The organism is Terasakiella pusilla DSM 6293 (assembly GCF_000688235.1).
GTDB classification, from domain to species: domain Bacteria; phylum Pseudomonadota; class Alphaproteobacteria; order Rhodospirillales; family Terasakiellaceae; genus Terasakiella; species Terasakiella pusilla.
Genome location: NZ_JHYO01000023.1, coordinates 1 through 57,671, shown reverse-complemented (window position 1 = coordinate 57,671; position 57,671 = coordinate 1). Strand labels below are relative to the sequence as shown.

49 protein-coding genes (1 of these 49 running past the window's edge) are annotated in these 57,671 nt (G+C 50.9%); 43 read left to right on the top strand and 6 right to left on the bottom strand.

The features are described 5' to 3' along the window. Positions 1–797 carry the end of a hypothetical protein gene (locus Q397_RS25215; protein ID WP_205618836.1) on the top strand. It extends 5,854 nt beyond the left edge of the window, so the window shows 797 of its 6,651 coding nt (coding positions 5,855–6,651); the start codon falls outside the window, past its left edge; its stop codon occupies positions 795–797. A 74-nt stretch (positions 798–871) separates the two neighbouring features. On the opposite strand, the gene Q397_RS0114860 is transcribed toward Q397_RS25215, so the two are convergent. Continuing rightward, a complete protein-coding gene (locus Q397_RS0114860; protein WP_028880096.1) occupies positions 872–1,750 on the bottom strand; it encodes a MurR/RpiR family transcriptional regulator in 879 nt (292 codons plus the stop codon). 161 nt (positions 1,751–1,911) lie between these two features. Here Q397_RS0114860 and Q397_RS0114855 point away from each other — a divergent pair, with 161 nt between their 5' ends. The 7 genes from Q397_RS0114855 (at position 1,912) to Q397_RS0114825 (ending at position 9,602) form a co-directional block, all read left to right on the top strand. Continuing rightward, positions 1,912–2,688 carry an N-formylglutamate amidohydrolase gene (locus Q397_RS0114855; RefSeq protein WP_028880095.1) on the top strand — a complete coding sequence of 259 codons (777 nt, stop codon included), beginning with the start codon at positions 1,912–1,914 and terminating at the stop codon, positions 2,686–2,688. 8 nt (positions 2,689–2,696) lie between these two features. Beyond that, a complete protein-coding gene (locus Q397_RS0114850) occupies positions 2,697–3,191 on the top strand; it encodes a TRAP transporter small permease subunit (protein ID WP_038014165.1) in 495 nt (164 codons plus the stop codon). Further along, positions 3,191–4,513 carry a TRAP transporter large permease gene (locus tag Q397_RS0114845; protein ID WP_028880093.1) on the top strand — a complete coding sequence of 441 codons (1,323 nt, stop codon included), beginning with the start codon at positions 3,191–3,193 and terminating at the stop codon, positions 4,511–4,513. Before Q397_RS0114850 ends, Q397_RS0114845 begins: the two co-directional genes overlap by 1 nt. Before the next feature lie 61 nt (positions 4,514–4,574). Beyond that, the gene (locus Q397_RS0114840; RefSeq protein WP_028880092.1) at positions 4,575–5,618 is read left to right on the top strand and encodes a TRAP transporter substrate-binding protein; all 1,044 of its coding nucleotides are present in this window, start codon (positions 4,575–4,577) and stop codon (positions 5,616–5,618) included. A gap of 54 nt (positions 5,619–5,672) precedes the next feature. Further along, a complete protein-coding gene (locus tag Q397_RS0114835; protein ID WP_028880091.1) occupies positions 5,673–7,037 on the top strand; it encodes a glutamine synthetase family protein in 1,365 nt (454 codons plus the stop codon). 19 nt (positions 7,038–7,056) lie between these two features. Then, the gene (locus tag Q397_RS0114830) at positions 7,057–8,454 is read left to right on the top strand and encodes an aldehyde dehydrogenase family protein (protein ID WP_028880090.1); all 1,398 of its coding nucleotides are present in this window, start codon (positions 7,057–7,059) and stop codon (positions 8,452–8,454) included. Between the two features lie 2 nt (positions 8,455–8,456). Beyond that, entirely contained in the window at positions 8,457–9,602 is a 1,146-nt protein-coding gene (locus tag Q397_RS0114825; RefSeq protein WP_028880089.1) for an iron-containing alcohol dehydrogenase, read from the top strand. Positions 9,603–9,610: 8 nt separating this feature from the next. Here Q397_RS0114825 and Q397_RS0114820 read toward each other — a convergent pair whose 3' ends face one another. Next, positions 9,611–10,528 carry a LysR substrate-binding domain-containing protein gene (locus Q397_RS0114820; RefSeq protein WP_028880088.1) on the bottom strand — a complete coding sequence of 306 codons (918 nt, stop codon included), beginning with the start codon at positions 10,526–10,528 and terminating at the stop codon, positions 9,611–9,613. A gap of 198 nt (positions 10,529–10,726) precedes the next feature. Between Q397_RS0114820 and Q397_RS0114815 the strand changes: the two genes are divergently transcribed. The 7 genes from Q397_RS0114815 to Q397_RS22785 all read left to right on the top strand — a co-directional run bounded on the left by Q397_RS0114815 (position 10,727) and on the right by Q397_RS22785 (position 19,800). Continuing rightward, positions 10,727–11,587: a DMT family transporter gene (locus tag Q397_RS0114815; RefSeq protein WP_028880087.1), complete on the top strand. Its 861-nt coding sequence runs from the start codon at positions 10,727–10,729 to the stop codon at positions 11,585–11,587. 103 nt (positions 11,588–11,690) lie between these two features. Then, entirely contained in the window at positions 11,691–12,917 is a 1,227-nt protein-coding gene (locus Q397_RS0114810) for an NAD(P)/FAD-dependent oxidoreductase (protein WP_028880086.1), read from the top strand. A 14-nt stretch (positions 12,918–12,931) separates the two neighbouring features. Beyond that, entirely contained in the window at positions 12,932–13,795 is an 864-nt protein-coding gene (locus tag Q397_RS0114805; protein ID WP_038014163.1) for a LysR substrate-binding domain-containing protein, read from the top strand. 242 nt (positions 13,796–14,037) lie between these two features. Next, entirely contained in the window at positions 14,038–15,063 is a 1,026-nt protein-coding gene (locus Q397_RS0114800; RefSeq protein ID WP_028880084.1) for a putative 2-aminoethylphosphonate ABC transporter substrate-binding protein, read from the top strand. Between the two features lie 103 nt (positions 15,064–15,166). Continuing rightward, positions 15,167–16,300 (top strand): putative 2-aminoethylphosphonate ABC transporter ATP-binding protein, encoded by a 1,134-nt coding sequence (locus Q397_RS0114795; protein ID WP_205618835.1) that lies wholly within the window; start codon positions 15,167–15,169, stop codon positions 16,298–16,300. 11 nt (positions 16,301–16,311) lie between these two features. After that, the gene (locus Q397_RS0114790) at positions 16,312–18,039 is read left to right on the top strand and encodes a putative 2-aminoethylphosphonate ABC transporter permease subunit (protein WP_028880082.1); all 1,728 of its coding nucleotides are present in this window, start codon (positions 16,312–16,314) and stop codon (positions 18,037–18,039) included. A 93-nt stretch (positions 18,040–18,132) separates the two neighbouring features. Next, entirely contained in the window at positions 18,133–19,800 is a 1,668-nt protein-coding gene (locus tag Q397_RS22785) for a Na/Pi cotransporter family protein (protein WP_051610092.1), read from the top strand. 25 nt (positions 19,801–19,825) lie between these two features. Here Q397_RS22785 and Q397_RS0114780 read toward each other — a convergent pair whose 3' ends face one another. After that, positions 19,826–20,701 carry a LysR substrate-binding domain-containing protein gene (locus Q397_RS0114780; protein WP_028880081.1) on the bottom strand — a complete coding sequence of 292 codons (876 nt, stop codon included), beginning with the start codon at positions 20,699–20,701 and terminating at the stop codon, positions 19,826–19,828. A gap of 132 nt (positions 20,702–20,833) precedes the next feature. On the opposite strand from Q397_RS0114780, the gene ald reads away from it, so the two are divergent. From ald to Q397_RS0114745, 7 genes are all read left to right on the top strand, one after another. After that, entirely contained in the window at positions 20,834–21,952 is a 1,119-nt protein-coding gene (gene ald, locus Q397_RS0114775) for an alanine dehydrogenase (protein ID WP_028880080.1), read from the top strand. A 76-nt stretch (positions 21,953–22,028) separates the two neighbouring features. Further along, positions 22,029–23,438 (top strand): (R)-1-hydroxy-2-aminoethylphosphonate ammonia-lyase, encoded by a 1,410-nt coding sequence (gene pbfA / locus Q397_RS0114770; RefSeq protein ID WP_240475080.1) that lies wholly within the window; start codon positions 22,029–22,031, stop codon positions 23,436–23,438. A gap of 9 nt (positions 23,439–23,447) precedes the next feature. Continuing rightward, positions 23,448–24,215: a pyridoxine 5'-phosphate synthase gene (locus Q397_RS0114765; protein WP_028880078.1), complete on the top strand. Its 768-nt coding sequence runs from the start codon at positions 23,448–23,450 to the stop codon at positions 24,213–24,215. Positions 24,216–24,341: 126 nt separating this feature from the next. Continuing rightward, positions 24,342–25,556, top strand: a complete 1,215-nt coding sequence (locus Q397_RS0114760) for a 2-aminoethylphosphonate--pyruvate transaminase (RefSeq protein WP_038014160.1) — start codon at positions 24,342–24,344, stop codon at positions 25,554–25,556. 44 nt (positions 25,557–25,600) lie between these two features. Beyond that, entirely contained in the window at positions 25,601–26,851 is a 1,251-nt protein-coding gene (phnA, locus tag Q397_RS0114755; protein WP_028880076.1) for a phosphonoacetate hydrolase, read from the top strand. Between the two features lie 17 nt (positions 26,852–26,868). Next, positions 26,869–28,311, top strand: a complete 1,443-nt coding sequence (phnY, locus tag Q397_RS0114750; protein WP_028880075.1) for a phosphonoacetaldehyde dehydrogenase — start codon at positions 26,869–26,871, stop codon at positions 28,309–28,311. A 94-nt stretch (positions 28,312–28,405) separates the two neighbouring features. Next, positions 28,406–29,002, top strand: a complete 597-nt coding sequence (locus Q397_RS0114745; protein WP_028880074.1) for an NUDIX domain-containing protein — start codon at positions 28,406–28,408, stop codon at positions 29,000–29,002. Between the two features lie 142 nt (positions 29,003–29,144). On the opposite strand, the gene Q397_RS0114740 is transcribed toward Q397_RS0114745, so the two are convergent. Beyond that, a complete protein-coding gene (locus tag Q397_RS0114740; RefSeq protein ID WP_028880073.1) occupies positions 29,145–29,381 on the bottom strand; it encodes a hypothetical protein in 237 nt (78 codons plus the stop codon). 238 nt (positions 29,382–29,619) lie between these two features. Between Q397_RS0114740 and Q397_RS24335 the strand changes: the two genes are divergently transcribed. The 3 genes from Q397_RS24335 to Q397_RS0114725 are packed head-to-tail and all read left to right on the top strand — an operon-like array spanning position 29,620 to position 33,253. Further along, the gene (locus Q397_RS24335) at positions 29,620–31,668 is read left to right on the top strand and encodes a methyl-accepting chemotaxis protein (protein WP_051610089.1); all 2,049 of its coding nucleotides are present in this window, start codon (positions 29,620–29,622) and stop codon (positions 31,666–31,668) included. Between the two features lie 15 nt (positions 31,669–31,683). Continuing rightward, a complete protein-coding gene (locus Q397_RS22775; protein WP_051610087.1) occupies positions 31,684–32,547 on the top strand; it encodes an NUDIX hydrolase in 864 nt (287 codons plus the stop codon). 55 nt (positions 32,548–32,602) lie between these two features. Further along, complete coding sequence (locus Q397_RS0114725) at positions 32,603–33,253, top strand: HAD family hydrolase (protein ID WP_028880072.1); 651 nt, start codon at positions 32,603–32,605, stop codon at positions 33,251–33,253. Here Q397_RS0114725 and Q397_RS0114720 read toward each other — a convergent pair. Both Q397_RS0114720 and Q397_RS0114715 read right to left on the bottom strand, forming a co-directional pair. Further along, positions 33,239–34,435: a PDDEXK-like family protein gene (locus Q397_RS0114720; protein ID WP_028880071.1), complete on the bottom strand. Its 1,197-nt coding sequence runs from the start codon at positions 34,433–34,435 to the stop codon at positions 33,239–33,241. The two genes, Q397_RS0114725 and Q397_RS0114720, sit on opposite strands and share 15 nt — an antisense overlap. Before the next feature lie 80 nt (positions 34,436–34,515). Next, entirely contained in the window at positions 34,516–35,433 is a 918-nt protein-coding gene (locus tag Q397_RS0114715; RefSeq protein WP_028880070.1) for a LysR family transcriptional regulator, read from the bottom strand. Between the two features lie 172 nt (positions 35,434–35,605). On the opposite strand from Q397_RS0114715, the gene Q397_RS0114710 reads away from it, so the two are divergent. The 18 genes from Q397_RS0114710 to Q397_RS0114625 all read left to right on the top strand — a co-directional run. Further along, positions 35,606–36,478 carry a carbon-nitrogen hydrolase family protein gene (locus tag Q397_RS0114710; RefSeq protein ID WP_028880069.1) on the top strand — a complete coding sequence of 291 codons (873 nt, stop codon included), beginning with the start codon at positions 35,606–35,608 and terminating at the stop codon, positions 36,476–36,478. A gap of 25 nt (positions 36,479–36,503) precedes the next feature. Beyond that, entirely contained in the window at positions 36,504–37,508 is a 1,005-nt protein-coding gene (locus Q397_RS0114705; protein ID WP_028880068.1) for a TRAP transporter substrate-binding protein, read from the top strand. Between the two features lie 95 nt (positions 37,509–37,603). Further along, a complete protein-coding gene (locus Q397_RS22770; RefSeq protein WP_051610085.1) occupies positions 37,604–38,113 on the top strand; it encodes a TRAP transporter small permease in 510 nt (169 codons plus the stop codon). Between the two features lie 116 nt (positions 38,114–38,229). Next, the gene (locus Q397_RS0114695; RefSeq protein WP_028880067.1) at positions 38,230–39,507 is read left to right on the top strand and encodes a TRAP transporter large permease; all 1,278 of its coding nucleotides are present in this window, start codon (positions 38,230–38,232) and stop codon (positions 39,505–39,507) included. 269 nt (positions 39,508–39,776) lie between these two features. Next, positions 39,777–40,781, top strand: a complete 1,005-nt coding sequence (locus Q397_RS0114690; protein ID WP_028880066.1) for a TAXI family TRAP transporter solute-binding subunit — start codon at positions 39,777–39,779, stop codon at positions 40,779–40,781. Positions 40,782–40,849: 68 nt separating this feature from the next. Continuing rightward, a complete protein-coding gene (locus Q397_RS0114685) occupies positions 40,850–42,892 on the top strand; it encodes a TRAP transporter permease (protein ID WP_028880065.1) in 2,043 nt (680 codons plus the stop codon). A 389-nt stretch (positions 42,893–43,281) separates the two neighbouring features. Further along, positions 43,282–44,322 (top strand): TRAP transporter substrate-binding protein, encoded by a 1,041-nt coding sequence (locus Q397_RS0114680; protein ID WP_028880064.1) that lies wholly within the window; start codon positions 43,282–43,284, stop codon positions 44,320–44,322. A 69-nt stretch (positions 44,323–44,391) separates the two neighbouring features. Further along, entirely contained in the window at positions 44,392–44,973 is a 582-nt protein-coding gene (locus Q397_RS0114675; protein WP_028880063.1) for a TRAP transporter small permease, read from the top strand. Next, positions 44,970–46,274, top strand: a complete 1,305-nt coding sequence (locus Q397_RS0114670; RefSeq protein ID WP_028880062.1) for a TRAP transporter large permease — start codon at positions 44,970–44,972, stop codon at positions 46,272–46,274. Before Q397_RS0114675 ends, Q397_RS0114670 begins: the two co-directional genes overlap by 4 nt. Positions 46,275–46,291: 17 nt before the next feature. Next, positions 46,292–47,497: a CaiB/BaiF CoA transferase family protein gene (locus tag Q397_RS0114665; RefSeq protein WP_028880061.1), complete on the top strand. Its 1,206-nt coding sequence runs from the start codon at positions 46,292–46,294 to the stop codon at positions 47,495–47,497. A gap of 12 nt (positions 47,498–47,509) precedes the next feature. After that, a complete protein-coding gene (locus Q397_RS0114660) occupies positions 47,510–48,673 on the top strand; it encodes an acyl-CoA dehydrogenase family protein (protein WP_028880060.1) in 1,164 nt (387 codons plus the stop codon). A 26-nt stretch (positions 48,674–48,699) separates the two neighbouring features. Next, a complete protein-coding gene (locus tag Q397_RS24330) occupies positions 48,700–49,800 on the top strand; it encodes an acyl-CoA dehydrogenase family protein (protein ID WP_051610083.1) in 1,101 nt (366 codons plus the stop codon). Positions 49,801–49,828: 28 nt separating this feature from the next. Further along, entirely contained in the window at positions 49,829–51,682 is a 1,854-nt protein-coding gene (locus Q397_RS0114650; protein WP_028880059.1) for a LysR family transcriptional regulator, read from the top strand. Between the two features lie 128 nt (positions 51,683–51,810). After that, positions 51,811–53,187 (top strand): dihydroorotase, encoded by a 1,377-nt coding sequence (locus Q397_RS0114645; protein ID WP_028880058.1) that lies wholly within the window; start codon positions 51,811–51,813, stop codon positions 53,185–53,187. A 6-nt stretch (positions 53,188–53,193) separates the two neighbouring features. Next, positions 53,194–54,462, top strand: a complete 1,269-nt coding sequence (locus tag Q397_RS0114640; RefSeq protein ID WP_038014154.1) for a Zn-dependent hydrolase — start codon at positions 53,194–53,196, stop codon at positions 54,460–54,462. A gap of 56 nt (positions 54,463–54,518) precedes the next feature. After that, positions 54,519–55,610 carry a DUF917 domain-containing protein gene (locus Q397_RS0114635; protein WP_028880056.1) on the top strand — a complete coding sequence of 364 codons (1,092 nt, stop codon included), beginning with the start codon at positions 54,519–54,521 and terminating at the stop codon, positions 55,608–55,610. A 21-nt stretch (positions 55,611–55,631) separates the two neighbouring features. Further along, a complete protein-coding gene (locus Q397_RS0114630) occupies positions 55,632–57,272 on the top strand; it encodes a urocanate hydratase (RefSeq protein WP_028880055.1) in 1,641 nt (546 codons plus the stop codon). 107 nt (positions 57,273–57,379) lie between these two features. Then, a partial coding sequence (locus Q397_RS0114625) for an electron transfer flavoprotein subunit beta/FixA family protein (protein ID WP_038014151.1) occupies positions 57,380–57,671 on the top strand: 292 nt, incomplete at its 3' end.

The window sequence follows — 57,671 nt, the reverse complement described above, 5'->3', positions numbered from 1 at the left end:
TGGCGGAACCCATCACGATTATACCGGATGCGGCGGAAGCAGGCCTGCAACTGGGCATCAATGATACGGATGGAACGGAACTATCCGGCATGACGATCCAGATCAGCAATGGTGTGGAGCTGGGCGATAGCCTTGGCTTATATGGGATCGATATTTCACTGGGGGCGAATGGCAGCTTGATGCTGGATGGTCTGGATATTTCCGTATCCTATGACCAATCCACCTCGACCCTGACCTTCCAAGGGAATGCAGATCATGATACCTATGCCTCCTTGGCAGAAAAAGTCGTCTTTACCAACTCCACCGGACAGTTTGAAAGTGGCGAGCGTACCTTTACGATCACGGCTTATGATGAAGGCGGGGCAAGTGGGACACTAGACACGACGACCACCATTTCCGATGCGGGGGCTCAACTCAGCTCGGATGCGATGGCGGGCGTCCAGTGGGGCGTAAACGGCGTGACCATGACCGGTGGCACGCAGGATGAACAGTTCATCATCAACTTTGGCGACGTTGACAGCATCAATGGCGGCGGCGGTGAGGATATCCTGTATCTGCGCGGCAGTGCGGGCGAAGATGGAGATTGGTTGTTTAATATCGAAGAGGACGGCACGATGACCGTGACGTCTGCAAGCGATAGCGACCTGTCCGGCATTGTGTCGTTGGATCATGGTGCTGTGAACGAACTCAATACAGATGCCCACAACATCATCTTTGATGGCGATGCGAGTGGTAAGATCGAGTTTGAGAATGGAGAAATCCTTGAGTTCTCTGATCTGGATAAAATTTCGTTCTAATCAAACTGTCACGAAAAAAGCCTGCTCCGATCAAAGGGGTAGGCTTTTTTTGTGAGTTTTACGGTTACAAGAGGTCAGGAATTGAACTTTTTAAACAGCTTTGTTTCATCGAACAGGCGTTCCAGTTCTGCCATGCGGACCTTGGTTTCTTCCCATGTTTTGGTCTGAACTGCGGCAATCAGGGCTTCCAGTACAAATAAAGTGACAACCGAAGAATCCCACGCGGATGGGACTTCAATGCGCAGGTTAAACACATATTGTGCGTTTTTAGCCGCAGGGGAGCCCCATTGATCGGTGAAAAGGACCACCTTAACTCCGCGTTCACGGGCAAGACGGGTCAAATTCAGGATGTTATGTTCGTATCGGCGCACGTCGAAGGCGACCAGAATGTCACCCTTTTTCATATTCAGCACATAATGTGGCCACGTGTTGGAGTTGGAGGCCACGCTGGTGACATTGGTGCGTGCAACCTGCATATGTGTAAAGAAGTAATCAGAAAGCGCGCGGGTGATGCGTCCACCGACAACATGGAGCGTGCGATTCTGGTCTGTCAGGATGTCTACAACTTCGTCGAACATGGAGGGATCAATCTGCATCAGCGACTGTTTTAGGTTATCCATGACGGCGTCCGCGAACTTGTTCAGGACGTGCTCGTTGGAGGCGGATTCACTCCAGCGGTTGAATTTTGCAATCGGGCTGGAGATCTTTTCTTCCAATTCCCCCCGCACGGCTGTTTGAAAATCCGGGAAGCCCTTAAAGCCGATTTTCTTGACCATCCGAAGGACCGTAGGCGTTGAAACCTGCGCCATTTCGGCAGTGGCAGTGATGCTCCCCAGACAGGAAAGCGGATAGTTTTCCAACAGGACATTTGCCAGACGACGTTCTGTCTGTGTCAGTTCCTCAAAGTTTTCGCGGATCAATTCCACAACGCTTTTGGATGATGGTTTCGTCATTTGTATCCTAACAATTTTGACGCTGAGTATAGCAGAGAAAACGCCGTTTTAGTTTTGTAAATATAATGACAGAAAAACTATTGCCTGAAAATATATTTTCTGTCACAGTTTTGTAAATCTTGAAAAGTGACAGAAAAAGGTACATGGGGCTGGATAGAAATATGCCATCTGAAAAGTTGCAAGCTGTTGAAGTTATAAATGAAAGTGGCAAGGCACCGCTTGTGCTTGTATGTGAGCATGCATGCAATTTTGTGCCTGCGCATTTTCATAATCTGGGGCTGGATGCGGATGTGTTGGATTACCATATCGCATGGGATCCGGGTGCATTGGCGGTCGCGAAGGAAATGTCGCGCCTGCTGGATGCACCGTTAGTCGCCGCAAAAGTGTCCCGTCTGGTTTATGATTGCAACCGCCCGCCAGAAGCTGCGGATGCCATGCCAACACGAAGCGAAGTGCATGACATCCCCGGCAATATGGAGATGAGCGATGAAGATCGCGCGTGGCGCGTTGAGCATGTTTACAATTCTTTCCATCAGGTCTTGGGCGAAACCATCAAGGCGCGTATGTCCGAGGACGTTCAGCCTGTTGTGGTGACCGTTCATTCCTATGTACCGGTCTATCAGGGCGTAAAACGTGACGTTGAAATGGGCATCCTGCATGATGCGGATAGCCGTTTGGCGGATCACATCCTGAAGGAGAGCGCCGACCTTGATTACGATATCCGGCGTAATGAACCCTATAGTCCGAGTGACGGGGTGACGCATACGCTGAGACGACATGCCATCGAAAATAATCTGGCCAATGTGATGATTGAAATCAGAAATGATCTGATCAGTGATCCTGAAGGTGTGTCTAAGGCCGCAAAATGTCTTTCAACAATAATAGAGCCGAAACTGGCCGATTTGAGTTTAACAGACAAAGTGAGGCGAGAACGTTGAACTCGTTCATGAAAAAATACATAGCGTTTATTGACGTTATTAATTATCGCATGGGACGAATTGCGATGTACGGGGTGTTTGCTCTTGTGGGGATTCTGCTCTGGTCATCAATTTCTAAAACATTTTTCCTGCCCTCTCTCTGGACCCTAGAGATGGCGCAATTCACGATGGTGGCCTACTATATTTTAGGTGGGCCATATTCCATCCAGATGGGGTCCAATGTGCGTATGGACCTGCTTTATGGCGGATGGCGAAAGCACACCAGACTATGGGTAGACTGCATTACAGTTTTCTGCCTGATTTTCTATCTTGGCGTCATGTTATATGGCGGTTGGGATAGCACTTCTTACTCGCTGATGTATGGCGAACGCAGCCCGACGGCATGGCGTCCCTACCTCTGGCCAATCAAAGTTATTATGTGTTTCGGTATTTTTATGATGATCATGCAGTGTACATCTGAGCTGTTCAAAGACATCCTGCGTCTGCGCGGGGAGGAAGTCTAATGCCTTATGAAATGATCGCTCTTTTGATGTTCTCTTCCATGATGCTGATGCTTTTAACCGGGCAACGTGTCTTTGGAGCCATTGGTTTTGTCGCTTGTGTTGCCTCCCTGACCCTTTGGGGGACGGGTGGGTCTGACATTCCGTTTGCCGGTGCCATGAAATTGATGAAATGGTATCCGCTGCTGACTCTGCCGATGTTTATTTTCATGGGCTATGTCCTGTCTGAAAGTAAGATCGCGGATGACCTTTACAAGATGTTCCACGTTTGGATGGGCTCGCTGAGTGGCGGCTTGGCAATCGGGACCATTTTGCTGATGGTTTTGATCTCTGCCATGAACGGCCTGTCCGTAGCGGGGATGGCGATTGGGGCTACGATTGCTCTGCCGGAACTGTTGCGTCGGGGGTATGATAAAATCATGGTTACCGGGGTCATTCAGGCGGGATCGAGTTTAGGGATTTTGGTGCCGCCATCTGTGGTGCTGGTTCTCTATGCCATGATCGCGCGTCAGCCTGTGGGCCAGTTGTGGCTTGCGGGTGTGATCCCCGGCCTGATGATGGCGGCAATGTTTGTCATCTATATCGTCATTCGGTGTAAAATCAATCCGAAGCTGGGTCCGGTTCTGGACAAAGCAGACCGCGACATGCCGATGAAAGAAAAGTTGGCGCTGTTGCGTGCAGGTCTACTGCCGTTCGCGATTTTCTTTGCCATGATGATCCCGTTCCTGAACGGTTGGACATCCCTTGTGGAAAGTTCTGCGATCGGGGCGATGGCGGCGTTTCTTGCGGCTGTCTTGAAGGGCCGTATGACAAAGACCGTGTTTGAAAACTCGGTTCGCAATACTCTTGGTATTTCCTGCATGTTTATGTGGATCATTTTGGCAGCCCTTGGTTTTGGGGCGGTCTTTGATGGTCTGGGTGCGGTAAAAGCCATTGAAAACTTGTTTACAGAACAGCTGGGGCTTAGCCCGTGGATGATTTTGATCCTGATGCAGCTCAGCTTTATTCTGATGGGGACGTTTTTGGATGACACAGCCATGCTGGTTATCGTTGCCCCGCTTTATGTGCCGCTTGTTGGTTCCCTTGGTTTTGATCTGGTGTGGTATGGCGTGCTTTACACCATCACAACACAGATTGCCTATATGACACCACCATTTGGCTACAATCTCTTTCTCATGCGGGCCATGGCGCCGCCTGAGATTGGCCTTCGGGATATCTACCGGTCGATCCTGCCATTTGTGTTGGTCATGGCCTTTGCGTTGGCATTGGTAATGGTCTTCCCGCAGATCGCCTTGTGGCTGCCTGATTACATCTATGGAAAATAAGAACTCTGACCCAAGAGCGCCCGTAGAAACTACAAAAAACGACCGTTAGGAGGTTTAACACATGACTACAAGACGTGACTTTATGAAGACTGCCGGTCTTGCCGGTATCGCAGCAGCAGGTACATCGCTTGCGACCCCTGCTATTGCGAAGTCCAAAATCAAATGGCGTTTGCAAACGTATGCGGGTCCGGCTTTGGCTGAACACGTGATCAAACCGGCGATCGACAGCTTCAACAAAATCGCTGGCGATGAAATGGAGATCGAACTGTATTTCGCTGATCAGTTGGTTCCGACCGGCGAATTGTTCCGCGCGATGCAGAAAGGCACTATCGATGCGGTTCAGTCTGATGACGACTCTATGGCATCACCGACTGACGTAACCGTGTTTGGCGGCTACTTCCCGTTTGCCTCTCGTTATTCATTGGATGTGCCGGTGCTGTTTAACCAGTATGGCCTGAAGGAAATCTGGGAAGAAGAATACGCAAAAGTCGGTGTTAAACACATTTCTGCCGGTTCTTGGGATCCTTGCCACTTTGCAACAAAAGATCCGATCAACTCTTTGGCGGACCTAAAAGGCAAGCGCGTCTTTACCTTCCCGACAGCAGGTCGCTTCCTGAGCCAGTTTGGCGTTGTACCGGTAACTCTGCCGTGGGAAGACATCGAGACAGCGGTTCAATCCGGCGAGCTGGATGGCATTGCATGGTCCGGTATCACCGAAGATTACACAGTCGGTTGGGCGGATGTAACCAACTACTTCCTGACCAACAACATCTCCGGTGCGTGGGCGGGTTCCTTCTTTGCCAACATGGATCGTTGGAACGAATTGCCGGCACACCTGCGTGAGCTGCTGACCGTTTGTATGGACCAAAGCCATTATTATCGTCAGTGGTGGTACTGGGGCGGTGAAGCCAGCCTGCGCGTCAATGGTGATAAACTGAAACTGACGTCTATTCCGGATCAGGAATGGGCACAGGTTGAAGAAGCTGCTGTCAAGTTCTGGGACGAAATTGCAGCTGAGTCACCGACCAAAAAGAAAGTTGTCGATATCATCAAGAAGTACAATTCGGACATGCAAAAAGCAGGTCGTCCGTATCGTTACGGCTGATTTGACAACCTTATAAAATAAAACACTAAAATGACAGGAAAGAGGATACCAACCATGCCCGGTAATCTGACATTCGACCAATTAAAAGACCAGGTTTCTCAGGGTATCGTCGATACCGTTCTGGTATGCTTTGTGGATATGCAAGGCCGCTTGATGGGTAAGCGCTACCATGCTCAGAACTTTGTCACCCACTCTTATGAGGAAACCCATTGCTGCAATTATTTGCTGGCAACCGATTTAGAGATGGCGACACCCGATGGATATGCAGCGACAAGCTGGTCGCAAGGTTACGGTGACTATGTCATGAAACCGGACCTTGAGACCATCCGTTCGGTGCCATGGTTGGAAGGAACAGCGATGGTGTTGTGTGATGTCCTTGATCACCACCATCACGAACCCGTATCCCACTCTCCACGTCAAGTGTTGAAGCGTCAGGTCGAACGTATGGAAGCGCTCGGGCTTGAGGTCATGACGGCCACAGAGCTCGAGTTCTTCCTGTTCGAAAAGAGCTTCGAAGAAATCCGTAAAGGCGGTTTCAAAGATTTGGACCCGATCAGCGGATATAATGAAGATTATCATATCTTCCAGACCACCAAAGAAGAAGGCGTGATGCGCCCCATTCGTAACCACCTGTTTGCAGCCGGTATCCCGATTGAAAACTCAAAAGGCGAAGCCGAAGCGGGTCAGGAAGAATTGAATATTCGTTTTGGCAAAGCGCTGGACTGTTCGGACTATCACACCATTGCAAAGCACGCGATTAAAGAGATTGCGTGGCAAAATGGTCATGCCGCAACCTTCCTGCCGAAATGGGATCACCGTCGTGTGGGCAGTTCGTCCCACGTCCACCAGTCCTTGTGGAAAGATGGTAAACCGGCATTTTATGATGAAAATGATCCGCTTGGCATGTCCGACACCATGCGTCATTACATGGCGGGCTTGCTAAAATACGCTGAAGATTACACATACTTCCTTGCGCCCTACGTCAACAGCTACAAACGTTTTGCCAAAGGCACCTTTGCACCGACCAAAACGGTCTGGTCCATTGACAACCGGACAGCGGCTTTCCGCCTGTGCGGGGCCAATACTAAAGGCATCCGTGTTGAGTGTCGTATCGGCGGGTCGGACCTGAACCCGTATTTGGCGATTGCAGCGCAATTGGCTGCGGGTATAAAAGGGCTGGAAGAAAAACTGGAATTGCCTGAAGCAACTCAAGGCGACGTCTATGAAATGGCAAAAGCAAAAGACATCCCAAAAACTTTGCGAGACGCCACAGAAACGTTACGAAATTCCGAAATGTTGAAAGAAGCATTTGGGGAAGACGTAGTTGCACACTACACACGCGCTGCCGAATGGGAACAAGAAGAATTCGACAGTGTTGTCACCGACTGGGAAGTCGCGCGCGGCTTCGAAAGATCCTAATTGAGAAAGGCTATTTAACATGACTGGATCCGCTTCTACTCTGCAATGTATCAGCCCCATCGACGGGTCTGTGTTTGCAGAACGTCCGATCGCCTCCGTAGAAGAGGCGACAAAAGCGATTAGCGCAGCCAAACAGGCACAAAAAGACTGGGCCAAAAAGTCCCTTGAGGACCGTATTGCCCTGGTGCGTGCCGGTGTGGCAAAACTGGGTGAAATGAACGACGAGATCATTCCTCAGATTGCAAAAATGATGGGCCGTCCGGTCCGTTATGGCGGTGAATTTGGCGGTGTCAACGAACGGGCAAGCTATATGGCGGATATCGCCGAAGAAGCTTTGAAACCGATCATCGTTGAAGAAAGCGATGCTTTTGAACGTCGTATCGAACGCGAACCACACGGGGTTGTTCTGGTGATCGCCCCTTGGAACTATCCGTACATGACAGCGATCAACACCGTTGCTCCGGCCCTGATTGCCGGTAACGCTGTGATCCTGAAACATTCCACACAAACCCTGCTGGTCGGGGAACATATGGTGGAAGCTTTTGTTGCAGCCGGTATGCCGAAAGAATTGTTCCAGAACCTCTATCTGGATCACAAGACAACGGAAACCCTGATCAAAGCACGTCACTTCGGTTTCATCAACTTCACCGGTTCTGTCGGTGGTGGTAAAGCGATTGAAACAGCAGCGGCGGGCACCTTTACAGGTGTGGGTCTGGAACTTGGCGGTAAAGATCCGGGCTATGTGATGGAAGATGCCAACGTGGATGCGGCTGTGGATACGCTGATTGACGGGGCGATGTTTAACTCCGGTCAGTGTTGCTGCGGGATTGAGCGTATCTACGTTCATGAATCGCTCTACGACGAGTTCGTGGAAAAAGCGGTCAAGATTGTATCCGGCTACAAGCTGGGCAACCCGCTGGACCAAGACACCACAATGGGCCCAATGGCAAACAAACGTTTTGCTGATGAAGTCCGTGCACAGATCAAAGAGGCGGTTGAGGCGGGCGCCAAGCTGCTGATCGATCCGGCCTTGTTCCCGGCAGATGACGGTACAAACGCGTACCTTGCGCCGCAAATTCTGGTCGATGTCAATCACGACATGAAAGTCATGCGTGAAGAAAGCTTCGGTCCGGTTGTGGGCATCATGAAGGTTAAAAATGATGCAGAAGCCATCGCGTTGATGAACGATTCCGACTTCGGTTTGACCTGTTCTTTGTGGACGGGTGATGAAAACCGTGCGGCTGAAATTGCGCGTGAACTGGAAACAGGGACGGTCTTTATGAACCGTGCAGATTATCTTGATCCGGCGCTGTGCTGGACAGGCTGTAAAGATACAGGTCGCGGCGGTGCATTGTCCGTTATTGGCTTCCATGGCCTGACACGCGTTAAATCCTATCACTTCAAAAAGGCGTTGTAAGAATGACCATTACTGCGAACTGGAGTTACCCGACAGCCATCCGTTTTGGTGCGGGTCGTATTCAAGAACTGGCGGAAGCCTGTCAAGCTGTTGGCATGAAAAAGCCGTTGTTCGTCACCGATGCCGGTCTGGTAAGCCTGCCGATCGTTGCGACAGCACTGGACGTTTTGGAAAAAGGCGGTCTGGGTCGTGCGATGTTCAGCGATGTGTATCCTAACCCGGATGAAGTCAGCCTTGAAAAAGGTCTGAAAATCTATCGTGATGGCGGCCATGACGGCGTTGTTGCTTTTGGCGGCGGTTCTGCCCTGGATCTGGCGAAAATCATCGCCTTTATGTCCGGTCAAACCCGCCCGGTGTGGGACTTTGAAGATATTGGTGATTACTGGACACGCGCTGACGTCAACGGGATTGCACCGATTATCGCTGTCCCGACCACAGCGGGTACAGGGTCTGAAGTGGGCCGCGCAGGGATCCTGACCAATTCTGAAACCCATGTGAAGAAAATCATTTTCCATCCGAAAATGCTGCCTTCTATCGTGATCTGTGATGCGGAACTGACAGTCGGTATGCCGCCGGTGATTACGGCGGGGACAGGTCTGGATGCGTTCATCCACTGTTTCGAAGCTTTCTGTTCACCGTTCTATCACCCGATGTCTCAAGGGATTGCCCTTGAAGGGATGCGTCTGGTGAAAGACAACCTGATGACGGCCTTTAAAGACGGTGGCAACCTTGAAGCCCGCGCCCATATGATGAGTGCGGCTGCAATGGGGGCAACGGCTTTCCAAAAAGGTTTGGGGGGCGTGCATGCGTTGTCTCATCCGTTGGGTGCGGTTTACAACACACCACATGGCATGACAAACGCAATCGCGCTTCCGGCTGTTGTACGTTTCAACCGTCCTGCAATTGAAGACCGTGTTGAACTGCTGGCGGCTTATCTGGGGATCGAAGGGGGCTTTGACGGCTTCTACAACTGGCTGATCGACTTCTCCCGCGCAATGGATGTGCCGGAGAAAATGGCAGCTTTGGGTGTGGATCGTGACCAGATCGACCTGTTGGCCCAAATGGCTGTAGATGACCCAAGCGCAGGCGGGAACCCGATCCCGCTGACCGTTGAGATCACTAAAAAACTATATGAAGAAGTGATCTGATCCGGCGATCATTTCTGATTGGACGAAGGGGGCTTTTCGAAGCTCCCTTTTTCTTTGCACTGTTTGGCGGTGTTGATAAATTCCGCAATGATCGGACGTTCTTTTTGCGAGGCCAGATAGACCAGCGAGGTTTGGAAAATCTGACGTGCATCGCTCAAAGGCAAAGTGGTCAGGCGGCTGTCGTGACCTTTTTCGTGATCGGAGATGAAGCCGATCCCGTTACCTTGGGCAACTGCTTCGCGGATGGCTTCGCGCCCACACAAAGACAAAGTACTTTCCAACGTGACGTCATTTTCCTGAAATAATCGAGTGAAGGCGCGGCGGGTAAGGGAGCCATGTTCGCGGTTGATATAGCTGTAGCCCACAAGGTCTTTGGTGCAGACGTTTTCGTTTTTTGTCAGGTCATGCCCGTTGGGGACAACCACGGAAAGGCCATGCCGCCACAAGGGCAGGCGCATAAAATTTTCATCCTGAATGTCGGTGGTGCCCAGATCAGTGATGACCGCGATATCGACCTTATGTTCCTTCAAAGATTGGCAAGCTTGCAAGGTGTTGCCAAAATCCATGGTGATTTCCACATTGTCAAACGCGGCCTTGAACGGAGTGATGATGTTAAGCGCCGTGACCGGATCGTCCCCGACCAGCCGGATGGTCCCGCCCAACAAGGCACCGGATGATTTCAAAAAATCATCGATATAGGTTTCCTGCTTTAAAAAAACGTGGGTGAGTTCCAACAGCTTTTCACCCTGTTGGGTCAGGGCCAGCCCTTGGGTCGTGCGTTCAAACAGTTTGACGCCATATTCTTTTTCAAGGTTGCGCAGCTGGGTGCTGAGGGCGGGTTGGGTCTGGCCCATCTTTTGCGCTGCCTTTGAGACTGACTTTTCAAGGGCGACTTCATGGAACGCGCGGATTTGGGTGTAACGCATGACTTTGCCTAGCTTTTAAAATCGAGAAGTTAAAGGTAACGGCGTTGAGGAAGCCTTGTATATAAATTTTTTTTATAGGGGTGAAAAAATAGCTGATTTGTTAAGCTGTTTGCATCGGGGCATTGTGGGCAGGCGAAAGTTTCCCTTTTTCGTTTGTTCTCTTTTCTCTTTCTGTTACTTCCTTAAAAGGCTGACCCGATGACGTTTGAAGTATTGATGATGGTGTTGCTGTCTGCGGCGATCCATCCGTTTTGGAACTTGCTGGTAAAACGCGAAAATTGTCCTGAACGGACCTATTTTCTGTTGTCGCTTGGGTCGTTGTGTCTTGCTCTCCTTCATGCGCTGATTATGGGCTATGACCTGTCCGTCCCCCCTGAAGCTTATGGACCGATTGCTTTATCCGTTGTGGGGCAGTTGATTTATGGGTTTGCCTTGGTTGCGACCTATCAAAAAGGCGATATTTCGATTTATTATCCCATTATTCGGGCGTCACCGTTGTTTGTGATTGCGGCAAGTTTTCTGGTGTTCGGCAAGGTGTATGACTGGTGGGTGATCCTCGGCATTTTGATTGTGCTGGCAGGCGGGGCCATGTTGGCGATCCAACCGGGTAAAGCGGTGGGGCTGGACGGTAAAACTTTATTGCTTGCGGTGCTGGCCATGTGTGGTACGGGCATTTATTCCATGGCGGATGGCGCGGCGACGCAGGTGATCGAAAGTCCGGTGCTGTTTTTTTATGTGCAGATTAGTTTTGCCGTGATCTATGGCACTGTTATGCGATTGCGGGGCAAATTTCATTTTTCTGCCATGTTTTTACCGATGGAATTTCCCTCTATCCGGCGATCATTGATGGCATCTAGTCTGGTGTATGCATCTTATCTATTGATCCTGCTGGCCTATGCGCAGGGGGGAGATATCGCGTTGGTGACTACGGTTCGTCAAATCTCTATCCCCTTATCGGTGCTGATGGGCGGCATGATGTTGAAGGAAAAAGGCATGTTGCCGCGTTTTCTCGCCTCCGGTGTGTTAAGTGCGGGGATCGCGATTGCGCTGGTCCATTAAGTATAAATAAAAGTGATAGTGATCATGATTTTATTCGATTTGATTTATGCCTGATGGGGCGGCACTGTGAGGTGAGCTTAAACACAGTCTGGGATTAAATCGGATGAATAAAACATATGATGTCGTGATCATTGGCGGGGGATTGCTGGGCTGTACCTCGGCCTATTATCTGTGCAAAAATACCGACCTGAATGTTGCCTTGATTGAACGCGGCATGTTGGGGATGCAAACTTCCAGCCTCGCGGCTTCGCTTGTGACGCGGGGGCGCGCCACCCGACCGTTGATCGATTTATGCGTTGAAACGTTTGAGGCTGTCTCCGAACTGGAAGATTTGTTGGGGGACAAGCTGGATTTCAACCATGTGGGCAGTATGCATGTGGCGCAATCGGTGGAAAGTGCAACGGCAATTGCCAAGCAGACAGAGATGCTGCGCCAGATGGGCGATCATCCGGTTGAACTGACCATCGATCAAGCCAGGGAAAAGGTGCCGTGGCTGAGCATTGATCAGGTGGACTACATCGTTTTTAACCCGAAAGATGGCTTCATTGATCCCTATCGGTTGTGCGCAGCCTATATGCAAGGGGCCAAGGCCAGCGGCAATCTGGATGTTTATCAATCAACCGAGGTGTTGGAACTGGTCAAAGATGGTGCAAAAGTCACAACGATTAAAACCGATCAAGGGGATTTTGTCGCCGATCAGATTGTGGTGGCCGCGGGGCCGTGGATCAATACTTTGTTACAGCCTTTGGGCAGTGGCGCAGCGATGGCGCCGGTACGCAGTCATTACTGGATCACGGCAACAGATCCGCTGTATCCGGTCACCTCACCGGTTGTGATTTTGCCGGAAGCCAAAGCCTATGCCCGTCCCGAAGTCGGCGGGCTGCTGTTTGGCTTGCGTGATCAGGTGAGTAAATGGGCCCATCCCACCGACCTGCCCAATTCCTTACAGGGGTTTAGTTTTGATGAGGATTATGAAGGCTGGACAGCACTGGAAGAGGCGGTCGAGCCTTTTCTGGAAGTCTGTCCCAGCATTGGGAAGGTGGATATCCATCACTATATCAGCGGTCCGTCAGGTTACACACCGGATGGCAAGCATGTGATCGGCAAAGCGCCCCATCTGTCCAATGTCTTTTTGGCCTCGGGCTGTTGTGGGGCTGGGGTTGCGATCTCCGGCGGGGTGGGGCAATCCATCCATGATCTCGTGACGGGGCAGACCCCGCGCATTGATTTAACCGACTTTGCGCCGGATCGTTTTGGGGATTTTGATCCGTATGATGAAGCTTTCCTGACGCAATGTGCGGCATCACGATCGCAGAAGAAAGCTGGTTAAAGGGAGGGGATGCGATGACGATCAATCTGTCGCAATTGAAAGCCTTTGTCTCGGTTGCGAGTGTCGGCAGTTTTACCAAAGCAGCGCGGACATTGAATTTGTCGCAATCCAACCTGTCCATGCAGGTGGCAACCCTTGAAAAAAGCTATAACATCAAGCTTTTGGAACGAAAGAAAGGCGAAGTCCGCCCGACTGCATTGGGGCGCGACCTCGCCGATATTGGCAAGCAGATTTTTAGCCTACAGGATCAGGCGGCAGAACTGGTTAAAAATGCCAATGCGCTGGATAAAGGGACCTTGCGCATTGGCTGCGACAGTCCGGTTACGGTCTTTCCCTATCTTGCGCGGTTTAAAGAACAATATCCCAATGTGGAGGTGAGCCTGTATTTAGGGTCCGCCCACGAAGTCTTGGTGGCCTTGAAAGCTTGTAAAATCGATATCGCTTTAATGTCAGAACAGGTCGATGAAACTCAGTTTATTGCCAAGCCCTTGAAGCAGTCTTCCCTTGGGTGTGTCTGTCCTATTGATCATCCTTTTGCGAAAAAAAAGAAGATCACATTTGCGGATCTGGATGGTGAAAAACTGGTCATGCGGATGGTTGGCTCACAGACCAGAGCTGTCTTTGATGCCGCGAGCAAGCTCGCTGATTTCACCCCCACCATCGCTTTGGAAGTATCCTCGCGCGAAGGAGTCATGGAAGGCGTGCGCCATGGTTTTGGGGTTGGTCTGGTCTGGCAGAACGAATTTAATGATGATCCCCGTTTAAAAGCGATACCACTCGGTGTAGATGGTGGCAATCTTACGATCTCTCAGGTTGTGGGTCGGGAGCGAGAAAATCGCGGAATTCTGCGGGCTTTCGTTGATTTTTTAGAAAAATGACTGTTATCATAATGAAGGTAGTCAATGTATAAGTTTGACTTATTCATATCATATGAATTGTTAATTTGACTTATTTTATACTGAATGAGTTAATCAAAGATAGGAGCAACAGGTGTTGCTTTGCTCATAGGAGAAGAAGTTAATTTGTTTCATCAGGGTAAAGCCATTGTTGTTGTTCCAACTAGGGAAGATAGAGAACGATCAAATAGTCTTATAAGGACTTCAACTACTGGGATTTAAAAATGAAACTTTCGAATTGTATTAAAGTGCTGATGGGCGCGACTTTCATGCTCGGCTGCGCGCAGATGGCTGAGGCCAAAACCAAACTGACAGTCTATACCGCCATCGAGCCGGAAGAACTGCACGGGTTTAAACAGGCCTTCGAAAAAGAAAACAGTGATATTGACCTGCAATGGGTCCGTGATTCAACTGGCATTATCACAGCCAAACTGCTGGCAGAGAAAGACAATACAAAAGCCGATATCGTCTGGGGCGTGGCCGCAACCAGTCTTTTGATGTTGAAAGACATCAATATGTTGGAAGCTTATTCCCCTAAAGGCGTCGACAGTTTAAACAAAAAATTCCTCGACAAAGATGCAACCCCGTCTTGGGTTGGTCAACGCGCTTGGGTCGCCTCGCTCTGTTATAACATTTATGAAGCGAAAAAACACAACCTGCCGCAGCCGACGTCTTGGGCGGACCTGCTTGATCCGGTTTATAAAGGTCATCTCGTGATGCCGAACCCGGCGTCCTCCGGTACAGGCTTCCTTGACGTATCTTCGTGGATGCAGATCATGGGCGAAGATAAAGCTTGGGAATTTATGGACGGCCTGCACGAAAACATCGGCGTTTACACGCACTCTGGCTCCAAGCCGTGTAAAATGGCTGCAAAAGGCGAGTTCCCCATCGGTATTTCCTTTGCCTATAAAGGCGCGCAGCTGAAAAGCAAAGGTGCCCCGATTGAAGTGATCGCACCGAAAGAAGGTCTCGGATGGGATGTGGAAGCTTTTGGCATCATCAAATCTTCTGAAAACAAGGAAGCTGCAAAACGTTTCGCTGACTGGTCTGTGACCAAAGAGGCTAACGTAATTTATAACAAAGGCTATGCTGTTGTTGCCTTGGACGGTGTTGCACAACCGGTGAAAAACTATCCGGAAGAAGCAATGGGTCTGATGATTGACAACGACTTCCTGTGGGCGGCTGCAAACCGTACGCGTATTCTTAAAGAATGGGAAACACGCTACGGGACAAAATCAGAAGCCAAGTAATCTGAGATGACCGAGTTTGTCGGGCCGTTCCATTTGTCGAGGTGATACGGCCCGATATCCTCTTCTTTACTCTAGCCTTTTTTACAGAGTAGGAGCCCCTGTTATGACAGGTATGATTAAAAAACCACAAGGAAGTGACGTTCAGCCCATGGCCTATCTGGAAATCAATAATGTCACAAAAAGATTTGGGGATTTCGTTGCCCTTGATGATGTTTCTTTGACGGTGAATGAAGGCGAATTTGTTTGCTTTCTCGGTCCGTCCGGTTGCGGCAAAACAACGTTGCTGCGTGCGATTGCCGGCTTGGACTTTCAATCCGAAGGCCGTCTTGTTCACAATAAAAAAGATATCTCGCATTTGCCACCGGTGCAGCGCGATTTTGGGATTGTGTTTCAGTCCTACGCTCTGTTTCCAAATCTGACGGTCGCCCAAAATATTTCATATGGGCTGTCGGTGCGTGAAATGGGGCGCGATAAAGTCGAAGCCCGTGTGCGCGAACTTCTGGAAACCGTTGGTTTGCAGGACTCATATAATAAATATCCCACCGCCTTATCCGGTGGGCAGCAGCAACGTATTGCACTCGCGCGGGCCTTGGCGAACAAGCCGGGGTTGTTGTTGCTGGATGAACCGCTGAGTGCCCTTGATGCCAAGGTACGCATTAAGCTGCGTCACGAAATGAAAGAACTGCAACGCAACTTGGGTATCACAACCATTATGGTGACCCATGATCAGGAAGAAGCCCTGTCGCTGGCAGATCGTATCGTGGTGATGAACCACGGGATCATTGAACAGATCGGCAGCCCGCTTGAGATTTATCGCAATCCGGCAAGCGCTTATGTTGCTGACTTTATCGGGGACATGAATTTTCTGGATGCAGAAGTCCTCACGGATAACCAGATTACCATCGGCAACTACACGCTGGATGTGGATCAGCAGGTCAAGCATTTGCCGAAGGGCGAAAAAGTCACCGTCTGTATCCGTCCCGAAGATGTGATGGTGCGTAATGTAACGGCAGACACGGCCAATGTGCTGGATGTGGAAGTGCTGGACGTGGAGTTTCTGGGATCGTTTTACCGGGCGATCTTGAGCTGTCACGGGATGGGCGGTGATATGGAAATTTCAGCTAATTTCTCCATAAACCTGATGCGTGATCATGCGTTGTCCCTTGGCGATCACATCAAGATCGCTTTGCCGAAAAAACGCTCGCGGGTGTTTTCCGGCGATAAGCAAGCGCGATAGGGGGAGGCAGCATGAATACAGCAACAACAACCACCTATCACAATCACCGTTCGACGTTTCGCCAACGCCTAAGCCATCTGGGTAAAGAAGATATCATTATGCTGATTGCCCTGATTGGCATCAGCTTGTCCATGTTGGTCGCAATCATTTTTCCGTTGTTTGGGATGTTTTCCAAAAGCTTTCAAAACAACAGCGGGGACTGGGTTGGCCTTGGCAATTTTATTGAATATTTCAGTTCTCCCGGTCTCGTCGGCTCCATCAGCAATAGTATCTGGGTTTCTTTGCTGACAACCGTGATTACGGGGTTGGCCGCATTTGTATATGCTTATGCGCTGACCCGGTCTTGTATGCCGGGTAAAAAGATTTTCCGTGCGCTTTCCAGTATTCCGATCCTCGCGCCGTCTTTGTTGCCAGCGATTTCGCTGGTTTACCTTTTGGGTAATCAGGGCTTGATCCGCGAGATTTTGATGGGCGAAAGCGTCTATGGTCCCATCGGGATTGTAATCGGGATGTGTTTTTACATCTTCCCGCACATTCTGATGATTATGATCACCGCCCTTTCCACGTCTGATGCGCGCCTGTATGAAGCGGCAGAGGTCTTGGGCGCAGGTCCGGTACGGATCTTCTTTACCGTGACGTTGCCGGGGGCGCGTTATGGCTTGATCAGTGCGGCGTTTGTGGCCTTTACCCTTGCGATTACGGATTTTGGTATTCCGAAGGTGATCGGTGGAAACTTTAATGTCTTGGCGACCGATATCTACAAGCAGGTTGTCGGGCAGCAAAACTTTTCCATTGGTGCCGTGGTCGGGATGATCCTGCTTATACCTGCGTTGGTGTCCTTTGCGGTGGATCGTCATGTCCGCAAAAAACAGACAGCGCAAATGTCGGCACGATCTGAGCCTTATCGCCCGAAACCGCACAAGCTGCGCGATGGGTTGCTCTTTGCTTTCTGTACGATGGTTGCGTTGTTTTTGCTGACCATTATCGGCACGGCGGCCTTTTCCTCGTTGGTGAAGTTTTGGCCTTATGAGATGTCTTTAACCTTGCAGCATTATGACTTCAACGCCAATGATCCAAACGGCTGGGCGCCTTTCTTCAACAGTTTGACCCTGTCAGCTGTGACGGCTGTAGTCGGGACGTTGATGATCTTCTTCGGCGCGTATTTCGTAGAGAAGACCAAGCAGTTTGCGTTGATCCGAAGTCTGGTTCAGGTCATGGCGATGGTGCCAATGGCGGTGCCGGGGATGGTTCTGGGGTTGGCCTATGTGTTCTTTTTCAACGCACCGGGCAATCCGTTAAACGGTATTTACGGGACGATGGTTATCCTGGGATTAAGTACCATTGCGCACTTTTATACCGTTAGTCACTTAACCTTGACGACGGCGTTGAAGCAGATTGATGGGGAATTTGAAGCGGTTTCCGCCTCGCTTAAGGCGCCGTTTTACAAGACGGTGGCGCGGGTACATTTTCCGATTTGCTTGCCGGCAATCTCGGATGTGGCGATTTATCTGTTCGTTAACTCCATGACGACGGTGTCGGCGGTGGTGTTCTTGTACGCACCGGATACCAAGCTTGCTTCCATCTCTGTGTTGAACATGGATGACGTGGGTGATCAGGCCCCGGCGGCCGCCATGGCGATGATGATTGTCATGACCTCTATCGCCGTTAAGACACTGCATGTCTTTATCACCAAAGGCATTAACGCACGAACGAGTGCGTGGAAAAACGCCTCGCGATAGCGACCGTGTTGAAGTCCGCCCCGTGGCTTGCACATGGGGCGGCATATCCTCAAATAATAAAAATATGTATCACCAACCAGAAAGGAATTTTCTATGGGAGCGGGTACACTCGGTTTGCTAAACCTTATTGGCGGGGTCGCTGTCCTGCTATGGGGATTGCGTATGGTCCGCACCGGTGCCATGCGTGCCTTGGGAGGCAACCTTCGAACAGCGATTAAAAAATCAACACGCAATCGCTTTCTGGCCCTGATTACCGGGGCGGGCATGACGGCGATGGTGCAGTCCAGCACCGCTGTTGTTCTGTTAATCTCGTCTTTTGCCAGTCGAGGCATGATTGCGACGGGGCCAGCCTTGGCGACGGTCTTGGGCGCAGATGTCGGCACCACGGTTGTTGCGCAAGTGTTGAGCTTTGATCTGAGTTTTTTAAGTCCGCTGTGTGCGGTTTCCGGTCTGGTCTTGCATATGACGTCTACGACCAAGTTGATGAAAAATCTGGGACGCGTGTTGCTGGGTTTGGCATTGATGCTGATCGCCTTGTCACAAATCGTTGCGGCCTCCAGCCCGATGCGGGAGTCGGAATTGATCCATCAATTGATCAACGCGTTGCAAGATGAACTGTTGCTGGCGATGATTATTGCCGCCGTCATGACATGGCTGTCCCATTCCAGTTTGGCGATGGTGTTGCTGGTGATGTCTTTGTCAGGTTCGGGCGATATCCCGTTGGATTTGGCGCTTGTGCTTGTGCTGGGTATCAATATCGGCGGCACTCTGCCTGCTTTGTCCGCCACCTTGGGCGGGGAAGTTGAGGGACGTTGGGTGGCGGTTGGCAATCTATTGTTCCGTTTAAGTGGCGGGTTGATGGCCTTTCCTTTGTTGGACTATGTCGCACCTTATCTGGCAGAATTTGAAGCCGCCCCCACGCGCCAGATCGCAAATTTCCATATGTTCTTCAATATCACTTTGGCGATCACTTTCATCTTCTTTACGGATGCGATGGCGCGGTTTGTGGAACGGTTGATCAGTAAGCCGCTGGTAGACCTGAACTCCCCTGACATGCCGCTAAAGCCGATTTATTTGACCAATGACTACGCCGATAGTGTCACGCATGGCCTTAACAATGCCTCGCGTGAGGCATTGCGCATGGGCGATGTGGTGCATCGCATGATGGTCCTGAGCATTGATGCGTTTAAAAACAATGATCCGATGGTGATCAAGACCATTGCACGACTGGATGATGATGTGGATCGCCTGAATGAAGCGATCAAGTTTTATGTCACGGACCTAAGCCGATCTAAGATGTCATTGGATGATAGTGAACGCTGTATGACCATCGTTAATTTTGTCACAAATCTGGAACATATTGGCGATTTGATTGACCGTAACCTGATGGAACTGGCCCAACAAAAACAGAAGAAAGGGCTTAAATTTTCCAAGGAAGGTGAAGACGAAATTGACATCTTGCATGATCGCTTGATTGCAAACCTGCAACTGTCGCTCAATCTGTTTTTAACGCAGGATGAAGCGCAGGCAGAACAGCTGTTAAGCGAGAAACGATCCTTCCGTGAGGCGCAGATCGAGGCAACGCAACTGCATCTGGTGCGCTTGCAGGACGGCAAGGTGGAAAGTATGGAGACAAGTTCGATCCATATGGACCTGTTGCGGGACTTTAAACAGATCAACTCGCATATCACGGCCTTGTCCTATTCTATCCTAGAAAATGATGGCGGGGCGGTGATGCTTCTGGAAAACAGTCCGGCTTAAAAACCGGACTGCCTTTTCCTGACTTTTAAAGGTCGTCGTTGATATGCTCGTCTACAGATTTAAGGAAGGCACTGATTAAACGCAGGTGCTTTCTTTCCTTCAGGTAGACGAGATATTCTTCCATCTCCATCGTAATGCCGGTGATGGGTAGGGCTTTGAGGCGGCTGTCATAGCCAAACTCTGGCCCGGATACCAAGCCGATGCCGATACCTGCGGCCACTGCTTCACGGTTGGCCTCGCGCCCTTCCGCGATCATCACGATCTTGGCGCGGATGTGTTTTTTCAGGAAGATATCTTCGATGCGTCGCCGCGTGGTTGAGCCTTTTTCACGAAAGACAAGCGGTTGTTCGTTCAGGTCCTGTACACGGATGGATTCGCGATCCGCCCAAGGGTGATCTTTGGGGACGAAACAGACGATCGGGTCGCGGCGCAAAGGGATATAGGCAACGGTGCTATCTTCCGGCTTGGTGGCGAGCACCCCGATATCGGCGCTGTAATCATGCAATTGACGCAAGACGGTATCAGAATTTCCGCGCTTGAGCGAAATTTCAATCCCCGGATATTCCTTGCGAAAGGCCGAGATCATTTTGATCACGTGCAAAGGGGCATCGGCTGCAATGTTTAAAAAGCCGGTGCGTAGCTGCTTACTTTCCGACAAGAGCTCGATGGCTTCCGATTCAATGGCGAACATGCGCCGTGTGACCACAAGCAACTGTTCCCCCAACTCGGTGGGGCGCACCGTGCGCTTGTGGCGATGAAATAACAAAACGCCGAAATATTCTTCCAGTTTACGGACCTGATCAGAGATCGCGGGCTGGGTGAGACATAATTGTTCCGCTGCTTTGGAAAACCCCCCGTGGGTCGCAACAGCATGGAAGGCGCGCAGTTGAACGTAATGCATAACTTGTACCTATACCAAATATAGAAATTAACGATTTGATTTATGTTAGGGCTGGGCGTTTTATCTGTCAAGACAGGGATGCATGCCAAGGGTGTCATCCGATTTACAAAAATAAAATGAATGGAGATGGACATGTTAATCGGTGTTCCAAAAGAGATTAAAAACCACGAATATCGCGTCGGTCTGACGCCCAGCTCAGTGCGCGAGCTGGTGACAAATGGGCACAAGGTACAGGTGGAAACCCAAGCCGGTAGCGGCATTGGCTGTGAGGATGAGGATTACATCACAGCCGGTGCCCAGATGGTCGATACCGCCGCAGAAATTTTTGCAACGTCGGAGATGATCGTCAAAGTCAAAGAGCCCCAGAAGGTAGAATATGAGCAACTGAGTGAAGACCAGTTGCTCTTTACATATCTGCACCTTGCCCCCGACCCGGACCAGACTAAAGGGTTGGTCAATTCCGGGGCGACTTGTATTGCCTATGAAACCATCACCGATGCCAATGGGGGGTTGCCTTTGCTTGCCCCCATGTCGGAAGTGGCGGGGCGGATGTCCATTCAGGTAGGCGCGGCAGTTTTACAGAAAGCTAATGGCGGATGCGGTATGTTGCTGGGGGGTGTGCCGGGTGTCTTGCCTGCAAAAGTCGTTGTGATTGGCGGCGGTGTGGTTGGCACCAATGCGGCGCGCATGGCCTTGGGGCTGGGCGCGGATGTGACCATTCTGGATAAAAACCTGAAACGTCTTGCCTATCTGGATGATGTGTTTGGCCCGCGCCTCAAGACCCAATATGCCACGGTCGATGCCACAGAAAGTCTGGTCTATGACGCTGATTTGGTAATCGGGGCGGTGTTGGTGCCCGGCGCTGCTGCGCCCAAGTTGATCAAACGCAGCCAGCTTTCGTCCATGAAGGCAGGATCGGTGATTTGTGACGTAGCCATCGATCAGGGCGGTTGTTTTGAAACATCGAAGGCAACAACCCATGCGGACCCGACTTATATCATCGATGATGTGGTGCATTATTGTGTGGCCAATATGCCGGGGGCGGTTGCGCGTACATCCACCTTTGCGCTGAACAATGCCACACTGCCGTTCACGCTGGCCTTGGCAAACAAGGGCTGGAAACGGGCTTGTGCAGAGGATGCCCATTTGATGGCGGGTCTGAATGTGCAGGGCGGCAAGGTAACATACGAGGCCGTGGCCCGTGATCTTGGCTATGACTTTGCGAACCCCCAAAATTTAATCGCTGCGTAAAAGCCGCAGCCTCCCCAACGGGCATCCTTTGTCGAAGGGGTGCCCGTTCTTTTGATTTTAAAAGAAGGATCGTACCATGGATGGTCAAACCGAACAGATGTCCGCCCCCGCCCAGTCAGAAGGCGAAGTCAACTTTTCTCCGCGCAGACGAAAATGGAGTGCAGATAATCACGGCGCGCAAACAAAAGCGTTGTTGGAACGTGATGCCAAATATTTTCTGCATCAATCCGTCTCCACCCCTTGTCTGTCTGCGGTCAGAAAGGCCGAAGGCGTCTATCTGGAAGATTACGACGGGCGGCGTTACATGGACTTTCATGGCAACAATGTGCATCACATCGGCTACGGTCATCCTGATTTAAAAAAGGCGATTATTCAGCAAATGGACGAGTTGCCGTTTGCGCCGCGGCGTTTTTCGTGTGATCCGGCGGTGGATCTGGCGGAAAAGATCGCCACTATCGCACCGGGCGATCTTAGCAAAGTCTTGTTCACCACAGGTGGGTCGGATGCGAATGAAGTCGCCATGAAGGTGGCGCGTGCTAAGACCGGGCGGTTTAAGACGATTTCCTTTTGGGATTCCTTTCACGGGGCCGGATTTGGCGCTTCCAGTGTCGGTGGGGAACAGTTGTTTCGCGGCGGTCCCATCGGGCCGTTGCTGCCGGGGTCGGAACATGTCGCCCCGTTTGGCTGTTATCGCTGTGTCTATGGGCATCAATGTGATGATCAGGGCCAGCCTGATCTGGATAAATGCGGCTTGGCCTGCGCCAATATGGTCAAATATGTGCTGGAAAAAGAAGGCGATGTGGCAGCCGTGATTGCAGAACCTGCCCGCGCGGTTCCTTACCTGCCGCCTAAGGGGTTTTGGCAAGCGGTGCGCAAAGCCTGTCACGAGGCCGGTGCCTTGTTGATTTTCGATGAAATCCCGACAGGTCTGGGCAAGACGGGCAAGTTTTTTGCCTGTGATCATGATGAAGTGGTGCCGGATATTCTGGTCATGGGCAAGGCCTTGGGCGGCGGTATTCTGCCGATTGCAGCGGCGGTCTGTCATCCCGATCTGGATGTGGCGGGGGAATATGCCTTTGGACATTACACCCATGAGAAAAACCCCGTCACCACACGCGCGGCCCTGACGACGATTGAGATTATCGAGCGGGAAAATCTGGTGGAAAATGCCGCCACCGTCGGCGGGCATGGGCTTAAGCGCCTGATGGATATGAAGGACAAATATCAACTGATCGGGGATGTGCGTGGGCGCGGCATGTTGTTTGGCTGCGAGCTAGTGCTGGATCGTGCGGAAAAAACGCCCGCCAATGATGCGGCGGAAGAGATTTTGTACCGCGCACTTGATGACGGCCTCAGTTTCAAAATCTCCATGGGCAGTGTGCTGACCTTCACCCCGCCGCTGATCACGACGTTAGAACAAATGGACTGGGCGATGGATGTGATTGAACGCGCAATTGCCGAGATCAACACGCGCCTGTTTGGATAGGAGGGCAGGATGACTGCATTAAGTATCAACATTAACAAAATCGCCTTGCTGCGCAACCAGCGGGAAAACGATGTGATTGATCTGGCGGATTATGCCATCCAAGCGCTGGAGGCAGGGGCGGACGGGATCACCGTTCACCCCCGCCCGGATGAACGCCATGTGCGCTTTGATGATTTACCTGTGTTGGCAGAGGTGATCAAAACCTATCGTCAGAAACGCTCTGTGGAGTTGAATGTGGAAGGCTATCCGTCCGAAGCGTTTCTGGAACATGTGCTGAAGATTGCCCCTGACCAAGTGACCTTGGTGCCCGACCCGCCAGAAGCCAAGACATCGGAGTTTGGCTGGAATGTGGCGCAAAATGCCGCCTTTTTGACAGAGGTGATTGGACGGCTAAAAGCCCACGGCTGTCGCGTCAGCCTGTTTTTGGATCCGGATAGCAGCCAGCTTTCGCCTGCCGCTGAGGTCGGGGTCGATTGTGTGGAACTGCATACAGGCGATTTTGCCCAAGCTTACGTGCAGGGCAGGGCGCAGGATGAGGTTCATCGCTATGTGCAGGTGGCTTTGCTGGCGAGGTCTTATGGTCTAAAGGTCAATGCAGGACATGACCTGAATAAATCGAACCTTAAGTTCCTGACCAGCCATATCCCGTGGCTGCATGAAGTGTCCATTGGGCATGCCCTGATTGCGGATTGTCTGTCTATGGGCATGGTCAATTGTGTAAGGGCTTACAAGGGAAAAATGCGCCGTAGCATGATACAGGCAGCCAAGTCTGCTTAATATAAGTTTTAGTTATCGAATACATATAAATTAACGATTTGAGTAATGGTGTGAAAACGTCATATTCATACGTACAGGGAAACGGCGCTAGCCGAAGTCAACAACGCACTAACTGAGGTTTTTGATATGACTCAGAATAATCAAGCAACTACCAATCCTTTGGCTAATTTAAAACCGATCGGGGAAGAACCCTTTCTGTTAACACCCGGTCCATTGACCACCTCTATGCGCACAAAAGAAGCCATGCTGCGCGACTGGGGCTCATGGGATGGGGACTTTAAGGCGGTCACGGCTGACATTTGTCGCCGTCTTGTCGATATGTGCGAGGGGGGCGATGAATATGATTGTGTCCCCATGCAGGGCAGCGGCAGCTTTTCTGTCGAAGCGGCGCTGGCAAGCTTTATCCCACGCGATGGCAAGGCCTTGGTCCTGATGAACGGGGCTTATGGTCAACGCGCAGTCAAGACGCTGGACTATTTGGGGCGCAGCTACGTTAAGCTGGACAAGGGCGATTATCTGCCCGCGATGCCAAGTGAAGTGGCGCAAATTCTGGATAATGATGCAGACATTACCCATGTGGTGATCGTCCATTGCGAAACCAGCTCCGGCATTTTAAACCCGTTGCAAGCCATATCCGACGTGGTGATGGCAAAAGGGCGCAAACTAATCGTCGACTCTATGAGTGCCTTTGGTGCGGTGCATCTGTCGGTCAAGGATATCCCGTTTGAATGTATGGTGTCGTCGGCCAACAAATGTATCGAAGGGGTACCGGGCTTCGGCTTCATCCTTGCGAAAAAGTCGGCTTTGGAAGCCGCGAAAGGCAACAGCCATTCTTTATGTCTGGATGTGCATGACCAATGGGCCGCGATGAAAAAGACCGGACAATGGCGCTTTACGCCACCAACGCATACGGTTGTCGCCTTCCTTGAAGCCTTGTTGCAACACGAAGAAGCAGGCGGTGTGCCGGGACGATTTGCGCGCTATGACAATAACCGCCAAGTCCTGATTTCAGGGATGCGCGAGCTGGGGTTTGAAACCCTGCTGGAAGATCGCTGGTTGTCGCCCATCATTACGACGTTTTTCTGCCCGGCAGATACGAACTTTGATTTCCAGACTTTTTATGACGAGATCAAAGAGCGTGGCTACATCATTTATCCCGGCAAGTTGACCGTGGTTGATAGCTTCCGCGTGGGATGTATCGGGCAACTGGATGCGGACAATATGCGCGGCGTGCTGAGCGCGATTAAGGGCGCGTGCGAAAAAATGGGCGTGAGCGACTGTTCTCCGCCGCCAGCGGCGCTGGAACAACGCAAACTGCAAAATCAGCTGGCTGCTGAATAAAACAAGCTACCTTACGTATTCTATAAATGACAAAGGATGATTTCATGTCAATCGACTCAAAAACTGTTGTGGTAAATGATCGTGTCTACGCCTGGCCGAAACAATCGGTTGTGGTTGTCTGCGTGGATGGATGTGAGCCAGCATATATTGAGCAAGCCATCAGTGATGGCATCATGCCTTATCTTGCAAAAGCCCTGAAAAATGGCACCGATGCCCGCGCCGATTGCGTGGTGCCCAGTTTTACAAACCCGAACAACCTGTCCATCGTGACGGGCCAACCGCCCCGCGTCCATGGGATTTGCGGTAACTATTTTTACGATCAGGATCAGGATGCGGAAGTCATGATGAATGACCCTAAATTCCTGCGTGCCCCGACCATCTTTAAAAAGTTTTTTGAGGAAGGGGCGAAGATCGCGGTTGTGACAGCAAAAGACAAACTGCGCCGCCTGTTGGGCCACGGCCTGACGTTTGAAGAAGGCCGCGCGATTTGCTTTTCCTCTGAAAAATCAAACGAAACAACGTTGGCGGAAAACGGTATTGAAGATGCATCTAGCTGGATTGGTCGTGACGTGCCCTCTGTCTATTCTGCGGAGTTGAGCGAGTTTATCTTTGCTTGCGGTGTCAAGTTGATGGACGAATTTCAGCCCGATCTGATGTATTTGTCTACGACCGATTACATCCAGCACAAACATGCACCGGGCACACCTGTTGCCAACGAGTTTTATGCCATGCTGGACAAATATCTGGCGCAACTGGATGAGCGCGGGGCCGTCATTGCCCTGACCGCGGACCACGGCATGAAGCCAAAGCATGATGATGCGGGGGAACCGGATGTGATCTTCCTGCAAGATGTGATGGACGAATGGTTGGGCAAAGATGTTGCTCGTGTGATCCTGCCGATTACCGACCCTTATGTGGTGCACCACGGTGCGCTGGGATCTTTCGCAACTGCCTATATCCCGGAAGAAGTCCGCGCGGAAACCATCGCTAAACTTGCGAAAATGGACGGTATCATGCATGCCCTGTCGCGCGCAGAAGGCTGCGAGAAGTTTGAGCTGCCGGAAGATCGCACAGGTGACGTGATCCTTGTCTCCACAGCCGATAAGGTGCTGGGCACCAGTGCGGATCGCCACGACCTGTCTGCGTTAAAAGAGCCACTACGTTCCCACGGGGGGGTGTCTGAACAGCGCGTGCCGTTGCTGCTTAATCGCGCGACACCAAACTTGGAAGGTGATCGTAACCTTCGCAACTTCGATGCATTTGATCTTGCTCTCAACTATGCGCAAACCAGCTAAGCCGTAAAGGATATGACATGAACCAGATAGATAATTTTCCGGTCCGCCATGAAGCCATGCGCATCGCGGGGGAGAAAGTGGTCACAGAAGATCGTATTGATGTGGTCAGCCCTTATTCCGGTGCCTTGGTCGGCACCATCCCCAAGGGGCAGGTGGAAGATGTGCGCCGTGCCTTTAAGGTGGCCGCAAACTATCAATCCAAACTGACCCGCCACGAACGCTATGAGATCTTGCAAAAAACAGCAGATATCTTGGTGGCGCGTAAGGATGAAATTTCCGACATCATTACGGCGGAAGCCGGATTGTGTAAGAAAGATTCCCTCTACGAAGTAGGTCGTGCCTATGATGTGTTTAGCCTGTCGGCGCGCATTTGTACGCAGGACGATGGGGAGATTTTCTCGTGCGATATCACCCCACACGGTAAAAAACGCAAAATCTTTACGGTGCGCGAACCCTTGCGTGCAATCAGTGCGATCACGCCTTTTAACCACCCGCTCAACCAAGTGGCCCATAAGGTCGCCCCGTCCATTGCGACCAACAACTGCATGGTCTTAAAGCCAACGGAAAAAACACCGCTGACGGCCCTGAAGCTTGCAGATATTCTCTATGAAGCGGGATTGCCGCCTGAGATGTTTCAGGTTGTCACCGGCGCCCCGCAAGATATCGCGGATGAGATGCTGGTGAACGAAGATGTGGACTTGGTGACCTTTACCGGCGGCGTGCCGATCGGCAAATATATTGCGGAGAAAGCAGGCTATAAACGCAAAATTCTGGAACTGGGCGGCAACGATCCGTTGATCGTCCTGGCTGATGCGGACCTTGAAAAGGCAGCGGATTTGGCGGTTGCCGGATCGTTTAAAAACTCCGGTCAGCGTTGCACAGCGGTCAAGCGTATCATTGTGCTGGATGAAATTGCAGACGCTTTTTCTGCCCTTGTGGTCGAAAAAACCAAAAAACTGCGCTACGGTAACCCCATGGACCCGGACAATGACATGGGCACTGTGATCAATGAGCAATCAGCGATCCTGTTCCAAGACCGGGTTAATGATGCGGTCGCAAAAGGCGCGAAGTTGCTGTATGGCAACGAACGCAATGGCGCGCTTTATTCCCCGACCGTGGTGGATCATGTGCCGTTTGATTGTGAGTTGGTGCGTGAAGAAACGTTTGGCCCGGTCGCCCCGATCATCCGCTGCAAATCGGTGGATGAAATTATCGAGGTGTCTAACTCCACTGCTTTCGGTCTGTCTTCAGGTGTCTGTACCGATCATTGGCCAACGATCCAGCGTTTTATCCGTGAACTGAATGTCGGCACGGTGAATATCTGGGAAGTGCCGGGCTATCGGATCGAAATGTCGCCCTTTGGCGGGATCAAGGACTCCGGCCTTGGCTATAAAGAAGGGGTGCTGGAAGCCATGAAGAGCTTTACCAACCTCAAGACTTATTCCTTGCCATGGGAATAAAAAGGGACAGGAAAAACTGACCCTTGCCTTAAAAGAAGTCTCTTCGATAAATCGAGGGGGCTTCTTTTCGCGTTTATAAGATGGAAAGTGAAACATGTCGGATATCGTAAAAATCACCAAACGCACACAGCTTCAAAGCGGCTATTACCCCCTCTTGCAGACAAGCTATCGTTTTCAAAAATTTGATGGCACGTGGTCACACGAGATCGTGCGCGAAACCGTGCAGCGCGGTGATGTGGTCTGTGTGTTGCCGTATGATCCTGCCCAACAGTGTTTTATTCTGATTGAACAACTGCGCATCGCGGCTGTTTTGGAAGCAGAACGCAACGGACGGCTCGCAACAGGTCGCGTGATTGAGGCGGTATCGGGCTGCATCGATGACGGTGAAAGTCCGGAGCAGGCGGCCAGGCGGGAGTTGCATGAAGAAAGCGGATTAATCGCGCGCGAGATGATTGATCTGGGAAGTGTGCTGACAAATCCGGGCATGTGTGATGAGCGATTATATTTTTACATCGCGCTTGTAGAGGCACCGATGGGGGAGGGCACATTTGGCATAGCAGAAGAAGGCGAAGATATTCGCCTGCAGTATTTTGAACAATCGGCCTTGGAGACACTTTTAAGCGGGGGGCGGATTGATAAAGCGGGAGCCTTGTTGCTGCTCTATAAATTTAGGGCGTATTTAAACCGCTAAAAAGACGCTTCGATGGCAAAGCGATGACGCAAATAAGTCAAAAAAGGAGAAGGGCACCAGTGTATGTAGGGGAGATTTCTTTCAGCAGAGAGTTCTAGGGAGCTGAAGCAATCGGTGCCCTTCTCAAGTAACAGCGTTAGGGTTAGTTTATCTCGATCGCGCTTTGGATGACAAATCCGTCATTTGGCGGATATCTGTTGGAAATAATTTCCTTCATTTCGTCACGGTCTATTGCCTGAATAAGGATGAATTGACCATCGGCCCATTGTTCAGAAAAGAACTCATGTTCATGATTTTCTTTGATTTTTGCGCGTACATCCGTGTTGTAGATATGTACTTTAAAAATCTTGTTCGGCCCTTCGAAATGATAATGTTCCATCAGACACCCACCTTGATTGCGTTATCGATGGGGATACTTTAGGGCGGTTTTTTATATCTGTAAAATCGTTAATATTGTTACTTTGTATAAGTTTGATTTATTTAAAATGCGGTCTATTTATGTATAAACAATATCTATACATAATATCTAAAAAATCGATTTAATCTATGTGAAGGCCGTTGATATAGTCTCATTCTAATTCTCAAAAAAATATACCCCCGCTGTAGGAGACCTGTTAATGCCGTCATTTAAAATTCGTGGCAAAATCGTTTGCTTGCTTATGATTTTCGGGTTGCTACCGGCCTTGGGGGTCTTTGCGACTTTTACCTTTTTTAAGGACCGTTTTAATGACGCGCTTAACGGCCCGATTGAAAATGCCGCCTTGCAAGTCGCGGTGAATACGGATATGGCGATCAACAGTCTGATCGGGGAAGTCAAGTTGCTCGCAGCCTCCCCCCTGTTGCTGGATAGTGCGGTCTGGTACGATCGCAGCCCGGAAAATGAAGTGGTGATTAAAATGAACCGCTTGGTTGGCAACATCAAAGGGTTGGAAGCGGTAGCGTTTGCCGACGCGAACGGGCAGGTGATGATTGCATCCCAAGTGAGCAGTGAAGGCGGGGAGCTGGATTTTAATAACTTCCTTGATAATGTGTCTTTCGGGGAGTTGGACTGGTTTCAAAAGCTGGTGTCCCCCGCACCGGAAGACGCGGTGCTGGACAAACTGGGCAGCACGGTTTCGGGGCTAAGTGAACGTACAGAACTGGCAGCCTTATTTGGTAAGCCGCAAAAGGCCATGCGCTTTGCGGTGCCGGTGCGCAACGAGTTTGGCGGCACGGCAGGGGCGGTACTGGCTTATGCCTCCACCGATATGGTTCAGCCGATCTTTGCACGTGTAGAACAGGCCTTGATGGACAAAAACATTGCCAGTGCGGTGATTGAGGTCCGCGATAATACGGGCAGTCTGATCGCCACCAGCAGCGTGGTTGCACCGTTTGACTGGATGCAACAAGCTAAAGATACACAGTCTGCGGCCATTGTGCACAATAACGATCTGGTTCTCTCCCTTTATCCCAGCCAAGGGGCGTTCAACTATCCCGGATTTGGCTGGAAAGTCGGTGTCATCGCACAAGGGGCAGAAGTCTATGAACAGGTGCAGGCCACAAACCAATGGATGTTTATTATTGTCTTAGCTGCAGCCGTTGTGACTGTGGCCTGCGGTCTGTGGATCGGTCAAGTGTCCGCCCGTCCGGTTGCGGCCCTGACAGATGCCATGCAGGCGGTCTCCAACAATCAGTTGGACGTTGATATACCGGGCAAGGATCGCCGTGATGAGTTGGGCGGAATGGCCCACGCATTGGAAACTTTCCGCAAAAATGCCTTTGATAATATCCGCTTGAAGGAAGAACAGGAAACCGCAAAGGAAGTGGCGGAACAGGAAAAACGCCAGACGTTGGAGCGATTGGCAGATCACTTCAACAGCTCCGTATCATCTGTGCTTGAAATGGTGTCCGGCTCGGCAAAGACGTTGCAGGATCATTCCCATGTGTTGGGGGCAAATTCGGATCAGACCATTGCACAGTCCGGTGAGATGGCGCACACCATGGACCAAGCTTTGCAGAATGTGCAAAGTGTGGCGGGGGCAACTGAAGAGCTATCCTGTTCCATTGCAGAGATCAGCCGTCAGGTGGGGGATGCGTTGAATGTCAGTTCCGATGCGGTAAAGCAGTCTGAACATTCAACCGAGACCATTAAAAGCATGGCGCAAGCGGCTGATAAAATCGGCCAAGTGGTCCAGCTTATCCAGGATATCGCAGAACAAACCAACATGCTGGCGCTGAATGCGACAATTGAAGCCGCGCGCGCTGGCGAGTCCGGCAAAGGTTTTGCGGTGGTTGCGTCTGAGGTGAAAAATCTTGCCAATTTGACGACCAAAGCCACAGGCGATATTGCCGAACAAGTTGGCGAAATCCAGTTGATTTCCCAAAATGTGAGGGAGAGTGTCGGGGAGATCAGTCGCACCATCCGTAACATTAACGAGATTTCGTCCGCGATTGCAACGGCAGTTGAACAACAATCCTCGGCAACAAGCGAGATCAATGCAAATGTCCAGTTCGCCAGTACGGGGGTTCAGGATGTGGCAAATACCATTTCTGAAGTAAAACTGTCCGCCGAACAGTCGGGCAATACGTCGGAGAAAGTTTCAAGTTCCTCGCAAGAACTCATTTCCCAGTTTGATGAATTGGATGAAGAAGTGCAAAAGTTCTTGCAAGAAGTGCGTAGTGCTTAGCGAAGGTGATGTCTGTTGTGTTATCTAAATCTCCTTAAGCGCTGCAATAACTTTTCTGGCTATGGGTTCTATGACTTTTTGCAGGGCGACGATCAACGGATCGGCTGGGTGCATGACAGTCATATTATGGCCCTGCGCGGTTTTGAGAACGGGTTTGTGATAGATGATCAGGCCCGTACTTTGCGATTTGTTGAGGATCTGACCACACCGGCGGATCGGACAGCCCTGATGGTCAAAGTTGGCTTGAAACTGCGCGAAGATGGCCTGCTGGGGCCGTGGCGCAACGAGCTGTATCCCGTAAAACGCAAGTGGGAAGATGAGAGCCTGTTTGACATTGAACGCGCCATGACGCCGTATTTTGGCATACGGGCCTTTGGCGTGCATATGAACGGTTTTGTGCGCACCAATGAGGGACTGAAGATGTGGATCGCCAAACGGTCCATGACCAAGGCGACCTCACCGGGCATGTGGGACAATATGGTGGCAGGCGGGCAACCTGTTGGATTGTCCTTGCGTGAAAATATGATCAAGGAATGTGCGGAAGAAGCCGGGGTCCCAGCAGGTCTTGCCGGACGGGTGAAACAGGTGGGGGTCGTGGCCTATAACATGCAGGTGGGGGCAAACCTAAAGCCCGATGTGCTTTATTGTTATGATCTGGAATTGCCGGTGGATTTCATACCTCGAAATGTTGACGGGGAAGTGGATGACTTTCAGTTGATAGGAATGACAGACCTGTGCACCCTATTGTGTGAAACCTGTGAGGTGAAAGAAAATAGCGCGTTGGTCATGCTGGATTTTCTGTTGCGTCATGGGGTCTTGAACCGCGAAAAGATAAAGAATTTTGATTGGATAAAAGAGAGCTTGGTGACCCCCGCTTAATCTTGCGAGGTTCACGGGATAACAAAAGAAACAAAGCCCTTGGGAGGCATAAAAAATGTTATGTGCATTTGATTTGGACGAAACCTTGATCGGTGTGGATTGCGCAACAGAATGGACGCGCTACATGGTGGAAATCGGCTGGGCGAGTGCCGCGCTGTTGGATACAGAAGCCTATTTGATGGAGCAATATCACGCGGGCCAGCTGGACATGAAAGACTATATGCTGTTTATGCTGCGCCCCTTGATGGGCAAATCGGCAAGCCTGATTGAGGAACATGCACAATTGTTCGCAGAGCAGAAAATTCGCCCGCATATGTATCAGGACGGCTTGGCACAAATTCAGCAGTTCCAAGAGGCCGGGGATACGGTTGTTGTGGTCTCGGCCTCCCCCGAATTTATTGTGCGCCCCATCGCGGCTCTGTTTGGGGTCAGCCATGTTTTGGGCATTAATGTAGAAGTGGATGAAACGGGTCTACTGACAGGTCGCACCGAAGGCACGTTGACGTTTCAGGAAGGCAAGGTTGTGCGCTTGAAAGACTGGCTGACGGATCGCCCCGAAGACCTTGCGACCGCACATTTCTTTTCCGACTCCTACAATGACCTCGCCCTCTTGCTCGCCGTCGCCCACCCCCATGTGGTCAACCCGGATGATCGGTTGAAAACACAGGCAAACGCCGCCAACTGGCCTGTTTTAAACTGGGCTTGAAGTGGTTTCATCTACGTTTGCGTTAATTGTATTCAATGCTTCTTTGACTGCTTCGCATAGTTTTGGATAGTGGGTATCGAAGAATGTATTGATGTCTTCCAAGGTTTCTTCATGGCTCGTTAGGCGAAGGTTTGTTGGAGAAGACCATGCTCTAGGCCATTTGGCATTCTTTTTGCCTGAACGCATTTCAGTGCGTTTTTCTACGGTTTTAAATAGACAATCTTTGTGGTTGGGTTGAACTCGGCTTCCGATGACGAGTTCAACCTTTGTCGTTTTCTTGGAAGTAGGAATCCCTATTTCAAATAAAATGCCTCTAGTTCCAGTACACCATCCTTTTCTGGTAACTTTGCCGAAATTCCAAGACGGGGAATAAAAACGGATAATACTGCCGCTAGATTTATCCATTCTTACGTCATCTCTTTCTTCAAGTTTATTTTTTATATATTGAATATTTTCGGCACGTTCATCTGGTTTATGTTCAAAGATAATATCTAGTGCTTCTTTATGATTTTCATAAATCTTTTGCGCCAAGGTCGCGATTTCACTGTTTCCCAAGATATGCCTCTTCATAAATTCTATGTAATGGTTAATGAGCATTTTTTGTTCATCGCTCAGTGAGCGTGTTTTCATAGATAGACTGCGTTCTAACTCTTCAATGACGATAGTGTGAGAAAATGCTGTCCAAACTTCTTGATCTGTTTCTTTTTGAGGACTAACGCCATCCTTGGTTAGATAGATAAAAAATTTGTTTTCAATGTGAGGGAAGTTATTCTCAACTATTGTTTTATATTTTTGAAGTTGATTGCTGTGTTCTGTTGAGTCGATTTTGTTTTCAATGGCAATGACAAGGTCTGCTTGTTTGCTTTCAATTAGAATGTCAATATTCTGCCATTCTCGCTTAATTTTAACGTCTGAAAGATCCATGCAATCAATGTCGATTGGGCTGAAGTTACTCATATCCTGTGCGACACGCATGAAACACCTTTTAAGAAAGTACGTATCCAGACCATGATCTTTTGAAGGGTCTAATAAAAAAGAGAGTGTCGCAGAATGTTTTAATTCTTGGCGCCCCATGGCAATGGCTTCAAAAAGGTTAAACCCTTTGACCATGCTCTCTAGTTGTTCCAAGTCATCGTTTTGAAGTATAAAGTCTTCTAATTTTTGAATAGCTTCTTTTGTCATGCGTGCAATCTTTAATGTTTCATTTGTTTTCGTGTAGCCAACTATTGCACTTCTAAGATGTTTTTCGAGTTCTGTAAAATTTATTCCCCCATAAACAGTTCATAATCCGTTTCGACCATTTTTAAGAGGCCGTGCCAGAGGGCGTGGATGTAGGGGAAGCGGTCCATATCGTTGGAGGCGGAGATCCAGTATTTCCGGTTAAAGGTAAGGTCTGGCAGGACGCGCACAAGGCGGCGGCCCGGGGGCATTTTGACGCGTTTATCTTTGACCATATAGATGGGCAGGATCGCAAGGCCGACGCCGGACATGGCGGCTTCCATCTGGCTGACCATGGAGGTGCTGCGGAAGGTGTAGCGCAGGTCTTGGGAAATTTCCTTGTGATATTCCAACGTGCTGGAGAAAATATGGTCGTCCACATAGCCGACCCAGCCGTGGTTTTTTAAATCCTGGGTCGACGTGATTTGCGGGTGGCGCGCGATATAATCTTCCGAGGTGAAAATCCCCAGCTTGTAAGGGGTCAAAAGCTGGCTGGTCATGTTGCGCCCGTCCGGTCGATCCACTGTAATACAGATGTCTGCATCACGCTGGCTGATGCGCAGTTGCTTGGGCAGGGTCACCAGTTCCATATCCAAGGGGGTGTTGAGCAGCCAGGAGGCCACCCGTTCCGCAACATAGCTGTTGCCGATTCCTTCTGTCACGCCAATGCGCACGCAGGGGGCTTTTATTTGGTTGGCTTCTGCGTTCATGCCGGGTGTCAGAAGATGTCTTTCGCAAGCCTCGGCAACCGGAAGGAGGGTTGCGCCTTCTGAAGTGAGCTTGAACCCCTCGTTGGTTTGCTGAAAAAGCCGAGATTGCAATGTATCTTCCAGCCGTTTGATGGTATTTGCAACGGTGACATGGGTTGTGCGCAGATGGGCGGCGGCTTTGGAATAGCGCTTGTAGCGGGCCAATGCCAAAAAATATTTCAGGTCGTTCCAATTGGCGTTTTCAAAGCTCATTTTGTCCTCAATCTTCTAGAAAAAAAGCGGTATCGTTTGAAACCTATTGCTTTGATTCTACTAATTTTGTGTCGCTAATGTAAGAATATTTACAATACGTATAAGAATTTTGATAGTTTATTTTCATAAACCTGTAACTTATCTTTCTGCCCATATAACAAGGAGCAGATACATGCAAAAAGATATACAGGTAAGTGCTGTACAGTTTTGCCCGTTTTTGAATGACTCCATGGACAAAAACATGGAGTTCATCCTCACCACGATGGCTGAGGAAGCAAAAAAAGGGGCTGATCTTGTTGTCTTCCCTGAAACAAGCATCACAAACTTTTTCACACATGGTCAAGGTGGGTACCGCCATCTGATGGAAGAAGCCTCTATCAGCGTTGATGGTGACGAAATTCAACAGCTTATTGAAGCGGCGAAAACCCATAACCAATATGTTGTCGTTGGCTTTAACGAAAAATCTTCGGTGCCGGGTGTTATTTATAACAGCTGCGCCTTGATCGGCCCGGAAGGGGTTGCGGGTGTCTCACGCAAGCAGAACTTCCCCGGCATTGAAAAGCTGTATTACACAACGGGTCCCAAGCTGGAGACGTTTGAGTGTGCGCTCGGTAAGATCGGTATCATCATTTGCTATGATGTTCTGTTCCCGGAAATTGCCCGTCATCACTTCCGCAATGCGGCTGATGTCATCGTCTTCTCCTCCTCCTTCTGGGTTGGTGGGTCGAAAGGCGGGACGGGTGATCCGTTGACAAAACGTCAGCTTTGGAAAGCTTTGCCGTTGGTCACAGCGGTACAGAACCAGGCGTTTGTTGTTTCTGCCAACGGCAGCGGCACCATGGACTTTGGCGTCGGAACCGGCGTTTGGGAACGTATGGGCCTGAGCCAAATCGCATCTCCCGCAGAAGGGGTGTTGGCTGAATGTGATCATTCTGAAGAAGTTATCTTGCGTGCGACCTTGAAAAAGGACGCCTTGAGTGAAGCGCGCAGCAACTACCACTTCTTCTCTGAATTGCAGCCCAAGGGCATGTTTGAACCCAATTAAGACTAAATAACTGGAGACTTTACTTATGAAAAAGACTTTCTTGCGCGGCTTTGCAGCCGCCTGTGCGATGACAGTTGCTGGTATTTTGCCAGCCCAAGCGGCGGATTATACTTTTACATTCGCTCATGTTTTGATGGAAAGCACGCCAAACGGTCAAGCGGCCCTGAGCTTCAAAAAAGAAGTTGAAGAAAAATCTGAAGGCCGCATCCAGATCAATGTTCTGCCTGCGGGTCAGCTGGGTGGTGACGTTGAGATCGTAGAACAGTTGCAACAGAACCTTGTACAAATCGCGATCCCGCCGACCGCGACGTTGGGTAACTTTGAACAGAAGCTGCAAGTTCTTGATTTGCCGTTTATCCTGCCGGGTAACGAAATGATGGCAAAGGTTTTGGACGGTCAGGTCGGTCGTACTATCCTCGACACATTGGATAAGCACGGCATGCACGGCGTTAACTTCTGGGGGGCGGGTTTCCGTCACATCACCAACAACGTGCGCCCGATTGAAAAAGCCGAAGACCTAAAAGGTATCAAAATGCGTACTATGCAGGCACCGGTTATCCTGACACAGTACAATGAGTGGGGCGCAAGCCCGACTGCAATGGCTTTTGCGGAAGTTTATAACGGCCTGCAGTCCGGCGTTGTTGAAGGTCAGGAAAACCCGATCGCCAACATCGTTGCGATGAAATTCTATGAAGTGCAAAAATACATGACTTTGTCCGGTCACGCTTACCACGGTTATGCGGCTGTTGTGAACAAAGACGCTTGGGCTGACCTGCCGGACGACTTGAAAGCGGTTATGACAACTGCATTCAACAATGCGCGTGATCACGCCCGTGAACTGACAGTTAAGTTTGAAACTGACATGATTGCTAAAATCAAAGAAGAAACAGAAGTTAAAGAATTGTCTGCTGACGAACAAGCTGCGTTTATCAAAGCAAGCTACCGTGTTCACAAAGCATTTGAAGACACCGTAACGCCGGAACTGATCCAGTCCATCTATGACGTGACTGGCGCAGGCCCTGCACAATAACACCTGCTGAAACGGGGAAAAGGGCTCCTGTCCATGAACGGGGGGCCTTTTCCTGTTTCTATGCGGTGCGATCCATGTGATCAGAGGGAGAAAAAATGATCAAGAAAATTGAGCATGCTTTGGACAGTTTCGAAGACTTTGTCATGATCCTGTTTATGGCGATTGCGATTACATTGACTTTTACTCAGGTGGTTTTACGCTACGTCTTTAACGCGCCGTTATTCTGGGCGGAAGAGGTGGTGCTCTATTCCATCATCTGTATGAGTTTTATTGGTATCAGCTACGGCATTAAACACCACAGTCATATCGCCGTTGAAGTTTTGCGCGCCTTCCTGCCAGACAGGCTGGAGCGACAGGTCTACGGTCTGCAATTGGTGATCGGTATCGTGTTTAGCGTGACCCTCTTGGTGCTTGGCACTGATCTGGTGACGACAACGTTCAATCGCGGTCAACTGTCACCGGCCCTGCGCCTGCCCATCGCCAGCATTTATCTTGTGATCCCGGTTGCGGGCGCCTGTGCGACCTTCCGCTACCTCATCGAGTTGGTACGCTTGATGCGGGGGGAGCGTCAGGATGAAGCCGAAGAAAACCTGAACATGATGTGAGCTTTGGCGGCTGCTGAATAGAAACTTCTTTTTGGTCTTCGTGGTTTCGTGGCCTTTGTGCCAACGCAAAGATCATCATTGAAAGGGAGGCTCGTTTTGAGCCTGAAAGATTACCAATGATACCTCTCCTTCTTGTCTTATTTGCGGTTTTACTGCTGGTCGGTCTGCCGATTTTTGCCTCTTTGGCGCTGTCCGTTGTCGGGGCCGTCGGGGGTGCAAGTTCGTTTGATCCCGTGATTGTTCCCATGCGTATGTTCGCCGGGATGAACAACTTTTCCCTGATGGCGATCCCGTTCTTTATTCTGGCGTCAGAGCTGATGCGCATCGGCGGATTGTCTGAACGTTTGATCAACCTTGCCAAAGCGCTGGTTGGCTGGATGCCGGGGGGGCTGGCGGCAGCGACCGTTCTGTCCTGTCTGTTTTTCGGTTCCATCTCCGGCTCCAGTCCGGCGACTGTGATTGCCATTGGCAGCATTATGTTTCCTGCACTTTGTGCGGCGGGATACGATAAGCGTTTTTCCATTGGGCTGATCACCACGGCTGGCACATTGGGCCCGATTGTCCCGCCAAGCATTGCCTTGATTATTTATGGCTCCGTCACCGGAACGTCTGTCGGTAAACTATTTGCCGGTGGCATTTTGCCAGCTTTGTTGATTGGTGGCAGCTTGATTGCGGCTTGTGTGTTCTTTGCCATCAAAAAAGGCTATCCGCGCTCAGAATTTCCCACCCTTAAAACTGTAGCAGTTGCGTTTAAACAGGCTGCATGGGGGCTAGGCTTGCCCGTCTTGATGTTGGGCGGTATTTATTCCGGTGTGTTTACGCCGACTGAATCTGCGGCGGTGGCCTGTGTGTATGGCCTGATTGTCGGGGCATTTGTTTATAAACAAATCGGTCTGGCAGAACTGAAAAGTATCTTCAAAACAGCCGGTGCGATATCTGCAGCGTTGTTGTTGATCACGGCGGGTGCGGCGTCTTTCTCTTGGCTGTTGGCATTTTCCGGTGTACCGGGAACCTTCTCTCAAGGGGTGCTGTCGCTCTCTGACTCACCGTTTATCATTGCGGCTCTGTTTAACTTTGTCATGTTGATCACTGGCTTCTTTTTGGATAGCGCGTCTGCCATTATCGTTCTCTCCCCGTTGTTGCAGCCGATTGCAGAAACCATCGGGATTGATCCGGTTCACTTTGGGGTTATCACGCTGGTCAACTTTTCCGTTGGGATGTTGACACCGCCGGTGGGGTTGAACCTATTTGTTGCCATGTCGGTTTCCAAAATGTCCTTGCAGGAAGTGTTCAAGTCCTGTGTGCCGTTTATTATCATTATGTTGCTGACTTTGGTCGCAATTACGTACATTCCGCAAATCAGTATGTACTTGCCGGAAATGATGTATCCCTGAGCACTGGAATCCAGTGCGCCTCAATGCCTGTCTTCTTGAAAAAGGAGGCAGGCATTTTTGTTGGTATTGAAAAATTATTATCTGAGATTGTGTAATACTTTAATAAATATCTAAATAAGTTCTAAAAACACTTATTAAACGTAAGAATGATCGTTAGACATCTAATAAAATAATCGTTTAAAAACATAAACTTCATCTTGTAAGAAGACGTTGCACACAAATGGTTATACCACTACCATAGAGTGGCAAAATTATTACAGGAGAGATGAATGTTTAAGAAGCTGAAAGCTGTCGCCCTCGGCACAGCCTTGCTGATTGGTCTGAACGGCGGCGCAATCGCCCAGGACCTGAAATTTTTCACAATCGGGACAGGTGGCACAGCCTATACCTATTATCCGGTTGGGGGTGTTATTGCCAACGCAATTTCCAAACCGCCAGGGTCACGTCCTTGTGAAGAAGGCGGTAGCTGTGGCGTTGATGGTTTGATTGCGTCGGCTGTTTCTTCCCGCGGGTCTGTTGATAACATCAACGCGATCATGTCTGGTCTGCGTAACTCCGGTTTCACGCAGTCTGACGTGGCGTACTGGGCCTATACAGGTACAGGCACTATGGAAGGTAAAGAACCTGCCAAAGACCTGCGTACCATCGCTGCCCTGTTTGAAGAACATATTCACCTGATCGCGCTGGCTGACAGCAACATCAGCAGCGTCGCTGACCTTAAAGGCAAGCGCGTTTCTTTGGATGAGCCGGGTTCCGGCACCTATGTGGATGCATCCCTGATCCTGGAAGCAAACGGCCTGAGCGTTAAAGACGTTGTAGCTGAAGAACTTAAAGGCAACGCGGCAGCAGAAGCCCTGCGTAACGGCAAAATTGATGCGTATTTCGTTGTGGCTGGTTATCCGGCAGGTTCCTTGGTGGAACTGGCATCTGCGGCACCGATCAAACTGGTTCCGATTGATGGCAAAGGCGTAGATGCGCTGACCTCCAAGTACGGCTTCTTCTCTGCCAGCAACATCCCGGAAGGCACGTATGAAAACATTCCGGCGACGTCTACTGTCGCTGTTGGTGCGCAGTGGGTCACAAACGTCAAGGAAGACGACGAGTTGATCTACAACATCACCAAAGCTCTGTGGAACGAGAAGTCCCGCAAGTTGTTGGATGTTGGTCACGCCAAAGGTGTTGCCATCACAGCCGAAACAGCTTTGAACGGTGTGGGTGTACCGCTTCACCCGGGCGCTGAGCGTTTCTATAAAGAAGCTGGTCTTCTGAAATAAGTTGAAGATGCCTATTAAGACCCGAGTTTACCCAAGCTCGGGTCTTCTTTATATTCAGGAGAGAGTAAATGTCCCCCGAAAATAATCGCGAGTTGACGTTAGAAGAACTCGCAGAGATTGAACGTAAGTTTGATCCCGAGATGGCCTTTCGCAATACTGGCAAAATTCTGACCCTTATCGTCAGTGTGTTGCTGGTCGCCATGAGTGTTTACCATATCTATGCGTCCGGTTTCGGCACGATACGCGAATTGCTCCATCGGGGCATCTATCTATCTTTTACGCTGGGGCTGGTGTTCATCCTGTTTTCCTGGCGCAAGTCCGTTTCCGACAGCGAGGTCGTTCCCTCAGCGTGGTATCGGTTTAACGGTATACCGATCATTGATATTCTGTTTGCAATTGCAGCTGTGGGGTCGGCCTTATACTTGCCGCTTTTACCATCCGAGCTGGTTGCTTCACGGGTGGGGAACCCGTCTTCCGTAGATATCTTGTGGGGCTCGGCTTTGTTGTTGCTGACGTTGGAAGCGACCCGTCGCTCCGTTGGGCCGACTTTGCCGATTATCGCCCTTATCTTTATTGCCTTTGCTTTGTTTGGCCCTTATGCGCCCGGTGCGTTGAAGCACGGCGGCACAAGTTGGTTGGGTCTGATCAACCATCTTTATATGACCAATCAGGGGATCTACGGCATCGCCATCGGTGTGATGGCGCAATATGTCTTTTTGTTTATTCTATTTGGTGTTTTGGCGACCCGCATCGGGCTGGGGCAATTATTTATTGACCTTGCCATGGTTCTGGCGGGGCGCTATTCCGGTGGTCCGGCGAAGGTTGCGATTTTCTCGTCTGCTTTTATGGGCACGATCTCCGGTTCCTCCATTGCCAACACGGTGACAACGGGGGCTTTGACCATTCCGGCGATGAAAAAGGTCGGATATCCGGCGCGTTTTTCTGCGGCGGTAGAAGCAACGTCCTCCACAGGCGGGCAGATTACGCCGCCGATCTTGGGCGCGGCTGCCTTTATCATGGTGGAATATCTGGAAATTCCGTTGCGCGATATTTTGGCAGCAGCCCTGTTTCCGGCGCTGTTACACTATATCGGCATCTTCATCATGGTGCATTTGGAAGCTAAAAAGCTGGGCCTCAAAGGTCTGGATGCGAAAGAACTTCCCAAGGCCGCCGTGGTGTTGCGTCAGCATTGGTTGTCGGTTATTCCGCTGGCGATTCTGGTCTATCTGATCCTGACCGGACGCACCCCTGATTTTGCAGCCGTGTATGGGATTATTGCCTGTATCGTTGTCGGCTTCCTCAATCCGGTTAATCGCCTGAAACTGATTGATCTGTGGGACGCGTTTGTGTTGGGTGCTAAAAACACACTGGCGGTTGGTGCTGCTGCGGCGACTGTGGGGGTGGTTGTTGGCGTTGTGACCTTGACAGGCGTGGGCTTCCGTCTCGGGTTTGTGGTTGTGCAAACGGCAACAGAGCTGGGTGATCTGGTCGGTACGATCTGGCCGCTGAGCTACTTTACGGTTACCCAGTGGGCGTTGTTCTTCTCCCTCGTGTTAATTGCGGTTGCGTGTATTATTATGGGGGCGGGTATTCCGACAACGGCGACCTATATCATCCTTGTGGCGGTTGCCGCACCGGCCTTGGCACAGTTGCAGGTTCAGCCGCTTGTGTCGCATTTCTTCGTCTTTTATTACGGGGTGCTTGCGGATATTACACCGCCTGTTGCGCTGGCGGCCTATGCGGCGGCCGGGATTGCGGGGTCAAATCCGTTCCAGACCGGTAATACGGCGTTTCGTCTTGGGATCGCAAAGGCTTTGGTGCCGTTTATCTTCGTTTATTCACCGTCTTTGTTGTTGGTGGCGGACGGATTTACGTGGCTTGAGTTTTCCATCACCTTTACCGGGGCTTTGATTGGCATTGGGGCCATTGGCTCGGCCTTTACCGGTTACTTTATAGCGACATTAAGCACGTGGGAGCGATGGTATATCGGACTTGTCGCTTTGTTGTTCGTCGCACCGGGCTTGATCACGATGGGGATTGGTTTTGCATTGTTATCTCCCGTCTTTATAAGTCAGCTCAGAAAGCGAAAATTAGAACGGGCCGTTGCCTGATCTAGGCGTTAATTGCCGCAAAAATGAAAGCCGGTCCTGTATAGGGATCGGCTTTTTATTTTTGCGGTACACGTCTTGGGTGTTGAGAGGTGGGGGTGGTCCCTTTTTGGAATATGATGCAGTGCAAAAACCGGCGGGGCAAGTGGGTTGTAAAACCTGAAACAGGCACAGCAGAAAGGTAAGTAATCAATAAAACATATATCTCTCATCCAATTGAAATAAAAATGAAAAATAGATTTGAGATCCTGATGGCTTTAATTCGTTCGGGAATCCTTATAGCTAAATTATGGAAAAAGTATTTACCTTCTGGATGCGGTTTTGATGATTATAGCCTCAGCAAATAAGCGCGAATAAGGCGCACCAAAATCGTTTAACAGAAAGGGAAGCCGATGAAGAATGGCTTGAAGTCCAATATCTCAAAAATCGTCATGACCGTAGCGGTTGCTATGGGTGTTTCAATGGCTGGTTCTGCACAAGCGGCTGAACCGACAGTTTTGAAATTTGCGAGTTTTGTTTCCCCAAAAAGCATTAACAACCGTGTGTCTGTTCCGGCTTTCATCAAAGCGGTTGAAGAAGCGTCCGAAGGGACGTTGAAGATCCAGCATTATCCGGGGGGGACGCTGGGGTCCAACCCGGCGACACAGTTGAAACTGGTCGAAGATGGCGTTGTGGATATTGCCGAAGTTGTGGCTGCTTATACACCAGGCCGTTTTAAGGAGCTTGAGCTGTTCGAACTTCCTTTCGTTTTTGGCAATAGCCTTGAAGCGGGCCTGACCGCACAGCAGATGTATGATAAGGGGCATCTGTCCGGTTTTGATAAAATTGAACTGATGGGCATCATCGAAGTTGGACCGTACACATTGCACGCCAACCAGCCGATGAAAACGCCGGAAGACGTGGCGGGTATGAAAATCCGCGCAGGTGGTCCGACACAGGTTGAAATCGTTAAACGTTTAGGTGCGGTGCCGATCTGTGGCGTGTCAGCGACCAAGATTGCAGAAAATATTTCGCGTCGTGTGCTGGATGGCGCGCTGATGGATGACGGCAACCTGATCAACTTCCGTATCTCCGATGCGGCGAAATATCACGTCATCAACGTGCCGCTGGGGAACGTGACTGTCCTTTTCCCTATGAACAAAGAAAAGTATGAGTCCCTGCCGGAAAAAGCCAAGGCTGCATTGGATAAATATCGTGGTGCGTGGTTTACCAATCTGCTGAACACAAATCTGGATAAACAGATTGCAGAATCCCGTGAAAAGCTGTCTAAAGACGGCAAGCACGAGATTGGCATGTGGAGCGAAGAGCAATTGGCATCTGTGAAAGAAAAGATGTCCGGGATCGAAGAGGGCTGGAACGTCAAGTCTGACGCAGGTGTGAACCTCTATCAGGAAATGCTCAGCATCCGCGACACAATTCGCGCGAAGAACTAATCAAAAAAAGGCGGTGTTTGGACAAGTGTACCCTGATACCGCCTTTTTTCTATTTTGGAGGGCCGAATTGTGCCAGTGGAACGCGTTTTTATAGTTGCACGCTTGACCAAATTTATTGCGATTGTCGGCCTGACCGGGATTGTCGGACTGTCGCTGGTGACCATCTTCGATATTCTGGGACGCGAATTGTTTAGTGTGCCCATCCCCGGCTTTAGTGATGTATTAGATTTATCTATTGTTTTTTCAGCAGCCGCCTGTTTTCCCGCCTCCCTTGCCGAAAGGCATCATGTTTCCGTCCAGTTTCTCGGGAATATTTTTCCCGGTCGCACAGGCGCAGCACTGGACCTGTTTGGTCACACGATTGCTTTAGTGGTAATGGCGTTGATCGCTTGGCAAGTCAGCACGCACAGCATCTCGGTCTTTGAGAATGAAGAAGTGACCTGGCTTTTAGGTGTCAAAATATGGCCTGTCTGGTTGTTGGTTTCGTTGATTTTTATCGTTTGTATTGTGGTTCAGGCTTTGGTGGTTGTGCAGATGTTTTTAGAAGTGCTGCACGGGGAAATCCCGGCGGAAGATGCCGAAGAAGGCAACACGGACGCTCATGATTATAAACACGTACCTGTCCGCGGTGGCATGGGAGAAGACGTATGACCCCCATTGAAGTTGGTATCACCGGGCTTGGTGCTCTGGTTCTTGTGATCTGTCTACATGTCCCGGTCGGGATTGCGATGGCTGTTGTCGGGGCAGGGGGCTTCCTTGTGCTGACCGGTAGCTGGTCGGGGATGTTCTCACTGTTTGGTACTGAAACCGTATCCATGCTGACCAATCAGGAATTTTCCGTGGTCATGACCTTTCTGTTGATGGGTGGTTTTGCGGGGATTGCCGGGTTGTCCGGTGATATTTACAAGCTCGCAAATGTCTGGATCGGACATTATCGCGGCGGCTTGGCGATGGCGACCATTGCAGGCTGTGGCGGATTTGGCGCGATCTCCGGGTCTTCTATTGCGACAACGGCGACTATGACCCGCATTGCAATGCCGGAAATGGAAAAACGCAATTATCTGCTGTCGCTCTGTTCCGGCACATTGGCCGCAGGCGGCACGCTCGGTTCCTTGATCCCACCGTCGATCATTATGGTGATTTATGCGGTGCAGGTGGAACAGTTTGTCATTGATATGTTCTTGGCGGCTGTGATGCCGGGGCTGTTGTCCATCTTCCTGTTCTTTATCGCTATTCGTGTTTATCTGATGATGAACCCGTCTGCGGCGGAAATTTCCCCGCGTGCAGAATGGGCGGAACGGTTGAAAGTGACCCGTAAAAGCTGGGGCGCGAGCGCTATTATCATTGTGGTGATGGGCGGGATTTATTCCGGTATCTTTACGGTCAATGAAGGTGCGGCAGTTGGGCTGGTGATGACCTTGGCCTTTGCCTATATGCGTGGTGCCTTAAAAGGACAGGCGTTTTGGGCGACGATCTATGAATCTGCGGGCTCTATTGCCCTGTTGTATCTGATCATGCTGGGCGCAAACATCTTTACCTACTTCATGACTTTGTCGCACATGCCGCAGGAAATTGTCGAGTGGGTGAAAAGTTTCGATATCCCGCCGATGGCGATTATCCTGATGCTGGTTGCCATGTATGTGGTGTTGGGCGCGGTCTTTGATGCGCTTGCCGGGATGGTCCTGACCCTGCCGTTTGTCTTCCCGCTGGTGACGGGCCTTGGGTTTGACCCGATCTGGTGGGGGATTATCAACGTGATGGTGATTGAAATCGGTATGATTACGCCGCCTGTGGGGATCAATGTCTTCGTCTTAAAAAGTCTCAGGCCTGAAATCCCGCTGAGCACCATTTACAAAGGGGTGCTGCCCTTCCTGATTGCCAATATTGTGGCGCTGTTTCTGGTGCTTTTCTTCCCTGAAATTGCCCTGTGGCTCCCCAATGCACTGCGTTAAGAAAAGAAGATCATAAAATGACACAAGAAAATCAAACTGCCGCCCTTCCACTTGCCGGGGTTCGTGTTCTGGACTTTACCCGTGTGGTCGCTGGACCGTTTTGCACCGGTATGATGGCGGACCTTGGCGCCGAGATCATGAAGGTCGAACCGCCAAGCGGGGATGACCAGCGTTTTATGGGCGCGGTCGTCGGGTCCGTAAGCGCGAACTTCGAGTTCATCAACCGCAACAAAAAAAGCATCAAGCTCGACCTTAAAAACGCGGAAGCGTTGGCCTTGGTCAAAGAGTTGGTTGAACAAGCCGATGTGGTGGTGGAAAATTTCCGCCCCGGTGTGACCAAGCGCTTGGGCATTGATTATGCGAGCTTGAAGGCGATTAACCCCAAGATCATTTACTGTTCCATCTCCGGCTTTGGTCAAGAGGGCAGCATGGCGAAATTGCCCAGCTATGATGTGATCGCCCAAGCCATGAGTGGCTTTATGAGTGTCACAGGGGAGGAGGGCCGCGCGCCTGTCTTTGCCGGGGACTCCATTGGGGATACGGTGTCTGGTGTCTATGCCGCCTGGGCCATTAGCACGGCGCTTTTCCAGCGTGAACGCACCCAGCAAGGTCAGCATCTGGATATTGCCATGTTTGATAGTCTGTTGTCTTTGTTGCCAACCGCTGTGACCCAATATCAGGTTACGGGTGTTGCGCCTAAACGCACGGGCAACCGTCATCCGCTGTCTGCCCCGTTCGGGTCTTATCAGGCGAAAGATGGCTATATCATCATCGCGGTTGCCAACCAGATTTTGTTCACCCGCCTGTGCGAAACCATGGGCATGCCGGAGATCTTGGACGATCCGCGTTTTGCCAGCGATAGCATCCGTTGTGAAAATGAAGCGGCTTTACGTGCCTTGATTGAAGGCTGGGCGAGCAATTATCCGGTGGAAGAAGCTGTACAGTTGCTGTCCCAAGCGGGTGTGCCTGCCTCGCCTGTTCTGGATGTGGAACAGGCGCTGGATAACGTGCAGGTGTCTGAACGTCAGCTCTTTACCCAAATCGACCACCCGGAACTGGGCAGCTTTAAACTGCCGGAACAGCCCGTCAAGTTTGGTGACGTGGCGCGTGGTCAGCAAAAACAAGCCCCGACATTGGGCGCGGACGGCGAAGCCCTGTTGAAAGACGTGCTCGGCTGGTCCGATGAAAAAATCCGCGACTTAAAAGCGCGAAATATTATTTAAGGAAGTCAGATTATGGATCTTGCATTCTCACCGGAAGACTTGCAGTTTTATGAACATGTGCGCGACACGCTGGCCGCAAACCTGCCCGCGGATATCGAGGAAAAAGAACGCCTTGGTCAGCGCCTGAGCAAAGAAGACATGCTGCGTTGGCAGGATGTGCTGGCCGCCAACAACTGGTTGGCAGCGGGTTGGCCTGCTGAATATGGCGGGCCGGGGTTTAACGCCACACGCCGATATTTGTTTGAACAGGCCTACGGGTCGTTATATGCCCCACCGCCTGTGCAGTTTGGCATCACGATGGTTGGCCCCGTGATCTATAACTACGCTAACCAAGAACAGAAAGACCGCTTCCTGCCAGCCATCCGCGAAAATAAAGTGTGGTGGTGTCAGGGCTATTCCGAACCGGGGGCGGGGTCTGACCTTGCCAGCCTGAAAACCAAAGCCGTGCGCGATGGTGATCATTATGTTGTAAACGGTCAGAAAACATGGACGACATGGGCCCATTGGGCGGACTGGATGTTCTGTCTTGTAAAGACTGATACGACCTGTAAGCCACAGGCGGGGATTTCCTTCCTGTTGATTGACATGAAGACGCCGGGGATCACCATTCGCCCGATCAAGACCATTGATGGCGATCACGAGGTCAACGAAGTCTTTTTGGAAAATGTCCGCGTCCCTGTTGAAAACCTGATCGGGGAAGAAGGGGCAGGCTGGGGCTACGGTAAAGCCTTGCTGGAACATGAACGCTTTATCATGTCCGGTTCCGCACGTTCACGCCGTAACCTGAAGGAACTGCGCAAACAAGTTGCTGCCAACAGCCCGTTTGCACAAGAAATTTCGCGCCTTGAAATTCAATTGCGCGCGCTTGAGTTTTTGGAACTGCGTCTGCTGTCCACCATGAACGCAGGCGGCAATCCGGGACCACGCGCGTCTGCCCTTAAAATTCGCGGTACAGAGATCGCGCAAGCCATTTCCCGCCTGCGTCTTGAAATGCTGGGGCCGGATGCGGTCGGTGTTTCCCAAGGGTTTATGGAAGCCGATGGCAGCTTGCCAGCAGGTCCGGCAGAAGCCGCGATGGCAATGCCGACCTATCTGAACTTGCGCAAACTGACCATTTGGGGCGGATCAAACGAGATCCAACGGATGGTTATGGCAAAAGCGACATTGGGCCTGTAAGGCGTAAAAGGAATAGGAACGCAGTTATGAATTTTGAATATGATGAAACCGAGCAAATGCTCGCCGATAGCGTTCATCGCTTTATGGACGACACAGCCGGTATGGAAAAAGCCCGCGCAGATGCGGCACTGGATAAAGGTTATTCAGCCGATAGCTGGAACACATGCGCGGAGATGGGCTGGCTTGCCGCCCCCTTTGCAGAAGAAAATGGCGGCTTTGGCCTAGGGGCTGTGGGCAGCATGATCGTGGAAGAGGCACTGGGCAAAGGTCTGTCGCCCCTGCCATACCTCACCAGCGTCGTGTTTTCTGGCAAAATCCTTGAGCAACTGGGCGAAGCTGTGGAAGATTTGCTGGAAGGCGTGATCTCCGGTGAAAAAGTGCTTAGCATTGCGTTGCATGAAACGGGTAAAGGCTATGGCTATGAAACACCCTCTACCACTGCCACCCTGCAAAATGGGGAATGGGTGGTGAACGGTGCCAAAAGCAACGTTGTCTCCGCAGGGGCAGCCGATGGCTTTATCGTGAGTGCCACTGTTGACGGTGATGGGTTCGGCCTGTTTTATGTGGAAGCGGGCGAAGTGGCCGCCAACATCCGCGAGATCAATTTGGTCGATAACCGCCGGGCTGGACATATCAGCTTTGTGGCTGCAAAAGCCGCCCGTCTTGATGAAGGCAACGGCCTTGAGATTTTCGACAATGCCTTGGATGAAGTCTTGATTGCTGCGGCATCGGAAAATCTGGGGGCTATGCAGGCTGCTTTTGATCAAACGTTGGAGTATGCGAAAATCCGCAAACAGTTTGGTAAAGAACTGGGCAAATTTCAGGTTTTGCAACACCGTCTGGTCGATATGTCCATCAAGGTTGAAGAAGCCCGGTCCATCATCATGGCCGCAGCAATGGCCTTGAAAGAAGGGCATGAGGATGCAAAATCCCTTAGCCGGGCAGCGTGGGTGCAATCGCTTTGGTCCGGTCGTCATGTGGGCGAAGAGGCCATTCAAATCCATGGCGGGATCGGCATGACGGACGAGCTGGAAATCGGCGATTTCGTCAAGCGGATTAACGCCAACGAATTGTTGTTTGGTATTCCCATGCACCATATTGAGAGATATAACACTCTCATGGCTTAAAACTCTTTTTTTATATGGGTAGGACATTATGGAGGCGCGTCAGCTTTGCTATTTTCTGATTGCATGTCAGCAACCAAATCATGCAACCGCGGCAAAGGAACTTGGGATCGCGCCCTCCACTCTCTCGACAAGTCTCAACCTGTTGGAAGAAGAGCTGGCCATCAAGTTGTTTCATCGTACACAACAGGGCTTCCACCCCACAAAGGAAGCCCGATGGCTCTATTCCAATGCGGAAATTATCTTGCGGGCGATTGAATCGGCACAGTCTTATATCCCCAATTACAAAGACGCTCCGCTCAACGAAATTACCATCACATCGTCGCTGAAGTTTTTTTTAGGGCGGCTCAGCAAAGCCTTAAGCGCGGCGATTGGCGAAGTGCAAAGCCAGTATATGGATGTGCTGTTTAGCGTGAACTTTCAGTTCGGCCTGCAATCGGCCTTAGGGTTGCGCACCTTACAGACCAATGTGTCTGAAACAGACCAGACCATCCATATCGAATATAAATCCCCCGACCTTGAAGATGGCTACGAAGAGCTGCCGATCTTTGAAGATCAATGGGTCGTGGTGTCAAACGAGATGCTGTGCGCCCCGACGGGTCAGGAATTTTCGATCCTAAGCATCGATAATATGCGCGCACTGGACCTGACCTTGCCGCGCCTGCCAGACAACCTGATGGCGGATGCGCTGAATTACTGTAAAGAAAACGGGCTAGGGGTGCCGAGTAATAGCGAAGAAGATATCGGCTCCCTCCCGCGTCTTTGTCAATCGGTTGAGGCCTTTGCCTTTTTAATCCCGGCAAGCACGCTGTCGTCACGCCTTGGGCAACGCAAGCTTTATCGTTATGAGCTGGAAACACCGCTGATTAGTCAGCTAATGGCCCGTATCGCCAGTGATCATCCGGCCGCAAAAAGTCTGGTGAAGGCCTTTTCCAGCCGTATCCTGAATATGGAAGAAAGCCACGTCTTTAATCCGCTGATTTCCCTGCGCCAAATTCATTACTTCACCTATGTCTATGAAGCGCGCAATATCTCGCTTGCCGCCAAACGTTTGCGCGTTGCGCAACCCGCTTTGTCCAGTCAGATCAAAAAGCTGGAGACGAATTTGGGCGTGCAGTTGTTTTCACGTCAACGCGGTGGATTGGATATTACACCCGAAGGGCATATCTTTGCGTCCTACGTCAATGTCATTAATGAGGCGCGCGAACGTATCCGCCGCGATGTGGTGGCTATTTCTGCACAACGACAATCGCGCCTGCGTATTGGCATGATCCCGATCATCGATAACGACTCCCCCATTGTGCGGGCGATGGCAAAGACCTTGTGCAAATGGAAGTCAATGTATCCAAACGTCAATGTGCAGGTGTTGGAAGGGCCAAACGATCTGTTGCAGGACTGGATATTGGATGGCACCGTCCATTTGGCCTTGGTGGAAACCGCCCCCGTGCAAGGCGGTCGCATTAAGCTCAATGGGGCGGAAGAATTGGGGCTGGTCAGTCACCCTGAGTATCAGGGCGTCACGGGGGATCATATCCCGGCTTCCGCGCTGGCAGGGGTGAAGCTGGTCCTGCCCACGCCGGTCTTTGGGATCAGGCGCATTATTGATGGCGATCTTGTCAGTGCGGTCAATCTGGATATCGCCATGGAGGTCAATTCCCTTGCCACCGTCATCGGTTTGGTGCGCACGTCTGAATATGCGACGATTCTGCCTCTGGCGGCGGTGGAAAGATATGTTGAACAGGGGATTTTGAAGTTTACGCCCATATCGGGCATGTCGATCTTTAGAAACACGTATATGACTTATTCCAACGAGCGCGAATTGACGGTCATGGAACGCGATTTTATCTCAATTTTGCGCGATAAGCTTGATATTTCAGCGGCTTAGAAATTGTGTCTCCTGTCGTCAACGACGGCGATAAGCAATTCAAAAATACATCTATGTAAGTTCAATATAACCTAGTTAACAGAAATACACCTTGTGGATGATACTCAAAATCCAACAAGGAGAAGTAAATGTTAGCTGAATGTGAACTCGTCTTAATCGGAAAGGTTGTTCTGACGGATCGTGTGATTGAAGACGGCTATGTTGCCCTGATTGGTGGGCGCATTGTCGCCATCGGTTCTGGTGATGCCCCCAAAGCCAAACAGACGATCAATTATAAAAACGATTACATTTTGCCGGGTGCCATTGACGCACAGGTCCATAGCCGTAGCCAAAAAGATCAAGAAGGCTTTGCCTGGTCCACCCGTTCTGCCGCAGCAGGTGGTGTCACAACCATCGTTGATATGCCCTATGACGATGGCGATCTGATTTGCAATGCTGAACGCCTGAGCTTGAAAGCGGAAGAAGCCAAGCGCGAATGTCGCGTGGATTTTGCCCTGTACGGCACCTGCCACCCCGAAGAAGGCGCGGCCAAAGTGCAGGAAATGGTCGAGGCGGGCGCCTGTTCCTTTAAATTCTCTACCTTTGGGACGCACCCTGAACGCTTCCCCCGCATCCCGCCGCACACCATGTACGAATGTTTTGCCGAGATCGCAAAATTTGGCTTAGCCGCTGGTGTCCATAACGAAAATCACGAGATGGTTACCCATATGTCCGGTCAAATTCAGGCGCAGGGCATTACGGATTACACAGCCCACGGCCTTAGCCGTCCGGCGATCACAGAAACACTGGCAATGGCGGAGATTTATGAAATCGGTGCCGCAACCGGATGTTCGGCCCATGTGGTGCATTGTTCGGTCGGGCGGGGCTATGACATGTGCGCGGCCTATCGCCAGCAAGGGTTTGATACGACCATTGAAGCCTGTGTTCACTATTTGACGCTGAATGAAGAAGACCATGTCGCCAAGCTGGGCGGTAAAGCCAAGATCAACCCGCCGATCCGCCCGAAAGCGGAAGTGGAGAAGCTCTGGGCGCATCTGGCAGCAGGCAATGTGACTTTGGTCTCCACCGATCACGTTAGCTGGTCAGAAAATCGCAAGACAGACCCGAACATGCTCAAAAACTCCTCCGGTGTACCGGGTCTGGAAGTGCTCTATGGCCTGTTGTTGAAAGGTCTGCATGAGCGCGGCTTGCCCTTTACGTGGGCAGCGCGTTTGCTGGCGAAAAATCCGGCAGAACATTTCCGCCTGTCTCACCGCAAAGGCGCGATTGAGATCGGCAAGGACGCGGATATCGTTGTGATGCGCCATGCACCTTATCGCTACAAGGCAGGCGAAAGCGGTCACAACGTCGTGGATTGGAGTCCCTATGAAGGGATGGAACTGCCATACCGTCCGGTTGCGACCTATGTGCGCGGCGAACTGGTCTTTAAAGACGGCGACGTGATCGCTGAGCCGGGCAACGGGGACTATATTACCCCGCTCACCGCCAAGATTGAAAAGGCGTAAAACCTCATGTCTGATGAACAAAAACAAAACCACAACTGGGCTGCAAACCAGCAACGCCTGTGGGATGACCTGATGGCGTTGGGGGAATTGACCGAACCGGGTATCCCTTATACCCGTCGATCTTTCTCCGAGATGTTTTTAAAGGGCCGCGACTATTTGACCAAACGCTTTGAAGAAGCCGGTCTGGATACGTTTGTGGATGAAAATGGCAACCTGATCGGTCGTCTGGAAGGCACAGACCCTGAGCGCGGCACCCTGATGATCGGCTCACACAGTGACACCGTTCCCGGTGGCGGGCGCTTTGACGGGGTTGCAGGTGTGGTCGCAGGTCTTGAAGTGGCACGTGCCTTAAAAGATGCGGGCATTCGCCTGAAACATAACCTTGAGATCGTGGATTGTCTGGCAGAGGAAATGAGCGAATACGGCCTTTCCTGCATCGGGACGCGCGGCATGACCGGACAGTTAAAGCCGGAAATGCTGGACTATAAAGGCCCGAACGAGGAAAGCTTGCGTGACGCCATCACCCGTATGGGCGGCAAGCCTGATGCCATCAAACAGGAAAGCCGCAAAGACATCAAAGGCTATCTGGAACTGCATATCGAACAAGGCAAAGTCCTTGAAACAGCAGGACTTGATATCGGGGTTGTGACCACGATTGTCGGCATCACGCGGATTGAAATCACCGTTAAAGGCCTGCCCGATCATGCCGGGACTACGCCGATGGACCTGCGCAAAGACGCTCTCAGCGGTGCAGTGGAAATTATCGCGGGCATCCGTGACAAAGCCAAAGAGATCGCGAAAAAAGGCGAAGGCTATTTTGTTGCGACAACGGGGGAAGTCACCGTTGAGCCAAACGCGGCAAACGTGGTGCCGAGCACCGTTAAGTTGGTGATTGACTCGCGTGCCCAGACCCGCGTGTTGATGGAAGAGTTTTTGGCTTTCATTAATGACGTGATGCCCAATCTCGCCACCGCCCAAGGGGTGGAGGTTAGCGAGGTGAAAATCCTATCAGACTCCCTTCATTCTGAATGTGATGACGACTTAAGCGATCTGGTTAAGGACATGTCGGATCAGTTGGGTCTGACCTCTATGCGCATGACGTCTGGTGCGGGCCATGATGCGGCCTTTTTCTCGCGCATTGCCCCGACGGCGATGGTGTTTGTCCCCTGTAAAGATGGTCGCAGCCACTGCCCGGAAGAATGGTCGGAACCCGAACAGATCGCAGCCGGCACCGCCGTTGTGTTTGAAACCTTATGCAAGATGGATGCGCGCTAAGTCCGCGCGTCTTTATCCATACAACTGAATAGATGATTTTGAATTGGAGTAAGTAAATGGGTCGTATTCTAACCCTTGAAGACGTTGAATTTGCCATCAAAGGTGGATCAATTTATGCCGCAGGTGGCGGTGGCTGGGCCGATCATGGTCGTATGCTGGGCACCGCAGCAGTCAATGCCGGACAGCCCGAACTGGTCAGCATGGACGAAGTCGAAGACGATGCATGGATTGCCACAGCTGCCGCAATCGGTGCGCCCGCCGGAACAACCGAGTGGGAAATGTTGGGGATTGACTATGTAAACGCCGTTCGTTTGCTGCAAGACCGCCTCGGCGCGCCGGTTTATGGCCTGATGGTGGGGCAAAACGGTAAATCCTCCACGCTAAATGCTTGGTTGCCGTCTGCAATCTTGGGTACAAAAGTGATTGATGCGGTTGGTGATCTGCGCGCCCACCCGACAGGCGATATGGGCTCTATCGGTATGGCCAACAGCACGGAACCAATGATCCAGACCGCTGTTGGCGGCAACCGCAAAAACAATTCTTACATCGAGTTGGTGGTAGAAGGCGCAACGGCGAAAGTCTCCCCGATTTTGCGCACAGCATCTGATATGTCCGGCGGCTTTATCGCCTCTTGCCGCAACCCCTTGAAAGCATCCTATGTGCGTGAAAATGCGGCACTGGGCGGGATTTCCATGGCCTTGGCATTAGGCGAAGCGATCACGGATGCGGAACCTAAAGGCGGTTCTGCGGTTATCGATGCGATCTGCAAAACCACCAAAGGTTACATTCTAGTGGAAGGTAAAGTCACGGATAAATCCGTGGTCTATACCTCCGAAGCATTTGACGTGGGCACCATCACGGTCACCAACGAAAAGGGCGATCATGTCCTGCACGTCATGAACGAATATATGGCGGTGGACGGACCGGGCGGTCAGCGTCAGGCGACCTATCCTGATGTGATCACGACCCTGAACCCGGACGGTTTCCCCTTAAGTGTCGGGGAAGTGGAAGAAGGCATGACCATTCATGTGCTGCACGTTTCAAAAGATCAAATTCCGCTGAGTTCGTCTGTGATTGATCCAGCCGTCTATCCGTCCGTTGAAGCCACCATGGGCATCAACCTGTCCGACTATGCCTTGGCGAAATAAAAGTAAGTAAGTGAGTTAAAAATGAAAAAGACATTTGATGTAACGTCCGGTACCGAGCTGCGTTGTAAGGGCTGGCGTCAGGAAGCCTTGTTGCGCCTGTTGGAAAACGTGCTGGCAGTTGGCGAAGACCCGGAAAATCTGGTGGTTTACGCAGCCCTTGGGCGCGCCGCACGTGATTGGCCGTCCCATGACGCCATCGTTGAAACCCTCAAGACGATGGAAGAAGACGAAACACTCATCGTTCAATCCGGTAAGCCCATCGGCGTGATGAAAACCCACGTGGATGCCCCGCTGTGTGTGATGGCAAACTGTAATATCGTTGGTCAATGGGCGAAGTCTGAAAACTTCTATAAATGGGAAAAAGAAAACCTCATTTGCTGGGGTGGCCTGACAGCGGGTGACTGGCAGTATATCGGCTCCCAAGGGGTTATTCAGGGCACTTATGAGATTTTCAGCATCATCGGGGAACGTCACTTTGACAGCAATCTTGCCGGTCGCTTTATCCTGACCGCTGGCTTAGGCGGCATGGGCGGCGCGCAGCCGTTGGCAGGCAGCATGGCAAATGCGGCAACCCTTTGTATTGAAATTGACCCGGTGCGCATCCAAAAACGCATCGAAATCGGTTTCCTGCAATATCAAGCAAAAGATCTCGACGAAGCCTTGGCCATGATCCAGAAAGCGGTTGAGGAAAAGAAAGCCATTTCTGTTGGTTTGTGTGGCAACGCTGCAGAGATTTATCCAGAGATTCTCAAGCGTGGCATCGTGCCGGATATTGTGACAGACCAAACATCTGCCCACGATCTGGTTTATGGCTACGTCCCGCACACTCGTACGCTGGAAGAAGCCCGTTCCTTGCGCGCGGATCACAAAGACATCCTGATGAAAGAAGGGCGCGAAAGTATCGTCCAGCACGTCACCGCGATGTTGGAATTCCAGAAAAAGGGCGCGATTGTTTTTGATAACGGGAACCTGATCCGCACGCATGCCAAAGACGGCGGTGTGGAAGACGCGTTTGATATTCCGATCTTTACAGAAGCCTTCTTGCGTCCGTTGTTCTGCCGCGCGATCGGTCCGTTCCGTTGGATTGCGTTGTCCAATGATGCAGAAGATATCCGCAAGATCGACGACTTCCTGCTGGAACGTTTTGCCGACAATGATCGTGTAACAAACTGGATCCGTCTGGCGCGTGAAAATGTCCCGTTTGAAGGTCTACCGGCCCGTATCGCCTGGATTGGTCATGGCGAACGTACAGAGCTTGCCTTGGCAGTCAACGAAATGGTCAAGTCCGGTCATCTGTCCGGTCCGGTTGCCTTTACCCGTGACCATCTGGACGCAGGCGGCATGGCCCACCCGAACATCATGACGGAAAAAATGAAAGACGGGTCCGATGCGATTGCTGATTGGCCTTTGTTGAACGCGATGATGAGCTGTTCTTCCCGCGCTGATCTGGTGGCTATCCACTCCGGTGGTGGCGGGTACGCAGGCTATATGACCTCAGCCGGGATTACCGTTGTTGCTGATGGCACGGACGCGGCAGCACAACGTCTTGAAAATTCAATCACCAACGATACGGCGCTTGGCGTGATGCGGTATGCAGACGCAGGCTACGAAGAGTCGTATGACGAGATTGAAAAGAAAAACATCAAGCGCATCGCGCTTTGATGTAGGTGTCTCCCAAGAAGAGAGGTGGCTGTAAGTGCAACGGCAGTCACCTCTCGACTGGGGGAGTTTGATTTATTTATTCATTCACGCGAAAAAGAGATTTGATGATGAAAGTCCTCGTCGCAGTAAAGCGCGTAATTGATTACAACGTGAATGTCCGCGTAAAGCCGGACAACACGGGAGTTGAAACGGCAAACGTCAAAATGTCCATGAACCCATTTGACGAAATCGCTGTTGAAGAAGCCATTCGCCTGAAAGAAGCGGGCACAGCAACGGAAGTTGTTGTCGTTTCTATGGGGGAGAAAAAATGTCAGGAAACCATCCGTACCGCTTTGGCGATGGGTGCAGACCGTGGCATTTTGGTTGAAACCGATGACGAGCTGGAGCCGTTGGCAGTTG

Excerpts from the sequence above, each read along its gene's own strand:
- phnY (WP_028880075.1), top strand. The coding sequence starts at position 26,869 with ATGAACCAGATAGATAATTTTCCGGTCCGCCATGAAGCCATGCGCATC.
- Q397_RS0114855 (WP_028880095.1), top strand. The coding sequence starts at position 1,912 with ATGCCATCTGAAAAGTTGCAAGCTGTTGAAGTTATAAATGAAAGTGGC.
- Q397_RS0114640 (WP_038014154.1), top strand. The coding sequence starts at position 53,194 with ATGTCTGATGAACAAAAACAAAACCACAACTGGGCTGCAAACCAGCAA.
- Q397_RS0114835 (WP_028880091.1), top strand. The coding sequence starts at position 5,673 with ATGCCCGGTAATCTGACATTCGACCAATTAAAAGACCAGGTTTCTCAG.
- Q397_RS0114825 (WP_028880089.1), top strand. The coding sequence starts at position 8,457 with ATGACCATTACTGCGAACTGGAGTTACCCGACAGCCATCCGTTTTGGT.
- Q397_RS0114720 (WP_028880071.1), bottom strand. The coding sequence starts at position 34,435 with ATGACAAAAGAAGCTATTCAAAAATTAGAAGACTTTATACTTCAAAAC.
- Q397_RS0114805 (WP_038014163.1), top strand. The coding sequence starts at position 12,932 with ATGACGATCAATCTGTCGCAATTGAAAGCCTTTGTCTCGGTTGCGAGT.
- ald (WP_028880080.1), top strand. The coding sequence starts at position 20,834 with ATGTTAATCGGTGTTCCAAAAGAGATTAAAAACCACGAATATCGCGTC.
- Q397_RS0114780 (WP_028880081.1), bottom strand. The coding sequence starts at position 20,701 with ATGCATTACGTTCAACTGCGCGCCTTCCATGCTGTTGCGACCCACGGG.
- Q397_RS0114850 (WP_038014165.1), top strand. The coding sequence starts at position 2,697 with ATGAAAAAATACATAGCGTTTATTGACGTTATTAATTATCGCATGGGA.
- Q397_RS0114840 (WP_028880092.1), top strand. The coding sequence starts at position 4,575 with ATGACTACAAGACGTGACTTTATGAAGACTGCCGGTCTTGCCGGTATC.
- Q397_RS0114790 (WP_028880082.1), top strand. The coding sequence starts at position 16,312 with ATGAATACAGCAACAACAACCACCTATCACAATCACCGTTCGACGTTT.
- Q397_RS0114760 (WP_038014160.1), top strand. The coding sequence starts at position 24,342 with ATGACTCAGAATAATCAAGCAACTACCAATCCTTTGGCTAATTTAAAA.
- Q397_RS0114690 (WP_028880066.1), top strand. The coding sequence starts at position 39,777 with ATGTTTAAGAAGCTGAAAGCTGTCGCCCTCGGCACAGCCTTGCTGATT.
- Q397_RS22770 (WP_051610085.1), top strand. The coding sequence starts at position 37,604 with ATGATCAAGAAAATTGAGCATGCTTTGGACAGTTTCGAAGACTTTGTC.
- Q397_RS0114745 (WP_028880074.1), top strand. The coding sequence starts at position 28,406 with ATGTCGGATATCGTAAAAATCACCAAACGCACACAGCTTCAAAGCGGC.
- Q397_RS0114635 (WP_028880056.1), top strand. The coding sequence starts at position 54,519 with ATGGGTCGTATTCTAACCCTTGAAGACGTTGAATTTGCCATCAAAGGT.
- pbfA (WP_240475080.1), top strand. The coding sequence starts at position 22,029 with ATGGATGGTCAAACCGAACAGATGTCCGCCCCCGCCCAGTCAGAAGGC.
- Q397_RS0114800 (WP_028880084.1), top strand. The coding sequence starts at position 14,038 with ATGAAACTTTCGAATTGTATTAAAGTGCTGATGGGCGCGACTTTCATG.
- Q397_RS0114740 (WP_028880073.1), bottom strand. The coding sequence starts at position 29,381 with ATGGAACATTATCATTTCGAAGGGCCGAACAAGATTTTTAAAGTACAT.
- Q397_RS0114650 (WP_028880059.1), top strand. The coding sequence starts at position 49,829 with ATGGAGGCGCGTCAGCTTTGCTATTTTCTGATTGCATGTCAGCAACCA.
- Q397_RS0114665 (WP_028880061.1), top strand. The coding sequence starts at position 46,292 with ATGACACAAGAAAATCAAACTGCCGCCCTTCCACTTGCCGGGGTTCGT.
- Q397_RS0114715 (WP_028880070.1), bottom strand. The coding sequence starts at position 35,433 with ATGAGCTTTGAAAACGCCAATTGGAACGACCTGAAATATTTTTTGGCA.
- Q397_RS0114680 (WP_028880064.1), top strand. The coding sequence starts at position 43,282 with ATGAAGAATGGCTTGAAGTCCAATATCTCAAAAATCGTCATGACCGTA.
- Q397_RS0114765 (WP_028880078.1), top strand. The coding sequence starts at position 23,448 with ATGACTGCATTAAGTATCAACATTAACAAAATCGCCTTGCTGCGCAAC.
- Q397_RS0114820 (WP_028880088.1), bottom strand. The coding sequence starts at position 10,528 with ATGCGTTACACCCAAATCCGCGCGTTCCATGAAGTCGCCCTTGAAAAG.
- Q397_RS24335 (WP_051610089.1), top strand. The coding sequence starts at position 29,620 with ATGCCGTCATTTAAAATTCGTGGCAAAATCGTTTGCTTGCTTATGATT.
- Q397_RS22785 (WP_051610092.1), top strand. The coding sequence starts at position 18,133 with ATGGGAGCGGGTACACTCGGTTTGCTAAACCTTATTGGCGGGGTCGCT.
- Q397_RS0114645 (WP_028880058.1), top strand. The coding sequence starts at position 51,811 with ATGTTAGCTGAATGTGAACTCGTCTTAATCGGAAAGGTTGTTCTGACG.
- Q397_RS0114685 (WP_028880065.1), top strand. The coding sequence starts at position 40,850 with ATGTCCCCCGAAAATAATCGCGAGTTGACGTTAGAAGAACTCGCAGAG.
- Q397_RS0114670 (WP_028880062.1), top strand. The coding sequence starts at position 44,970 with ATGACCCCCATTGAAGTTGGTATCACCGGGCTTGGTGCTCTGGTTCTT.
- Q397_RS0114630 (WP_028880055.1), top strand. The coding sequence starts at position 55,632 with ATGAAAAAGACATTTGATGTAACGTCCGGTACCGAGCTGCGTTGTAAG.
- phnA (WP_028880076.1), top strand. The coding sequence starts at position 25,601 with ATGTCAATCGACTCAAAAACTGTTGTGGTAAATGATCGTGTCTACGCC.
- Q397_RS0114725 (WP_028880072.1), top strand. The coding sequence starts at position 32,603 with ATGTTATGTGCATTTGATTTGGACGAAACCTTGATCGGTGTGGATTGC.
- Q397_RS0114830 (WP_028880090.1), top strand. The coding sequence starts at position 7,057 with ATGACTGGATCCGCTTCTACTCTGCAATGTATCAGCCCCATCGACGGG.
- Q397_RS0114795 (WP_205618835.1), top strand. The coding sequence starts at position 15,167 with ATGACAGGTATGATTAAAAAACCACAAGGAAGTGACGTTCAGCCCATG.
- Q397_RS0114815 (WP_028880087.1), top strand. The coding sequence starts at position 10,727 with ATGACGTTTGAAGTATTGATGATGGTGTTGCTGTCTGCGGCGATCCAT.
- Q397_RS0114845 (WP_028880093.1), top strand. The coding sequence starts at position 3,191 with ATGCCTTATGAAATGATCGCTCTTTTGATGTTCTCTTCCATGATGCTG.
- Q397_RS0114860 (WP_028880096.1), bottom strand. The coding sequence starts at position 1,750 with ATGACGAAACCATCATCCAAAAGCGTTGTGGAATTGATCCGCGAAAAC.
- Q397_RS24330 (WP_051610083.1), top strand. The coding sequence starts at position 48,700 with ATGAATTTTGAATATGATGAAACCGAGCAAATGCTCGCCGATAGCGTT.
- Q397_RS0114810 (WP_028880086.1), top strand. The coding sequence starts at position 11,691 with ATGAATAAAACATATGATGTCGTGATCATTGGCGGGGGATTGCTGGGC.
- Q397_RS0114695 (WP_028880067.1), top strand. The coding sequence starts at position 38,230 with ATGATACCTCTCCTTCTTGTCTTATTTGCGGTTTTACTGCTGGTCGGT.
- Q397_RS0114660 (WP_028880060.1), top strand. The coding sequence starts at position 47,510 with ATGGATCTTGCATTCTCACCGGAAGACTTGCAGTTTTATGAACATGTG.
- Q397_RS0114710 (WP_028880069.1), top strand. The coding sequence starts at position 35,606 with ATGCAAAAAGATATACAGGTAAGTGCTGTACAGTTTTGCCCGTTTTTG.
- Q397_RS0114705 (WP_028880068.1), top strand. The coding sequence starts at position 36,504 with ATGAAAAAGACTTTCTTGCGCGGCTTTGCAGCCGCCTGTGCGATGACA.